Consider the following 57,671-nt stretch of genomic DNA (forward strand, 5'->3'; position numbering starts at 1 on the left):
AAGACCGCCTCTAGCATCGCTGTGTTCATCATACAACGCTTCTGTTTTCCAACGATACTGAGTTTAGTCGGCTCTGTGCGCAACATATTCAACCCTATATGGCGAAGGCAAGCTAGGTTTTCGGCTCCGTGGTCTTTATAGATTTGGCAGGCATCCTCAGCCATCGTCACATCTAAGACCCAGTGCATTGACTCGATACCCCAGTGCTCCCTTACTGCGCTTGCCGCTTGCTCCGCACTCAATTGCTTTGAGCTGATGTAGTATCGATACTCTAGCTCTGCTACTTTGCCTTTATGGTAACGGAAGTTTTCCACCATAATGACCGATTTTAATCCTTTCCAACGAGAGAAGTTACCTTCGAGCGTTTCACTGCTTAACACATAGCTTTGACGGACTTCAATACGGCCGTGACCCTGCTCGATTTTGATATTTTTGGGCTTTGATGCTCGTTGTTTTGCAAAAGCCTGCTCTACTGCTTTGCGTAACTTTCCTTGATTATTTTTAACCGCAAGTAAGTAGTTAGCATCTTGTTCGATGATAGTTTTGGCTATTTCCGTTTGGCATGCCATCGCATCAATTGTGACTAGAGCGCCTTTGATATCAAGAAGTTTGATGAGCTCAGGTATTGCTGTGATCTCGTTGCTCTTTTCTTCTGTTTTGAGCTGTCCAAGTACGAGCTTATTGGACGAAGCGTAGGCGCTAATCATATGGATAGTACTAGCTCGGTCATCTCGGTTGTAGGAGCCCCGAAGTGTTTTACCATCAATCGCAACGACTTGCCCCTCAGTAAGGGAATGTACTGCTGACATCCAGTTTATAAAGCAAGTATGAAAGGGCTCTGGTTCTATCTTAGAGATAATGCGAGCAATCGTATCATCGGCAGGAATATCATTAACAAACATACCATTACGTTTAAACCACTCATGATGACCAAGGATGTACTCACGAATATCAAACCAACCTTTGGCACCAGCAATAACAGCGCACAATGAGCCGAACAGAACCTCAAACAAGCAATACGTAACCTTTGCTGACTGGCGCTTATCTGCGACTAAATGGAAGTGCTCTTTAAACTCATCGATATGCATTGTGGGTAGGTCTCTTTGTTAAAAGAGAGTATATGATCACAGCTAGATATGATCGTCAAACCGATCATTCTAAGTGGTTAGAAAATGTTCGCGATCTCACCCTGTTAACTGGGATACCATGACCAAGGTGCAAAACGATTCTTCGGAAAGATAAAAATATTCCTTGAACAGGCATGTCAAAATAAGAACAAACCCAATATTTCGCATTTAGGATATATATTTTTTCCTTAAGCGTTTTATTTGATATGAAGTGCTTGCCTAATCTCTCTTCAAGGGATTTGCGTAAATGTTCATCATTCACTACAAATTTCAATTCATAGCCAATATCTTGATTTATCAAATCTTCGAATAAAAACTTGGAGTTGGATGTGTAGTCCCCTAAGTATGATGACATGAAGATGATTCTATTTTTCTTTCGTTTTATAAAGTAAAAGAAAAAGCTCAAAAGAAAATCGAGAAAAAAATTAACTACTCTGATTTTAGTGTGTTCATTCATATTTTTGTGTTTTTATATTAGATAATCTTTCTAAGGCTTCTATAAGCGTTTTGCAGCTAGACTCTGGCTCTTTTCCTAATACGAAATCTCTAGCCAATCGCCTTTCCTTCTTCTTTAAGTCTTTGTCATACATTATTCCTAAGTCGGATATGTTATTTTCATCTAATAATGTACAGTACTTTGTTACACTAGAAGATCGAGTGTTTTCATCATTTATATATAGAAATATAGGTTTGTTGAAATATAAATAGTCGGAGATTACACTGGAAATATCAGATATCAAGAATTTGGAGTTGTTCATTTGTGTATATATATTGGTGGAGTTGTCGATGTTTATTTTTACATTGGAAGCATACTTTCTTCGAATCTCATCCAAAATTATTTTTGCCTTTTTGTCGTTTATACCTGTTAAGGGGTGAGGTCTGAATATGACATCTAGTCCTAGATTTAATAAGGTATCTATTATTTCTTGAGATTTATATATCGAGCTATAATGAGAGTCTAAATGAGCTCCTTCCCAGGTAGGGGTATATAGCACAGTGTTTCTTTTCACTGATTCCTTAGGAGATACTTCGTTGATTGAGTTTATTGAAGGTCGACCAATTTTTATAAAATATTCATCAGGTAGTTTAATGCCATTTCGCTTGAATCTTTCGATGTGGGCATCTCCGGCGACAAAGGCGTGATCATACATTTTAAATACATTATGTGCGCTTGCTGATTTTTCGCTATCACCATGCCCTAAGAAAACATGCTTAATTCCTATATTTCTGACAATATGAATATTCTTTCCAATATTAGCAGTATAAAGTATAACTTTTACATGTTTCCTAATACATAAGTTTGATAAATCTTGCCCATCAGGAATGAAATATACGGGTATTGTCGTGTAATCTTTTAGTGTTAGGTGGCTTTTCTCTCTAACTACTATTGAAATGTTTGGCCCCAACTTCTCTAAAGTAGAAATCCACATTTTCGCCTGATATAGGCTTGTCGCAGGCCCTGTGTGATGCATAACTATTGGCGTTAAATTAGGGTTTTTATCCGAGCCAAGTTTCTGAAATTTCTTAAATGTTCTCTTAACAAGGTTAAGCATACAAACCTTAAAATACTTCGCTTTTATTAAAGCTGACATCGGTAATTTACACCAGTTGTATCGCTTGTCATCGCACCCAACGCAACTTTAGCTACTGTATTGGGATCGAGTAAGGTGTTTGAACATTCGTTACCGAAGCTTTTCTCTCTCATTGGTGTTTTGGTTCTGTCTGGAGTTACGCAGTTAATTCTAATACCATGAACGCCCCACTCTTCGCTAAGAGCTTGCGTTAGATTTACAATAGCGGCTTTGGTTGCGGAGTAAACAGAGTAAAATGCACGCCCTCTAGAGTAAGAGCTAGAACTAAAGAAGGTAAGGCTTCCTTTGCTTTCCTTTAGGTATGGAAAAGATAGTTTTGCTAACTTAAAGCAAGAAATTAAATTTACGTTAATATCTTCATCTATGTCTATGTCTGATATGTTTTTCAGAGGTTTCTTAGTTAAACTACCAGTGGTATTTACGATCATGTCAATTTTTTTATGGCGTTTGAAAATATTATCTAAGAAGTTAGAAACAGCTTTTGTATTTGTAATTGAGTGACCTGTTTCTGTTCTTGAAAATGAATAAACAATACAGCCCGAATTAGTTAATAGATCTTTTATACTTGCACCAATACCATAGCTACCGCCAAAGATAACGACAACTTTTTCATTGAATTTATCAATGGTAGCTGTTGCATTTGCGTTTTTTTGGTTTAGTTGGAATAGTATATCTGCTATTTGTATATCGTGAGGATTAGTGATCTTTATATTATTATAATCACCGGGAACTACTTTGATTTTTACGTCTGGAAGATATTTTCTAACGACACCGCAATCATCAGTAACTAAAGCTTGAGGATCTTCAACTAAGCGCTCATATGCTTTTGAAAGTGTGAGCATTCTGAATGCTTGAGGAGTCTGTCCTTGATATAGCTGGTTCCTATTTGGTATATCAGATATGAAGCCATTACGGACTTTAATTATCGTATCAGTACAAGGCACTGCTACATCAACAACATGGTGCTCAATAAGTTCTGCTATACATTCAGAAATGACATCACTCGAGATAAATGGTCGTACACTATCGTGTATTAATAGATTTATATTCTCTTGGCTTGCGTAGCTGCTACGAATACATTTTAATGCGGACAAAGTAGAATCAGAGCGCTCTTTTCCACCGTTAACTATATGGCTTACTTTTTTTAAGCCTGATTGGTTAACTATCCCTTCAACTAGGTAAGTATATTCGGCACGACAGACAATTATAATGTCATCAATTTCTACATGTTGTTCGAAAGTTGATAGTGTGTGTTCAAAAACAGTCTTGCCGGACAGCTTTGCAAATTGCTTTGGCGTGTCTCCGCCAAAGCGGCTACCCATGCCTCCTGCAAGGATCACAGCTATATTTTTTTTCATAGTCATAATTGTAGTTCTTCCTTCGATTTTCGACATTATACCTCTACTTATGTCTAAACGATAGAGGTTTACTCCGAGCTCTCGACTAGAGGGGGAGTTGTAAATATAAGTGAGGCTTTGTTGCCGAATTCAGCTAAAGAGCGAACGCTAGCTAAATAGCTCGCATTTTAAACAACATACTGAGTTTCAGGCATACCTATCCCAGTTAGCTTGTTGAGTGCTTTAATCATGGCGTAAGTCTCACCCACTTGTGCGTTGTAATTTCGAAGCGTGAGTGAAGCTCCTAGTAGTTGTTTTACGCGATGCATCGCAGTCTCCGATAATGACCGCTTATGGTAACCGTACTTCTGTTTCCACTTTTTGTTCGAGCCATAGAGCTTTTGGCAGCCAACTGCCAGATTACGTGGATGCCCTTTTTCCCAGAAAGCGGCACCTTCACGCGGAGGGATTAAAGGTGTCGCTTTCTTAACCCTAATAGCTCTGTGGCATTCTCTTGTATCGTAAGCACCATCTCCCGAGACTTCCTTGATGGTTCGGCGTGTTTGCTTGAGTAGGTTGGGGAGTACTTCCGCATCGGTCACACCTGATAGTGTCAGCTCTGCGGCGATAATTTCATGTGTGTCTGTATCAACCGCAAGGTGGAGTTTACGCCAGACTCGACGCTTGCCATCAGTTCCATGCTTTTTCACTTTCCATTCTCCCTCACCGTATACCTTGAGCCCAGTTGCATCAACGGCTAGGTGTTGGATGGCGCCTCGTGTTGAGGCTTTGAAATTAACGTCTACATCCTTGGCTCGGCGGCTTATACAAGTATAGTGAGGACAAACCAATGGGACATTCGCCAATTTAAACACTGAGTCTATAAAGCCTTGTAGCGCCCTTAAGGGCAACGAAAAGATGCGCTTCACCATGAGAGCGGTCGTGATAGCTAAGTCACTAAACAATCACGGTCTACCACGTCTATGCTGTTTAGATTGTTTCTGACATTTCCACTCTGTTATTGCTTCTTCGTCAATCCAGAAAGTGAGTGAACCTCGATTGACTAGGGAGTTGTTGTACTTGCGCCAGTTGGTGGTTTTATAGCGAGGCTTCGGCATGAAATCAAAGTCAGTAAATGAATGTCCCTGATCTGATCGTAATATTTTGATTTAGTTCATTCGATTTCCGCAACAAAGCCTATAAGTGATGGAAACTGCTAATTATCGGTTAAGTAAGACCTACAATATAGTTGTGAGATAGGCATTGGGATACAACATGTCGTGAGAGCTCTTACGATTGGTATGAGGTAAGTATGAATATCGTGAAGTATAAAGCCAAATAGCATTTTTCTGAACCAGAAAAGTATAGTAAAATGTTAAGCTTATTCTGCTATTTTACATAGAGCGCATTGACTAGAATCATGGCTAACTAAGAGGTTGCTAGGTGAAAAAAGTATATACGTCAGGGACATATGACCTATTCCATATTGGGCATTTAAACGTAATTAAAGCATCTAAAGCGTTAGGTGACTACTTAGTTGTAGGAGTTAGCACTGATGAGTTGGTAAAATCATATAAACAGCAAGAACCTATAATATCTTTAGCCGATCGAATTGAGATAATTCGCCATTTGGATTGTGTTGATGAGGTGGTAGTCCAAGAAGAACTTTTTAGCGTAGAACTCATGTCTAGTTTGGATATTGATATAATGACAATTGGGGATGATTGGAGAAACAAGTCTCACCCTGGTCTGCAGTGGGCTATTGACAACCCTAGTATTGAAATGGTTTTTCTTCCATATACGCAAACAGTAAGTACAACACAACTAAAAGAAAAGATAAGAAACGGCTGGCAGGAAGATAAGTAATGATTAAGTTTTCGTCAATTGATGAACAGAAACAATTATTTAGAAAACATAGAGCAATAATCCGTTCTCATGAAAACTCAAGATTCAATTATCCTCAAGTTAGAATTGCCCTTTTATCCGGTGTTACTTTACACCCCTTAAAAGCTATTATCGAGTCTATTCTTCTTGAGTCCGGTTTGTCACCAGTTTTTTTTGAGGGAGATTACAATGCATATTATTTTGAAAGTAGGTTTTCAAAAGAGTTAGTAAGTTTTTCTCCTGACTTAGTTTACATCCACTCGACCATCGACAACTTGAAGTTCTGGCCTAATATAAGCGATGATATAGAAGAGCTGTCATCTAAGAAGGAAGCGTACTTAAAAGAATTAGAACAGTGCGTTGATGCAATCGTATCTAAAACAAAGGCATCTGTTGTTTTAAATAGCCTTGAACATTTTAGCTATAGAATAAATGGTAATATAGAGAGTACACTGCCTGGGGGGAGTGTGCGGTTTATAAATGAAATTAATGTCGATTTAGCTAAGTTAGCAGAGAGTAATCCACGATTAGTTATTAACGATATTAACTACCTAAGCTCAAAAGTTGGATTGGAAAACTGGAGAGATGACCAAAGTTACTTTGCCTTTAAACAACCCTATACACAGAGAGCAATAACTGAAATTGCTCGAAGCTTTAGTGCGATAGTATCTACCTTTAAAGGGTATGGAAAAAAAGCTTTGGTATTGGACTTAGACAATACACTATGGGGAGGTATTGTCGGAGATGATGGTGTTGCCAATTTGCATGTTGGATTAGAAACTCCAGTAGGTGAGAGCTACACTCTATTTCAAAAGCTTATTATGCCGCTTAGGGATCGAGGTATTGCATTTGCTGCTTGTTCTAAAAATACTGAGTCAGTCGCTTTAGAAGGGTTACAAGATCCTAGGATGATTATATCCGATAAGGACTTTCATGTTACTAAGATTAACTGGGAGTCTAAGTCCGATAATATTGCTAGTATTAAAAAATCACTAAATATCGGTATGGACTCAATCGTATTTATTGATGATTCGGATTTTGAACGCAATGAAGTCAAGTTTAGATTACCTGAAGTTTACATACCAGATGTCGCTAATAATGCTCTTTCATACTTAAATGCCCTATCTTCGGAATATGTTTTTGAAACATTGTCTTTGTCAGATGAAGACATGAATAGGAGTGATAGCTTCAAATCTATGATTAAGCTTGAATCTAATGCATCAAACGGAAATATGGATGATTATTTAAAATCATTATCAATGAAAGCAGAGCTGAGTCCTTTAACAGACGCTAATATAACTAGAGTTCATCAACTGATCAATAAAACAAATCAGTTTAATTTGACTGGAATAAGGTTATCTTTGCCTGAAGTTGAAGAGAGTAGCAAACAAGGTTACCTAATAACTGCTTCACTATCTGATGTTAATAGCAATTATGGATTAGTGAGTACCCTGTGGGGAGATATTGATGGAAACGTCTTTACATTGAAGAATTGGGTAATGAGCTGTCGTGTTTTTAATCGTAAATTTGAAAACTATATTCTAGATGGTGTTTGTAAAGAATTACAATCTATGAATGTTACCCAAATTAAGGCCCAATATATAAAATCTGAAAAGAATAAACCAGTTGAATTTTTGCTCGATAACCTTGGCTTTCTTGATGCTCAGAGTGACAGCGAAAATAAATCTTATTATCTAGATATAAATACATTATGCCAAGACAATGGCGTTGCACTTAGTGAGATTTTTAAATGAATATCAAAAACAAACTAATCGAAATATTTGAAGATGTAATCCTCAACGGGGAAAATCTTGAAGAAGCGAAACATAAATCTGAGTACAAAAACTGGGACTCATTAGCTACAGTAACATTGTTATCAGTTGTAATTGATGAGTTTGGGCCTATTGTTTCAATTGACGATATTGATAAGTTTGATTCCTTCTCATCAGTTTTGGAAATATTAGAAAAAAGATTATGAAATACTTCACAATAGGCCCTGTCGAGATGTCGGAAGGTGTCTTAAAAGCTGGATCTTTGCAAGCAGAATATTTTCGAGACTCAGGCTTTGCCAATAAAGTTTTAACAATTCAATCTAGATTATTAGATCTCGTGCGCGCAGAACCTAATTCTAAGGTTGCGATAATTTCATCGAGCGGAACAGCCGCAATGGAAGCTGCAGTTACTAACTTTACTAAAAAGTCTGATAGAGTCATTGCTATTAATGGTGGTAGCTTTGGGGAGCGCTTTGTTGATTTATTAAAGTTCTATGATAGAAATGTTGAAGAACATAAAGTTCCTTTCGGGCAAGATATCGATTTATTAGCTCTAGAAAAACAACTATGTGCTATTAGGCCTAGGGCGCTCTTTATTAATGCTCATGAAACATCTACTGGGCAGCTATATAATTTAAAAGAAGTTGGGGCTCTCTGTAAAAAGCATGACGTTCTTTTTATATGCGATGCAATTAGCTCAATCGCATGTGATCCATATGATATGTCTAGTTGGGGCATTAATGTAACCTTGTTTAGCTCTAACAAAGGCTTAGGACTTTCTCCAGGATTGGGTTTCGTTGTTGTGGATGAAAAAGCACAAAATGCTATCCAGTGCAATGAATCTTACTACTTGGACTTAAAACGATATTTTGACGGATATGATAGAGGGCAGCCTCCGTTCACTTCTTCTGTATCTGTTTTAATGCAGTTGATCGAGAGGTTTAATGAAATCGATAATCTAGGTGGGTTAGATAAGGTTATTGAGGCCACAAAAGAAAATGCAACTCAATTTCGAACATACTTAGTTGAAAATGGTATTGAATTATTTCCACAAACACCTTCAAATGCTATATCTGCATTCTCTTTACATAAAGGTAATTCAGAAGGATTATATGATTACTTGAAAAGTAAAGGAATGCTAATTAACAAGTCGGCATGGGGGTTAGGTAAAGATATACCTAGAATATCGCATGCGGGAAACTTGACTAAAGATGATCATGTTGCACTCCAAAAACTTATTGTAGAGTATATTAAAGATGTACATTAATACCCGACCTTTTCTGCACACGCCCAAAAAAGATACTGCCAGATACCAGAATGAGATGATGGATATTTTAAAAGATATCGAATATATATCTGGTAAATATGATATTGATTATACGCTCGAAGCTGGCTCGGCACTGGGGGCTCTTAGACATAAAGGGTTTATTCCATGGGATAACGATGCCGATATATTGATGTCCAACGATAAAATTAAGAGCTTCATTATTTCGTTAGCTAAAGAAGGTCTATTCGATAAATACGAAATTTGGTATTACGATTGTGATTGGGGATGGATGATAAAAGACATTTATCTTGAGGGCATTTTAAAGGATCCCGAATCATATTGTAGTACTTCGTTAGATTGGGTGATTGACAAGATATCTTATGCAATATTTAGGGTTGTAAAAAAAGACACAGTAGATATAGAAATGTCTCTTTCTAAAGGAGCTGATACTTATCAAGTAGCTCACTTCGACCCATCTTTATCGACAGCCTCACTCGCTTATAACAAAATGCTGCCTGAAGAAAAAAGAACTTGGAGGAAAAGGTTTCTCAAAGACAGTGATGTATATCAAGTCCACGGCTTTGTAGATGTTTTCCCTACTTTAGAGTTTACTCCTGAAGAATATATAAAAATAAAGAAGGGGTTTAAGAAACGAGACTTTTTAAAGGGGGCCAACTTTTATATTAAAAGACCACAAAAGCTATTATATAAGCTATTATCTCCTATCTTACCCCTAAATCATGTTCAAGTTAGTGCTAGTCATGGTATTGACAATGTATTCGAAGATTATAGGGTTGGTGTAAATGTTGATTATAAAAAAGGTATTGACAAAGCAAGAAAGACGCCTGTCGGAGATAAGATTATAGTTTCGAAAGCTCCATGGAATCTTAGAAAAATCATGCCATATTATAGTTCAGAATTATACCCCCCTCAAAAAGTTGAATTCGAAGGGGAGCTCCTATCTGTGCCAAACAAAGCTCATGAAGTTCTAACTAATCACTATAAAAACTATATGGAATTCCCTCCTGAAGGTGAGCGAATTCAGCATTCTTACCATCTAGATCCATCTCAGTTTAAACAGGTTGTAGATATAAATGAGTAGCGTCGAGATAAGATTTTGTACAGAAGCTGATTACCATGAGCTTAATGAATTTCTTGCCAAAAATTGGAGCGAAGATTTTTCTGTTGTGAGGTCAAAACAGCTTTTTGATTTCTTATATAAAGGTCATGGAAGTTCAATAAACTTTGTTATTGCTAAGAAACAGGATCGTATTGTCGCTTGCTTAGGACTCACTTTTTATAATGAAGTGGAGCCTGATAGTGATGTTTTCTTATCTTTATGGCGAAGTGTCGATGATGATTCAAGTACGGGAGTAGCTCTAGTAAAGTTTGTAATGAATAAAGGATATCGAAGCATCTCGTCGGTAGGTGTTCGAAAAGATGTTCTTCTGATATATAAGTTGCTTGGCTTCGATATTGGGAAAATGACCCATTCTTACCGACTAAATAATGCCATGAAAGAATTTGATATTTTTGATGGTGATATTAAAAATAATATTATTCAATATGATTCGAAAAATTGTTTTCGCCAAGTTAATGCATTTATTGATATCCCTAAAAATAATGGTGAACTAGCTAAAACGATATGGTATTTAAACCATCGATACTTTTCGCACCCTAGTTATCAATACCTCGTTTTTGCTCAATATAAACGAGAGTGTATTGACGGTTATATTGTTGTTCGGCCAATCGATATTAATCAGGGCAAAGTTTTAAGATTAGTTGATATCATAGGTGATGTTTCATTACCTTGCATGGTTCATTTTTTGGACGATATATTGAAAAGAGATGGATATGAGTATTTTGATCTATATAGTCATGGAATAAATAGTTTAGACCTAGTCCAGTCGGGCTTAACTATTAGAGAAGATGACGAAGTTATAGTGCCAAATTACTTCGAACCATTTTTAAAACAGAATGAAGATAAGTACTACTTTACAAATTCCAATAGCGCTAGATTATTCAAAGGTGATGGTGATGCAGACCGCCCTTATAGGTTGATAGAGGTTGAGTAAATATGAAATTTCATCATGTTGGTTGTGCATGTAAAGATATCGAAAAAACTGCTAAAAAGTTGTCTATTCAGCTTTCTGCAAACGCAAGTGAAGTAGTATACGATGCGAATCAGGATGCCGAATTATGCATGCTACAACTTCCTGATGGCAGTCAAATAGAGCTGGTTTCGGGTAAAGTTGTGGAAAACATAGTGTCTAATAGGCAGTCATATTATCATGTTTGCTACGCAGTTAAGGATATCAAGTCATCTATATCTGATTTGCAATCAAAAGGAATGATTCTAATTAGCCCACCTAAAGAAGCAGTTTTGTTTAATAATAATTTGGTTGCTTTTTTACATTCAGCTGTAGGATTGGTGGAGTTAGTAGAAGATGCAAGTTTCTAAGAGTTGAGTTTTGTACTCTGCATCATGAATCTACTTGATTGTAGAGCGTGTTGTTCCCTTAAGATTTTAGGTGATCGTAGCATGGTATGTTATTATAATTTATCCCTATTGTGTGGTAAGGTTTAATAATGGCTTGTGAATGTTAAATCTATAAACGAATAAATGGCTTAGAATATGCTTAAATATATCCAGAAGATAAAATCGACTATTCGAACTGTTCATACTACTGATAAAAAAGTTGCTATATTACAAAATGACCTTATTGATTTGAGAAAGAGCATTTTGGATATGCAGAGCCAGATTTTACAGAATCAAGTATCGAACCAGAAGGTTGTTAAAGACCAGTTAGCGAAATTAAATTCCGCTAGTTATTCTAAGTCAGAATATTTTGAGATAAATGAAGAGCTTGGAGTCTTTACTGTTAAGCCATTTCGCAATTATTTCCTTGCACTTGAGCAGGAAGGTAAGCTTGAAAGTAGTTTGCATCTTTTGAAGAAAGGTACAGATCGCAAAAGTCATGAGGCTATTGATTTATTTGTAAAGCGAGTCATGTTCGATTTACCGCAGTCTCTTCCAGGAGGGACCCCCATTTTGTACAGAATGGATAAGTTGTTCTCAGAAGATGAACTATATCCATATAGTTCAGGAGAGACTGCAAAAAAAACCCGAGAATTCCGTTCTCGGTATGACATAGGTAAATTAAAGACCTTTCTATGCCCTATTTATTATGAAAGCGGACTTATTTTTCTCGACGAAGGTATCTTAGAACGAATTAAGGGAAGTATTGCAATTGATGCTGGCGCGTATTGGGGGGATACTGCACTTATATTTTCCGAATATGAACCTAAAAACGTGCTTGCATTCGAGCCTGTAGAACATTGGTTTAATACTATGTGTGGTGTTGTAGATCGTAACAAGTTGTCAGATGTTATATTACCTATAAAAATGGGTATTTCTAATGAATGTGGTACTCTTTATTATGAAGAAAGAGATACAACGTCAACTTTGTCAGTTGATGAAAATAGCAATGAATGTGAAGTTACTACAATTGATAGATATATTGAAGATAACTTCTCCGAACAGCGAGTTGGACTAATAAAGTATGATGTGGAGGGGGCTGATTTTGATGCTCTAATTGGCTCAAAGTCAGTTATTGAAAGAGATAAACCTATTCTCCTTACCTCGATTTACCATTCGCCAGAACATTTCTTTGAAATTAAGAACTATATCGACTCTTTAGGTCTAAACTACCAGCACAAGATTAGGAAGCTCGCTAAAAGCCCCCTATGTGATTTAATGCTGATTAGTTGGGTGGAGTAATTAGTTTTTAAATTAATGTTTCAAATTCAAGCCCCTCAGCCTACATTATAATGCTGAGGGGCTGGTTGTATTATCTGTTATGGACTTTAAATCAAATAAGTTAATTATTTACTCGTTATCTATTGGTCAATTATTTTTTTGATATTGTTTGAGACTAAATTTATGTCATCACAAGACACATATCGATTAAATAGATTTTCGTTATTAGGCTCTTTCCTTATCTCTGTTTCGATTCCAAGAACTATTTCTTCGAAAGTGCTTGCACTGGAAGAGTTATTTATAGCCTCAATTTTTTTGGCTTCGCCCTTAAAATGTTCAGGTACAAATGTCACATAGGGCTTGTTAAGTTTTAAGTAGTCTATAACTATACTTGAAACATCAGTCACTAGGAGGTTGCTGAAATGCAATACATCAGCTATATCATCAGTATAAGTGTAAGCACTGTCTGAGTTGTTTACTAGTTTTGTACATGTCCTTAGGGCTTTTTTAGCGTTCGAGCTTTTTTTTCCGATCAGTGGATGAGGCTTGAATATTAAGTTGTATTCACTATTGCAGTAATGCTCTACGAGCTGAATACCTACTTCTTCAATTGAGGTAAATCTATTTTCTTTAGTTCCTCCCTCCCAAGTCGGAGCATATAGAATCGTAGGGCGTTCATTATTAAATAATTTAATGCTTCGAAGTGAGTTTGACTTGGAAGCTTTACCAATGATGTGAATTTTTTCACTAGATATACCGATGGAAGTGAGTCTTGATTTCGCTATTTCACCAGAAGCTAAAATGTCACTATATGCATTGAAATGATAAGTTTTTGAGCAGCTCTTATCACTCTCCCCGTGCCCAAGGTGTAAATGCTTAAAATGATAATATTTTAGCATATGGTAGTTTAATAAGGTGTTGTTTACATAAATACAGGCCGATACATTTATTGAGTCTATGTGTAGATATAGAGTGGAAGTTTTCAAGCATAGTTTTTTATCGAACTTACCATTATATTTATAATAGGAAACGGGGTTCCTAAATATCACTTCAAGTTGGTAGTCTTCAGACAAAGCCTCAAACAGAGCCTCCCACATATATAACTGATATAACTCTTTATAAGAAGAGGCGAAGTATACTAATAAATGGCGTTTTTTAGACATCAGATTTTGGCCGATAATTTAATGGTGATAGAATTAAAACTTCTTTAATTTTGTCTTGATTTGATTGCTCACACAATTGAGATAGCTTATCTATCGTATACTTCATTTCTTCCCAGTTAAGCTTATCTTCTAATGCAGTCATTATTTTTTTATGACTCGTACCTTCCACATTATCACCAATTAAAAGTTCCTCATATAACTTTTCACCAGGCCTAAGGCCAGTGAATCTAATTTCCACGTCACCTTCTTCATGCTTCCCTTCGGAGCTCTCTTGCATCCCCATTAGGTGTATCATTCTTTTTGCAAGGTCAAGTATTTTTACAGGTTCACCCATATCTAGAACAAACACCTGACCATTGTTCCCCATAGCTCCTGCTTGAATAACTAACTGAGCAGCTTCAGGTATAAGCATAAAGTATCTTATAATGTCAGGGTGAGTTACCGTTACAGGGCCGCCACAACGGATTTGTTTTTTAAATAGTGGTACCACTGAGCCGGATGAGCCGAGTACATTACCAAACCTCACCATAGTAAATGTGGTACCTGTTTGTTTATCAGCTAGTGCTTGTAGTACCAACTCAGCCATTCGTTTGCTCGCACCCATAATATTCGTTGGGCGAACGGCTTTGTCTGTTGATATCAGTGTAAAGTTTTCAACTCCAGTACTTATAGCGGCATTTGCGCATGCTAGGGTTCCGAATACGTTGTTGCGAATTCCTTCTATTATATTGTCTTCAACTAGAGGAACATGTTTATAAGCAGCAGCATGATAAACTGTGTTGATTTGATGAGCTTCCATTAGCTTGGTAAGTCTATTCTCTTTTTGTACTGAACCTAAAGCGGCAATTATCTTGGTATCAGTCTCTAGGTTAGAAACCATCAATCCGAGCTCTTGATCTATTGTGTAAAGGTTGTATTCGTTGAGCTCAAAGAGTACTAATGTTTTTGGCTTTTGAGTGATGATTTGTCGACATAACTCAGAGCCGATTGACCCTCCAGCTCCTGTAACCATGACATTTTTGCCAGTGATGTTTTTTGACAGTAGTTCTTTATCTGGATCAACGGGAGCACGTCCTAAGAGGTCTGCAACGTCTAGGTCTTTTACTTCAGTCGCACTTGCTTTTCCTGCGGCAATATCTTCAACTGAAGGTACTGACTGAATTTCGATTGGCCAATTTGATAGCTTCTCCACTAATCGAAGTCGCTTGCCTTTATTTATATTATTGATTGCTAACAGCAGCTTAACAGGTTGGTAAAGCGATTGTAACCGTTCAAACTCGTTGGGATGATATACACGTATCCCAAACATAATTTGACCTGATTTGGAACGGTCATCATCCAAAAGAGCAACAGGATGATATTCATCTCCTTGAATCAGAGCATAAGCGAGATCTCGCCCTGTCGAACCGGCACCATAGATAACAACATTGGGCTTTTGTCTTTTGTAGTAGTGATAGTAGATAGTTCTTATAAATATTCTTGGTCCACCTAAACTCAGAATCGCTAAGCCTGCATAAATAAACGGAACGCTACGAGGAATAAATGTGTGGAAAAAAAAGCCGCTTAGAGCAAGACCGACAGCTGATAACAGGACTGCAAGGAAAATGTGCCCAATTGCAGGTAGTATCATGTAGCGTAACACCGCTCTATACATACCTAACTTTGCAAAGCTGTAGATAGTGACTAAGACTGTCACGATTAAGCTGCAGAATTCCTCGATGCCAACAGCAAAAGTATAAGTTCCTAGTCGTAATGCAATAGCTAGATAAAGAGATAAGATTACTGCGAATAGATCATAACAAATGCTAATAATTCGTTTATTACGTCGGCTTGCATTAAGCAGAAGTTGGATAGGAGTGAACATTTATGATTGCTGCCGTTGAAATGTATCTTTGTTATTATGTCGCCTGTATTTTAGAAAGCTTTAACCTTAAAGGCTAGGGAAGAGCTTCAAGATTCTAACAAAATGTGCAGAACAAGGTTAAAAATCGGTCGCAGTAATGAAATTACTCCTCACAGGTGGTTCAGGTTTTCTCGGAAGTCGCGTTTACGAAGTTGCCAAAACGCAAGGGCTAGAGCCACGCAATGTAGTTAGGAAACCTATGTTAGATGATAGTGCTGTTATTGTCGCAGAAATTAATTCTCAAACTGATTGGTCTGGTGCATTTGAAGGAATAGATTGCGTGGTTCATTGCGCTGCTCGTGTTCATCAGATGAACGAGTCAGCAATAGAGGCACTGGAAGCTTATCGAGAGGTGAATACTCTAGGTACGTTAAATCTTGCTAGGCAAGCCGCTCAAGCGGGCGTTAAACGATTCATTTTTATTAGCTCAATTAAGGTGAATGGGGAGTTCTCGCCATCAGGCTATCCGTTTCAACCTGATTTAGTGCATGTACCTGATGATCCATATGGGTTGAGTAAGTACGAAGCTGAAGTTCAACTTAGAGAGTTAGCCAAAGAAACGGGTATTGAAGTTGTGATAATTCGTCCGCCTTTAGTCTATGGGCCAGCTGTCAAAGCCAACTTCTTGTCTATGATGCGTTGGGTAGAGAAAGGAATTCCACTACCGCTGGGAGCAATCCATAACAGTCGTAGCCTTGTATATATTGATAACCTAGTGGATCTAATACTAACTTGCTGTAAGCACCCTAAAGCAGCCGGAGAGACATTCCTAGTCTCTGATGGTAAAGATGTATCGACGACTCATTTGCTTAAAGCAGTCGCTCTATCTATGAACAAAAGAGCGCACTTACTACCTATCCCTATGTCTATCATCGACTTTTCATCCAAGCTTATTGGTAAGCCACAAATATCGCAGCGACTATGTGGTAGCCTACAAGTTGATATTTCTCATACCCGAAAGATTTTAGATTGGGAACCTCCTGTTACTTTCGAACAAGGTATGAATAGAACAGTGCAAGCCTATTTAGATTCCCAATAGCTCGTTTTTAAACGTAATTAAGGCTCTCTTTAGTGATTATTGAAAGGTTTTAAGTTGATTCGTGTAATAGATTTCTTTGCTGCTTTATTCGGTCTCATGTTGCTATGGCCCGTTTTTGTTGTTATTTGCATCTTGGGTTATTTTGACACTGGTTCACCGGTATTCCGTCAAACTCGTGTAGGAAAAAACCAGCGACCTTTTACTTTGATTAAGTTCCGCACTATGCCTGTTGAGACTAAGTCAGTAGCTACACACCTTGTTGGTGCTAGTTCAGTAACTAAGCTAGGCGGATTTCTTCGTAAAACCAAACTTGATGAACTACCTCAGTTGATTAACGTAGTTAAGGGTGAAATGAGCCTTGTGGGTCCACGTCCGTGCCTGTTTAATCAAAAAGAACTTATTGATGCTAGGCAAGAAAAAGGCGTGTTTAATGTAAGACCAGGAATAACAGGTTTGGCTCAAGTTAATGAAATCGATATGTCTACGCCAGAGCTATTGGCTGAGTGGGATGAACGTATGATCAGTTCGATGACGGTTAAATCATACTTTTCTTATATAATCCAGACTGTGCTGGGTAAAGGTGCTGGTGATCGCGTATAGAGGATGTTTATTAGTCTTTTAAACTTAACAAGAGCAGCTACTCGCTACTCGCCGCTCGAAACTCTATTACAAAATCTGCTTCAACACCCGATCTGCTTTCACTCGGGTAATCTTACGCATTAGTTTTTGCACTGCGTCTGGATAGTCTTCAAACTTCTCTAGCTGTCTGTAAGTACAGATTAACTGAGTATGCTGAAGGATGTTCTCCACCTCTTTTTCAAACTGAGGTGTTAAGTGGTGATAGTTATCCTGAATGAATATTGCATTCTCTAAGTCCAGCTTCCAAGCTCTTGGATTGAGGTTGTTGCCTGTGATCAGCATGTAGCGCTTATCTACCCATATGCCTTTAAGGTGGAAGCTGTTCTCATCGTGTTTCCATAGGTGGATAGAGAGCTTACGGCTAGCAATATTTGCTTCGTTTGCTTTGGCAAACTGACGTAAATTGCGTTCATAAAGGTAAGGCAAACCACCAATGGTTTTAAACTCTTCTTCTGGTGAGATGTAAAAGTCGTTAGCCGTTTTATCACCGACAACAATAGTCACCTTCACACCGCGTCTCAGGGCCTTTCTTACTTCTTTCGCAACACTACGAGGGAAGTTGAAATAAGGCGTACAGATAAAGATCTCATCTTTTGCTTGAGCAAGCAGCTGGTTAATACCCTGATTGAGCTTATTGCGTTTTTTGCCTACGCCAACAATCGGCGTCACCGCAACTTGATCTTGGGAAACTGGTTGAGAGTTAAACTGATAAGACGATTTTGCAAGTGCTGCACGAAGCTGGCGAATCTGAGTTTTTATCTCTTTAGTCTCAGGCTTGCTCGGGCAAGCAAGGTCGTTAACAGCAGGGTGTGCAACGATTTCATGTTGGACAAAGTTCACCATACTATCTGCCAGAGCTTTATTCTCTAGAACATGGTAACGATCAAAACGATAGCGATCTTTATAGTTTAGGTAAATATTGTTTAAGCTGGCGCCGCTGTAGATAACCGTATCATCGATGATAAAGCCTTTTAGATGCAGCACGCCAAAGACTTCTCGGCCTCTAACTGGAATGCCATAAACGGGAATTTTGTATTGGTGCTTTTCAGCAAAGCTTTTATACATCGCTGCATTGGTTTCACCAGGTTCTGCACCGATTAGGCCACGTTGCGCTCGATGCCAGTCAACGCATACGCTGATATCTAAACCAGGGTTGCGCTGCTTAGCTTGATAAAGCTCTGATAATATTTCTCTTCCCGCTTCATCATCCTCTAAGTAAAGAGCAATAAGGCAAATTCGTTTACTTGCCTGACGAATCGCTTCAATCAAGCGAGTTCGAAAATCTTTGGCAGAATACAAGGTTTCAAACCGTGCTGGATCTTGCGCCAAAGTAGGAAGTTGTTCGAATAAATTCCTATTAGTCATCATGTTGGATGTATTGCCTTTACTAAAAGTGGACAGGGATAGTAGCAAACAAAGCTGAAAGTTTCGAGTATCAAGCTAAAAGAGCGGCGAGTTTCGAGTTGCTAGTCTAGAGCTTGGTGACTCTAGGTTTGTACCTCTAAAGCCCAGCTTTGTCACACAATGTAATACCATTTTCATTTTTTCGTATAAGAAAAGACTATAACAATAAATAAATACTCTATTCGTCGATATTCGTCATGAAACATGAACAGTTAACTATATGGCAAAGAAGCTTTTCTTTAAGCTGTTTAGTCTACAAATCCTTTAAACAACATAGGGATTATGGGTTTAAAGATCAGATTTGTCGCTCTGGTCTTTCTGTACCCAGTAACATCGCTGAAGGGATGGAAAGGCACACTGACAAAGAAAAGGCGCACTTTCTTTCTATTGCGAAAGGCTCATTAGCAGAGCTAAGAACTCAGCTTCTTATGGCGATTGAAATCCAATACATTCCCAAATGTGTTGGAGAAGACATGGCCGAAGAGTGCTTACATTTAAGTCGCATGCTTGGGGCGTTTATAGTCAAACTTCGAAGCAAGTAACTCCCCACTCGTCACTCGCTACTCGCTACTCGTCACTCGCCACTCGCCACTCGTCACTCGTCACTCGCTACTCGCCACTCGCTACTCGCCACTCGCCACTCGCCACTCGCCACTCGCTACTCCCCACTCGCCGCTCTAAGGCTGACTTCGCCACCAATATAACTTTCAAGCCCTTGTTCAGTTTCTAACAAGACGGCGCCTTGTTCATTGATGCCGCGAGCAATACCAGTAATCTCTCTCGGGCCCATGATCAACTTAATCGGTCGGTCGATGAAGTTATCGAGGCGATTCCACCTTTCTACAAACCCTGCCATGCCCTTAAACTCGTAGTCATTTAGGGCGGTATGAAGCGTCTTAATCATAGTGATAGCAAGTTGGTTTCTGTCGATTTCTTTGCTATTGCCTACTTCGCTTAAGCTTGCCCATGGCTGAGTGATACCTTCAGTGGATTCAGACATCATCAGGTTCATACCCATACCAATCACTAAGTTTGCAGCAGCGCCTGCTTGACCCGACATCTCTACCAGAATGCCAGCGAGCTTGCGGTCTTGATAATAGAGGTCGTTTGGCCATTTCAGCTTCACGCCATTGAGCCCCATTTCTTCCAGAGCTTCAACGATAGCGACACCAACCACTAGGCTTAGCCCCATCGCCGCAGCCATGCCAGCATCTAGGCGCCAGTACATAGACAAATAGAGGTTAGAACCAAATGGAGAAATCCATTCACGCCCACGGCGACCGCGACCTTTGGCCTGATATTCCGCTAAACACACAGATCCTGATTCAAGGCTGTCAGTGCGGTCGAGAAGATATTGGTTGGTCGAATCAATGATGGGAATCAGTTCTACAGGGGTAGAAAGAGCCTGATTAAGAGTCTCCTGATCGAGTAACTGCATTGGCTTAGCAAGCTGATAACCTTTGCCTTGCACCCGAAAAATATCAACCCCCCAATCTTGAATACCTTTAATGTGCTTACTAATCGCAGCGCGAGAAACGCCAAGTTGTTCACCTAGCTCTTCGCCGGAGTGAAAGCCACCTTGAGAGAGTGTTTTTAGAATCGATAACTTGACCGAATGCTCTTTCATTGTGCTTTCTCCAAAATCTCTTGCAGATTGGTTTCTTGTTGTGAGCCCATAAATCTTACTTCGTGTTCAAGCTCAATTTGATAGCGATTAAGCACTTCAGAGCGAACTTTAGCTGCCAGCTGAATAACATCAGACGCTGTTGCGTTGTCTTTATTGACTAACACTAGAGCCTGCATAGGGTGTACTTGTGCACCGCCTATCCTGATGCCTTTAAGCTTACATTGATCAATCAACCATCCGGCTGCGATTTTCATCCCGCCGTCAGCAGGGTAGGCAACGATATCTGGGAACAGCTGTTTGAGGAGTTCAAAATGTGATTGAGGGATCACCGGGTTCTTGAAAAAGCTCCCCGCGTTACCTGTCACGTTTGGGTCTGGAAGTTTCTCCATACGAATCTGGCACACACGCTCAAAGATATCTTGAGCGGTTGGAGTATTTGGTTCGAGGGATTTTAGCGGGCCATACTCAATTTGAGGTTGCCATTGTTTGGCTAACTTTAGCCCTAGCGCAACAATGACTGCTTTACCATGCAACTGATGCTTGAATATTGAATCTCGATAACCAAAATTGCACTCTTCATTAGTGAGGCGCTGAATACTAAAGCTATCGAGGCAAAGGATATCGACATATTCACACACATCTTTCAGTTCAACACCATAGGCTCCGATATTTTGGATTGGAGCACTGCCAGCACAACCAGGAATAAGAGCAAGATTCTCCAATCCTGCATAGCCATGATTGACGGACCATTCAACAAGTGATGGCCAATCTTCTCCACCAGCAATATGCAGATGCCAATGCGTTGCAGACTCAGTCACTTGCTTGCCGACAATTCTATTGAGTATCACTACACCATGATAAGGCTCGGTAAAAAGCATATTGCTGCCTTTACCTAGCATTAACTTGGGTAGCTGTTTCCATTGCGGGTTTTGATAAACCTGCTTTATCTCTTCAGTAGAGTTCACCTCAACAAGGAAGTCACACTGCTGTGAGATAGAGAAAGTATGGTACGGGTGGAGGTCGGCGTTAGCTGTAATTTGCATTGGTTTCGTTGAGTAATCTAAACTGCCAGCATTCTACCTCAAATTGAAGCTTGGTGATAATGAGCCCTCTGCATATAGAAGTATTAGATCCGATTAAACTGCCGCTCGTAGCTCGCTTATATAAATCTTATTACCCATCAGGGAAAGCCAAAAAAGATGAATTGATACTCGCGGGGTATATCGATCAGCAAATTGTTGCGGTGGTTCGCTTTCGTCAGATAGAAGAGTGTCGATTGTTGACAGGTATGTTAGTGATTCCAGATTTGAGAGCAAAGGGGTTAGGGCATCACTTAATGAACTATTGTGAGCAGCAGGTGTTGGCCAATCAGGACTATTGCTTCGCTTATCAACATCTTGAATCGTTTTATCGCCAGCATGGTTTTAAGGTCGTGGATTTATCAGCACTGCCAAACACGCTGAGAAACTTATTCGAACGATACAGCCGAAGCAAAAAACTTATCCCAATGCAGTATGTGCCGTAACCTCCGAGTTAGTCCTGTAAAGCATTTGCTTTATTAATTGGTTGCTCCATAATATTTTTGTGGTTGAGGGAGCAAGCATGAAAAGTGTTGATTTAATTCTACAGACAATTAAAAAAGATGGAGCAGTCACGGCTAAGCAGCTTGCTGAGCAACTTAACATGACCACCATGGGAGCTCGCCAACACCTGCAAAGCCTGCAAAAAGACGGCTTTTTGTCTTTTGAGGATCTGAAAGTAAAAGTCGGGCGTCCCACCCGTCATTGGTCCTTAACCCCAAAAGGGCATGCTCAATTTGCTGACCGCCACAGTGAGCTGACTATCCAAGTCATAGAGGCGGTAGAAACACTGTTTGGTGCCGAAGGGGTACAGAAAGTCGCCAATGAAAGGGAAGCAAAGACATTAGCCAATTATCAAGCTGAATTAAGCCATTGCCCTGACGTACTCTCTAAACTGACTAAGTTGGTGGAGCTGAGAAAGCAAGAAGGCTACATGGCTGAGCTTGAGCAAACTCCACAAGGTTATGTGCTAATAGAAAATCATTGTCCTATCTGTAAAGCGGCGACACGTTGCCCAAGTTTATGCCAGTCAGAACTGAATGTTTTTCAGAGTTTGCTAGGTAAAGATGTCTCTATTGAACGCTCCGAACATATCATTCAAGGTCAACGTCGCTGCGTATATTCCATTGTGTAGCGAGTCTCTTTTCTTCAGAGTCTTTGTGTTTAGATGTATATTGAGCTGTCTTGATTTTGAGATTGATGGTTTTCGTAGTACGCGATTCCCCTGCATTGACCTATCTTTAGGATAGGTCGTTAACCACAGGCTTTGCGTGTAAGGAGCTATTATGAGTTCACCACTAATCAATCAAACCTTGCCCTCTTTTGATGAATTGATGGCACTCGCACAAAATAATCCTGAAGCATTTACTCAGTTCAAGTACGACATGTGTGAGGAAATGATTTTGTCTGCCTCGAAAGAGATGCAGGATCGTTTGTGGGCGCAGCAAAGCCATATCGATCGTATTGTCGGTAGCTGTAAAAATCCCAATCATGCCAATGTCGTGCTGATGCGCGAACTTGTCTCGCAAATGGTCAAGTTTCAAGATGTGCTCGATGGTGACGTGACAGACCTAGACAATCAACCTACTGCGCAGGTGATTCTTTTGGATGATTGGAGGTGATTAGTGTCCAGCTCTATAGCAATGTCATAACGTATTATGACTGTCTCACTGATTCAGAAATAAGTATTGAGTTTCGAGTTTCGAGTTTCGAGTTTCGAGCTTCGAGCTTCGAGCTTCGAGCTTCGAGCTTCGAGCTTCGAGCTGCGAGTTTTGAGCTTTGAGCTTTGAGCTTCGAGTTTCGAAGAGTTACTGTCGCATTAAATCAGTTGACATGAGCTGTCGCCCCCATAAAATTTCTCGCCACTCGCCACTCGCCACTCGCCACTCGCCACTCGCCACTCGCCACTCGCCACTCGCCACTCGCCACTCGCCACTCGCCACTCGCCACTCGCCACTCGTTTTGTGTTCAAACTCTCAAAAATATTCTTATTCCCCCTTGGGTTTAGCCAATCTACCCCTCATATAGATACCGCTAGGCTGTGAAAGCCACTTATCAAACCAACCATGGAAATTCAGGAGAGACGACCGATGAACATTCGTCCATTACACGACCGAGTTATCGTAGAACGCCAAGAAGTTGAATCTAAGTCAGCGGGTGGTATCGTTCTGACTGGTTCTGCTGCAGAGAAATCTACTCGCGGCGTTGTACTAGCTGTGGGTAAAGGCCGCATCCTAGAAAACGGTACAGTACTACCGTTGGACGTTAAAGTTGGCGATACAGTTATCTTCGCTGAAGGTTACGGTACTAAAACTGAAAAAATCGACGGTAAAGAAGTGCTAGTGATGTCAGAAAACGACATCATGGCAATCGTTGAGTAATAGCAATCATTGAGTAATTTTTTGCTCAGGTTCAATTTGAAATCACTAAACAGAATTTAGACAAGGAAACTAAAGATGGCTGCTAAAGACGTTAAATTTGGTAATGACGCACGTATTAAGATGCTAGAGGGTGTGAACATTCTAGCTGATGCAGTAAAAGTCACTCTTGGCCCTAAAGGCCGTAACGTTGTACTAGACAAATCTTTCGGTGCACCAACAATCACTAAAGATGGTGTCTCTGTTGCGCGTGAAATCGAGCTTGAAGACAAGTTCCAAAACATGGGCGCACAGATGGTTAAAGAAGTTGCGTCTCAAGCGAACGACGCTGCGGGTGACGGTACAACGACAGCAACTGTTCTTGCGCAAGCAATCGTAAACGAAGGCCTAAAAGCAGTTGCAGCGGGTATGAACCCAATGGATCTTAAGCGCGGTATCGACAAAGCTGTCGTTGCAGCAGTTGAAGAGCTAAAAGCACTGTCTGTTGAGTGTAAAGACACAAAAGCGATCGCTCAGGTTGGTACCATCTCAGCAAACTCTGATGCAACTGTGGGTAACATCATTGCTGAAGCGATGGAAAAAGTCGGCCGCGACGGTGTGATTACTGTTGAAGAAGGTCAGGCTCTGCAAGATGAGCTAGATGTTGTTGAAGGTATGCAGTTTGACCGCGGTTACCTGTCTCCTTACTTTATCAACAACCAAGAAGCGGGCAGCGTAGATCTAGAAAGCCCATTCATCCTACTAGTCGATAAGAAAGTATCGAACATTCGTGAACTTCTTCCAACGCTAGAAGCGGTAGCGAAAGCATCTCGTCCACTACTTATCATTGCTGAAGATGTTGAAGGTGAAGCACTAGCAACACTTGTTGTGAATAACATGCGTGGCATCGTAAAAGTAGCGGCTGTTAAAGCCCCAGGTTTTGGTGACCGTCGTAAAGCAATGCTACAAGACATCGCTATCCTAACAGGCGGTACAGTGATCTCTGAAGAGATCGGTCTAGAGCTAGAGAAAGTCACTCTTGAAGACCTAGGTCAAGCTAAGCGTGTCACCATTACTAAAGAAAACTCTACTATCATCGATGGTGCTGGCGAAGAAGCAATGATTCAAGGTCGTGTTGCTCAAATTCGTCAACAGATCGAAGAAGCAACTTCAGATTACGACAAAGAGAAACTGCAAGAGCGCGTAGCTAAGCTAGCTGGCGGTGTTGCAGTGATCAAAGTTGGCGCAGCAACTGAAGTTGAAATGAAAGAGAAGAAAGACCGCGTTGAAGATGCGCTTCATGCAACTCGCGCTGCGGTTGAAGAGGGTGTTGTCGCTGGTGGTGGTGTGGCTCTTATTCGCGCAGCATCTAAAGTTGCTAACCTAGAAGGTGACAACGAAGAACAAAACGTTGGTATCCGCGTTGCTCTACGTGCAATGGAAGCGCCAATCCGTCAAATCACTAAGAACGCAGGCGATGAAGAGTCTGTTGTTGCGAACAACGTTCGTGCAGGTGAAGGTAACTACGGTTACAACGCTGCAACTGGCGAATACGGTGACATGATTGAGATGGGTATCCTAGATCCAACTAAAGTGACTCGTAGCGCACTACAGTTCGCAGCATCAGTTGCAGGTCTAATGATCACAACTGAAGCTATGGTGACAGACCTACCACAGAAAGATGCTTCATCTATGCCTGATATGGGCGGCATGGGTGGCATGGGTGGTATGGGCGGTATGATGTAATCCTCCCCAAGCTACTTAGCTACTGCATAAACGGAGACTTCGGTCTCCGTTTTTTTGTCCGCTAGTTATTCAGGTGCTGATGTACATAATCTCTAATAAACGGCACTACTTCAGCTTCAAACCAAGGATTTTTCTTCAGCCATAAGGTATTGCGTGGTGAAGGGTGCGGTAAAGGCAGATACTTTGGTGCCCAGCGGTGCCATTGCTGCACGGTTTCTGTCAGTGTCTTAGGTTTGTCGCTGAGATAGTAGTTCTGCGCATACTGGCCAATCAGTAAGGTCATACCGACATTAGGTAATTGTTCTAATACCGCTTGATGCCATTTAGGCGCGCACTCTTTTCTTGGCGGTAAGTCTCCACTTGTCCCTTTGCCTGGGTAGCACAAGCCCATCGGCATAATGGCTACCTGACTTTCATCGTAAAAGGTCTCTTTATCGAGCTCTAGCCATTCTCTTAGTCTGTTACCGCTTGGGTCATTCCAAGGGATTGAGGTTTCATGGACACGAGTTCCAGGGGCTTGGCCGATAATCAATAGCTTTGCAGATTCAGAAGCTTGTATGACCGGGTTAGCGCCAAGGGGCAAGTTCTCTTCACACAACCGACAAGCTCTTACTTGTTGTAGTAAATCATCCAACATATATCTTTCTCGGCACTAGTAGCCTTTATCCAAATCCACAGTGTTAATTAAACCAAACCCATCTCGCCAGCTTTGATAATTCTCTACAAAGATATCGACCACTTGTTCCGGAAAGCTTAACGCTGCGATATGTGGCGTGACCGTAATATTTTCATGCGCCCAGAAAAGGTGACTCTCAGGCAGTGGTTCTTGTGCAAACACGTCGAGAAACGCGTGGCGGATATGTCCATTGTCCAAGGCACTTAACAGACCATTTTCTTCTACTGCAGTGCCTCGGCCGACATTAAATAGCAGAGCACCTTGGCAGTGCGATAAGCTCTCTTGGTTGAGGATATGTCGAGTTTCAGGCGTATTCGGTAGTGTATTAACGACAATATCGGCTTCTTGCAGGGCAGTGGTCAGTTCTTGAATATGGTAGGTTGCTGTAAAAGGGGAGTGTTTTGTCGGTATACCGCTGCGATTCACTCCGATAGGGACAATAGCAAAACTTTTGGCAACCTCTGCAAGATGGGAACCAATGGAACCTGTGCCGAGAACAACCATTTTTTTGCCACTTAGAGATTGGTATGGCATTGGTTGCCAGTTAGAGCCCTGTTGCTCGGTATGATAGTGATAAAAATGGCGCTGATAAGCAATGCTATAACCAAGTACATACTCAGAGATCTGTTGACCAAATATTCCTTTTACATTGGTCAATGGGCCTGTAAAACCGCTCAAATGTGGAAGCAACGCATCAACACCAGCATAGATAGATTGGATCCACTCCAGTTTTGGGAACTCATCAAGGCATTTTGCCGCCATTGGCGGAGAGGCGAGTAGGATCGTTGCCTCGTGGCGTTTTTGAGTAACTTCTAAGTCATCTAGCTGCGCGGATTCAAGTAGCTTGAGGTAATAAGTGTCATCTTCAGTGAGAAGGTAAACTTTATGAGTGAAATTGTTCATCGCCTTGCTTTTTTCCCTGTTGGTTATCAAGTACACTTTCCGCTGTCTAATTCAGCAACTAGGTCAACAGACCCAAAGAGTCTCTATGCTACAGAATCCTCTTCAGCTTCGCCTTGAGAAGTTAGAACCATGGAAACAGATTACCTTTATGGTGAGCTTGTGTGAACGTATGTATCCAAACTTCGCAATGTTTTGTGAAAGCACCAAGTTTGCCGAAGCGCGAATTTATCGTGATATTTTGGATAGTATTTGGGAACAGTTAACCGTTAAAACCGCCAAAGTGAACTTTGAGCGCCAGCTAGAAAAGTTAGAAGAAATTATTCCTAGCTCAGAGGATTTCGACTTCTATGGTGTTTATCCAGCCATTGACGCATGTGTGGCTCTGTCCGATCTTCTTCACGGCTTGCTAGATAGAGACTACCTGTATGAAAACATGCATAAGGTTAGCCAACAATCTGTAATGACGGTTGCTCAACTAGAAGAAGCGCAAACGGGTGAAGAGATTACTAACGAAAACCAGAAAGAGAATGAAGCGGTTTGCGGTGAATGGGATGTGCAATGGGCAATCTTCCGTCCACTTCGTGAAGCAGAAGAGCGTGATATTGAGTTGATTAAAGACTTACGTTTTGAACTGCGTGATGAAGGTGTCAGTAATATCGGTATAGAGATCTAGAAAGCTGCGAGTATCTAGCTTCTAGCTATGAGTAAACAGGAAAAAGAGAAGGGTTGACATAAAACGTCAACCCTCTTTCTTTTCGCCACTCGCAACTCGCAACTCGCCACTCGCCACTCGCCACTCGCTACTCGCTACTCGCCTTTTCGTCATCATCGCGACTTTCGATAACGCCGTGGGTTTTCTTCCACTTCTCCCAGCGTTCAAAGGCAAGCTCCTGCATATCCGTTGCACGGTCAGCTTCGTCAACAATCTCTTCACCAACTAAGTGCTCGAAAACGTCTTCAAGGGTTAAGATCCCTTGAATCGTACCGTATTCATCGACCACCATGGCCAGTTGCAGGCGCTTTGCCATCATTTGTTCAAAGGCTTTTGGTAGCTTAATGGTGTTGAGCAGAACATGGACTGGGCGCATTACCGCTCCGAGTTGTTTTTCTCCACTACCAGCGTGTTGCAGTTTGAACAGTTCGAGGCGGTGTACAAAACCAATAATATTGTCCGTAGACTGGCTGTAGACCAGAGGACGAGAAAACGGCGAATCTTTATGACGGTCAAGAAACTCATTGATTGTCATTTCTGCATCAACGCGAAAAACCACTGGGCGAGGGGTCATGACCTGTGTGACAAGTACATCTTGAATACCCAGAAGGTTGTTGAGCATCTTTGACTCACCTTCGGCAAACTCTCCGCTCTCGCGCGCAAGAATCGCCATTGCCGATAGTTCATCACGCATTTTTGGTGCTTGATGCCCTCGAGATAGGCGTTTGGTTATCTGCTCTGAGAACCACACAAACGGAGTCAGCGCCCATACCATCCAGCGCAGAGTAGTTGCAGCCATTGGTGCTAGCTGACGCCAGTAGGTCGCACCAATAGTTTTCGGTACGATTTCTGACAACACAAGTATGCCTAGCGTCAGTACGCCAGAGAATACACCAAGCCATTCGCTACCAAATACCACGGCAGCCTGAGCACCTGCTGTTGCCGCACCGATTGTGTGTGCAATCGTGTTTAGCGTCAGAATCGAAGCCAGTGGTCGGTCGATATCTGTTTTTAACTTAGCCAATGAGGTGGCAGCAGGGTGGCCTTGCTGACGCAATTGGGCGATATAACTTGGTGAGATACTCAGAAGAACCGCTTCTAAAACGGAGCAGATAAACGATACGCCAATCGCAACAGAGACGTATATTGTTAGCAGAAACATAAATGTCCTATGTGGTGTTATGCCCCCATCGAATTTTGCATGAAAAGCGCAACTTTTCTTGCCTGCGCATTATTGATGTGAGCATTTTCTATTCGCTTTAAGTCCCGAAATATCAGGCTTTACGGGCTATTGCATGCTTATAAATAAGGCTAAAGATGGTTAAAAACAAGTATTAAGTTTCTCTGTCACAGTAACAAATTGTGAGTTAATGCTCAGATTATGGTTAAAAGTACGTCATGAGAGCTAAAGATCGCTTACAAACCTTTGCCAGATAGGGCATTTATGATTTAGAGTGAGGGGAATTCGATAACCTATGAGAAGGGAAACCTAATGAACAAGACCCAATTAATCGACTTTATCGCAGAGAAAGCAGATCTATCTAAAGCACAAGCTAAAGCTGCTCTTGAAGCAACTCTTGAAAGTGTGACTGGTGCACTGAAAGAGGGTGACCAAGTTCAACTAATTGGTTTTGGTACATTCAAAGTTAACCACCGTGCTGCACGTACTGGCCGTAACCCTAAAACAGGTGCTGAGATCCAAATCGCAGCGGCAAATGTACCAGCATTCGTAGCAGGTAAAGCACTGAAAGATTCAGTGAAATAATTAAGTACCGATTTCAGAGTCAATCGCTCTAGATTGTATATAATGCGTCAAGGTAGTCCCTATCTTGGCGTATATTTGTTTTATGAAGATGAAAAAGTTACTAGCCCCTTCACTAATCGCTTCTTTACTTATCGGTTGCTCTTCTAGCGTACCGACACCAAACCTTGACCAATATTCTGATTATACTGGTGGCCAGACTATTGGTGATGCGACTAGCTTATATTGGTATACCGAAAAGTTGAGCTTCCCATTTACTGCGGCTGATTATGTCAGTGCGGGCGACTACGGTTGGTATCAGACAGACTATCGCTGGGATGAAGGCCAACTTCGAGAATTGATTCGTGAGGGAGAGCAATTAAAAGACAATAAAGCGCTAGTGCCATATCGTATTCATGTACGTTTCAATAAAGATGGTGAGGCGGTTTATCAACAATATCGGCTTGATGGACGTGTACTGCCGCTCAAATCTGAGAAATTAGCTTGGTTGAAACAAGAAGCGCTGAACATTTCCGATGTCACTAAAGGGCAGAGTCGAGACGGTTTAGCTCTTATTCAAGGCTATTGGGATGGTTCGACGTTTGATACTTGCTCAGGAAAGAGTTACTCAGAAGTTGAGTTTAACGAAACTTTGCCGAGTTTTGTCGTCAACCGCCTATCCACGATTGACAGCTACGCGGCATTCCTTGGCACTACTCGTGGCAATCGAATCGTTGCTAGTGAATTGCTGATGCTTGCAGATGATAGTCATGACTGCATCGAACGGCCGAGTCTGATTGAAGAGTAACTGTTAGCCAGCGACACTAGCCATCGGTGATGACCAGAATAAACAAAAGGCTTGGTATTGATGACCAAGCCTTTAACGTTTTAGAAGCTAGAAGCTAGAAGCTAGAAGCTAGAAGCTAGAAGCTAGAAGCTATTTCCCTTGCTCGCGTTCAATCGCTCTGTAGCCGATGTCATGACGATGGAACATTCCGTTCCAACTAACTTGTTTAGCGAGTACGTAAGCGCGTTCCTGAGCCTCTGAGACGCTGTTTCCAAGCGCCGTCGCGCATAGAACACGGCCACCGTTAGTGACCACATCGCCATCAGCATTGTTGGTTGTGCCAGCGTGGAAGATTTTCTCTCCTTCCTGCTCATTCGCTGGGAGAGAAATGACATCACCTTTCGCATAATCACCCGGGTAGCCACCTGCCGCCAGCACCACACCGATAGAAGCGCGAGGATCCCACTTAGATTCGGCTTCATCTAGCTTTTCGTCGATTGCCATCAAGCAAAGCTCAACAAGATCGGACTCCATACGCATCATTATTGGTTGCGTTTCTGGATCACCGAATCGACAGTTGTATTCGATCACTTTTGGCGTGCCTTCTTTGTCGATCATTAGACCAGCGTAAAGGAAACCTGTGTACGGTGCACCTTCAGCATCCATCCCACGAACGGTTGGGTAGATAACCTCTTCCAAGATTCGCTCATGAATTTCAGGAGTAACCACTGGCGCAGGAGAGTAAGCACCCATACCACCGGTATTCGGGCCTGTGTCTTTGTCACCGACACGCTTGTGGTCTTGGCTGGTGGCCATTGGTAGTACGCTTTTTCCATCGACCATAACGATAAAGCTAGCTTCTTCACCGTCGAGAAACTCTTCAATGACAACACGACTACCTGCTTCACCAAACGCGTTACCCGCCAACATGTCTTTAATCGCTTCTTCCGCTTCTTCTAGCGTCATTGCAACAATAACGCCTTTACCAGCGGCTAGGCCGTCAGCTTTTACGACGATAGGTGCGCCTTGCTCACGAACATAAGCAAGTGCTGGTTCAATTTCAGTGAAGTTTGCGTAAGCCGCCGTTGGAATATTGTGGCGTGCTAAGAAGTCTTTGGTGAAAGCTTTAGAACCTTCCAGCTGAGCAGCGGCTTGCGTAGGGCCAAAGATAGGCAGACCCGCTTCACGGAAAGCGTCAACCACACCGATTACTAATGGAGCTTCAGGGCCGACTATAGTCAGCTCAATCTGTTTTTCTTTCGCAAAAGCGACCAGCTCAGAAATACTCTCAACGCCGATGTTGACGTTCTCAAGTTTAGGCTCAAGTGCTGTACCTGCGTTACCTGGTGCAATAAAAACAGTTTCTACATTTGGGTTTTGTGCCGCTTTCCAGCCAAGAGCATGTTCACGACCACCAGAACCAATAATCAATACGTTCATTTTAAATCCTTCAATCAAATTGCTTAGCTTCGAATATCGAGTAGCGAGCTTCGAGTGATTGTTGTTAACCGTACTCGCTGCTCGCGACTCTGCGCGAAGCGCTCTAGCTTCTTTTTTAGTGGCGGAAGTGACGCATACCCGTAAAGATCATCGCCATACCGTGCTCGTCTGCGGCTGCGATAACTTCGTCATCACGCATAGAGCCGCCTGGTTGAATTACACACTTAATGCCCGCTTCTGCTGCTGCATCGATACCATCACGGAATGGGAAGAATGCATCTGAAGCCATTACACAGCCTTCGACTTGCAGACCTTCGTCAGCCGCTTTAATACCAGCGATTTTGGCTGAGTAAACTCGGCTCATTTGACCTGCGCCAACACCGATAGTCATGTCGCCTTTTGAATAAACAATCGCGTTTGATTTAACGTACTTCGCAACTTTCCAGCAGAATAGCGCGTCTTTTAGCTCTTCATCTGTCGGTTGGCGTTTAGACACGACTTTAAGGTCATCTAGGTTTACCATGCCTTGATCGCGGTCTTGAACCAGAAGGCCACCGTTAACACGTTTAACATCAAAACCTGTCGTCTTGGTTGACCATTCACCACACTCAAGTAGACGAACGTTTTTCTTCGCTGCAACCACTTCAATCGCTTCAGCGGATACAGACGGTGCGATAATCACTTCAACGAACTGGCGCTCAACGATAGCCGTTGCTGTTTCAGCATCGAGCTCTTTGTTGAATGCGATAATGCCGCCGAATGCAGACGTTGGGTCCGTTTTGTATGCACGATCGTATGCCTCTAGGATGTTGCTACCGAGTGCTACACCACATGGGTTAGCGTGCTTAACGATGACACAAGCTGGCTCGTCGAACTCTTTAACACACTATAGTGCTGCATCAGTATCGGCAATGTTGTTGTAAGAAAGCGCCTTGCCTTGGATTTGGCGTGCAGTCGAAACGGATGCTTCTTCTGGGTTCGCTTCTACGTAGAAAGCGGCATCCTGGTGGCTGTTCTCACCGTAGCGCATATCTTGCTTCTTGATGAACTGCTGGTTGAAAGTGCGAGGGAATTTGCTCTCTTCATCACCTTCTTTGCTTACGGTTTCAGGGGAAGCACCGTAAGATGGAACCATTGTGCCGAAGTAGTTAGCGATCATGCCGTCGTAAGCAGCCGTGTGCTCGAATGCGGCAATCGCTAGATCGAAGCGAGTTTCTAAGGTTAGAGAGTTATCGTTAGCATCCATTTCTGCGATAACACGCTCGTAATCGTGAGCATTAACCACGATCGTTACGTCTTTGTGGTTTTTAGCAGCAGAACGAACCATTGTAGGGCCACCGATGTCGATGTTTTCTACGGCGTCAGCTAAGGTACAACCTTCTTTAGCAACGGTTTCTGCGAACGGATAGAGGTTAACGACTACGATGTCGATAGGGTTGATGCCGTGCTTTTCCATCACATCATCATCTTGACCTCGACGGCCAAGCACACCACCGTGAACTTTAGGGTGTAGAGTCTTAACACGACCGTCCATCATTTCTGGGAAACCAGTGTAGTCTGATACTTCTGTAACAGAGATCCCTTTCTCTGCTAGTAGGCGAGCTGTACCACCAGTGGATAGAATATCAACGCCACGGTTAGCAAGAGCTTGGGCAAACTCAACAATACCAGTTTTGTCTGATACGCTGATTAGGGCGCGGCGAATAGGACGAGCGTTAGTCATGCTTCCATTTCCTCAAAGTCACAGAGTTAATATATAAATAAAGATATTTGCCAAAAATGAACTTGTTCTTACGCTTTACTAGGTAAATAGCAGTAAAATATTGGCCAGTTTTGGTAAAGACCTTTCCAGCATTGGCTGGTGATAGACTAGTCTCTGAGTTTGATGGCGCACATTCTAACTAATTTATTACAAAAAAGCTCGCGCAATCGTTTGGCATTGCAAAATTAATTGCAAAAAGCTCGTCTTTTGACTTAAAAAGTAATGAAACAGTTAATAGGAAAAGTTATGTTTCAGATCGGTGAACTGGCAAAACGGTGTAATGTCACCGCAGACACGCTGCGTTTTTATGAGAAAAACCAACTGATTAAGCCTGCTGGGCGAAGTGAGTCTGGCTACCGCTTATATAATCAACAAAACCAGAATCAGGTCAGCTTTATCCTAAAGGCGAAAGATCTGGGTTTGAGTCTTGATGAGATTCGTGAATTGTTAGAGATAAAGCTAGAAGCAACAGAACATAGTTGTGCCGAAGTGAAAGCGATTACGAGTGCAAAGCTGAACTTGATTGATGAGAAAATTGGTGAGTTACAACGGATACGCAGTGCGTTGAAAAAAATCAATGATGCCTGCTGTGGGCATGTTGATGATGATGCGAGTCATTGTTCGATTCTCGGTGCGTTAGCCAGTGAAGAAAAGTGATCCCACTCGGCGATACAAGGTGGCGTTAAGACGCGCGACGGATATTCGCTTTAAGCTCGGTTGTGCTTTTAATTTGAGGCAAGTTGTCGTAGTAGAGAGTAACCTGGTTGCGACCAGTCTGCTTTGAATAATACATCGCCTTGTCTGCCTGAACCATCAACTCGCGAACGGATGAGACTTGAGCGTTGAGTTCCGCAATCCCAATACTTACAGTAGGCAAGATAATATGACCATCAACATGGCAAGGTGTGGAGTCTATGGATTCGCGAATTCGCTCTGCGATGTCATAAGCTTGAATCGCATTCGTGTGGCCTAAAAGCACCCCAAATTCTTCTCCACCTAAACGACCAATATAATCGCTACCGCGAATCATCTCACGGCAGATGTGTGCTACTTGAGTAATCACTTCATCGCCAGAAAGGTGACCAACTTGATCATTGATTTCTTTGAAGTGGTCAATATCAATCATTAAACAAGAGAGCCCTTGCTCTGAAGGGGAATGAAACTCTCGCTCTAAATGCAGCATAAAAGCACGGCGATTTAAGATTCCTGTGAGTTCATCGGTTTCAGCGAGCTTCTTTAACTCCAGTTCTTGTTGACGAGCGAGAGTGGTTTCTCGCTCCTGCCACATAATGTATTTGGAGCCGTTTGTCAGAGTGATGGGCTTGAGCGTGGCTTCGAACCATCGCTCTTCGACACCACGCCATGCATCCAATTCTTCAATAGAAGACATAAGTAACTGACATGGAGTAACCGAGTAGCGAAGCTGAGTCGTTTGGTTGGATTTAAACGTTTGCGTTAAGCTCTGTTTCACGTTTTCAGCAATGTGTGGAGGTACCATCTCGCTGAATGTTAGGTCTAGATTATCCGTGCTGTAAGGGGGAATTTGAACCGCACCACCAAAACTCTCCAAGATGCGACCACACTCATCAAGGATCAGCAGTCGATCTGGCAGCTCTCGTAGCATCAGGCTTAGCCATTCTTCCCTTTGCATATCAGCCATGTAGCTTAGTCCGAACAAAAAACGTAATCTTGCATTATATCCGGAGTGTTGCACTAAGCAATCGTATTAGATCACAGAATGACGAATGTTTAATCAGTTCATATCCCCGTTCAAGTCATCTCGTACAGATGGAATATTTATAGTTATAGCTATGGGTAGTGATTTTAAATTATACATACGTTTTTTATTCTCAATCTTATACTCAATCTCTTGCACTATAATCCACCAATAAACGTATCTACAAACCCTTTAAACCGTTCCGCTAGGCGGCCTACAATTTTCTTGCGTTGTAGAATGGTTGGCTTAGTTTCTAAAGCCTCTGCAAAGTCTTCGCGTAGCGGCATTTCCTCGCTAAGCTCATAGCGGTTAACTAAAATTTGTAGCTTGTCGGTGTTGAGCTTTTCTTCTTCTGCCAATTGCTCAAGTGCTTGGCGCTTCTCTCGTTCCCAAAAGTACTCAAATTCTTCGTCGACATCAGCATGCGCAGGTATGCCGTCGAGGTGCTCATTCATGAATTTCTCGATGAGTTCTTTCTTGCTCATCAATGTTGGGTCTGAATTGATCAGGTTAGCGATAACTTGTCGTTTCTTCTCCTGACTCTCACCGCTCTGCTCTTGGTGTAACTCGCGCAGTAAATGCAGTATATAGGCGACATTGACTTCATCTCGGTGCAGCAGCTCTAGCTCAAAATCAACGTCTTCCAGAATAGATACCTTTTCCTTGCTGGTGGATTCACGAATCTGTCGGCTGAGATCGGCGTACTTACTGGTGAAGTCTTGGTACTCCTGCTCTTCTATGTCGGTGTTCGACATCTCAAAGTCAGCATAGTTACTTAGCATGTTCTTGAGTTGCATCAGTTTACGGAACTGAAGGACGAATAGCTTTTGCGCATCCTCATCTGGCAGTAGATCAACGGCATCCACGTTCGGTGTTATTGTTTTTAATGCTTCACAAGCTTTGTTGAAATCAGCGAGCAGTTGGTCATAAGGAGGCAGCTCAACCAGTTCTTTGGGTTGTTTGTTGGAAAACAGGGTGAACGCTTCATCTGCAGCTTTTTTCAAGTTCCTAAAGCAGATGACATTACCATGCGACTTCTTCTCGTCCAGAATACGGTTAGTGCGTGAAAAAGCTTGTATTAGGCCGTGATGTTTGAGGTTCTTGTCGACATAAATGGTGTTCAATGTTTTCGCATCGAATCCAGTTAAGAACATATTCACCACCAGCAAAATATCGACTTCTTTGGCTTTCACTCGTTTAGATATGTTCTTGTAGTAGTCGTAAAAGGAGTCACTGTCTTTGGTGCTGTAGCTTGAGCCAAACATCTTGTTGTAATCGGCAATGAACCCTTCGAGCTTTTCGCGGCTATGGAGTTTAATGTTTTCGCCTTGGCTGAGGTATTTCGCGGCAATCTCCTTGACCTGTTTATCGTCGCTAACGCCTAGTTCAAACTCTTCTTCTTCGTTCGCTTCAAAGCTGAAAATGGTCGCGATTTTAAGGTTGTGTTTGCCCTCGCTCTTTTTCTTGGCAAACAACTCATAATATTGGATTAACTCAGGTACGCCCGAGACACAGAATATCGCGTTGTAGTCGCCACTGTGGGTTTTACGCTTGTGGTGTGCAAGGATGTAGTCGGTGATTTTTTCGAGTCGGGCAGGAGAAGTGAGTAGCTCCTTGGTATCGATATCTTCAACCTCAATATCGAGGTTGTTGTTTGAGCCATCTTTGTATTGATAGCGTCCAACGTATTCAATCGCAAATTTAAGTACGTTCTGATCACGAATTGCATCGACAATGACATAGGCGTGCAGGCGCTTGCCAAACAGGTCTTGAGTGGTCTTTTTGACCGAGTTCTTGGCGACGGCATTTTCGACAAAAATTGGTGTGCCCGTAAAGCCAAATAGCTGCGCATTGTTGAAGAATTTGACAATGTTTTGATGGGTATCGCCGAACTGACTGCGGTGGCACTCGTCAAAGATAAAGACGATACGCTTATCTCTCAAGGCCTCCATCTCACGCAGGTAGCGCTGTTTGGTCACAATATTATTGAGTTTTTGTAGGGTAGTGACCACCAGCTTGCTATTGCGTTTTTCGTTTATGTCTTTGCCCTTGATTGGCTTGTCTAACAACTGATGATACAGAATGCGGGTGTTGCTGGTGGTATCCACACAGCCTTTAGAGAAAGCATTAAACTCCTCGGCCGTTTGGTAGTCGAGATCCTTTCTATCGACGACAAATATCACTTTGTCTACCTCGTTTAAGGCTGTCATCAATTGAGCCGCTTTAAACGAGGTGAGGGTTTTGCCTGAGCCCGTGGTATGCCAAATATAGCCGTTGTCTGACGAAGTTTTTACCTGATTGATGATCGCTTCTACCGCATAAAACTGATAAGGGCGTAACACCATCAGGCACTTCATTGTTTCGTTGAGCACGATATATTGGTTGAGCATCACAGTGAGGTGCTGAGGGGTTAAAAATGTCTCGGCAAATTCATGAAGTTTGCTGATGCGATTGTTATCGATATCGGTCCAGTCAAAGGTCTGTTTAGCAGAGAGTTCACTATTATTGGCAAAGTACTGGGTATTGACTCCATTGGACACCACAAACAGCTGTATGTAGTTAAACAAGCGATGGTTGGCATGGTAAGAGTGCTTTTGATAGCGTTTAATTTGATTGAAGGCCTCTTTGAGCTCAATGCCTCGGCGTTTTAGTTCTAACTGGACCAGTGGCAGGCCGTTGACCAGAATCGTCACGTCATAGCGATTCGTATAAGTGCCTTTGACGGTAATTTGCTGTGCAATCTGGAAGCGGTTGTTTTGTGGCTTATCAAACAGCAGAGTCAAATGCATCGCATCGCCATTATCGAGGGTGATAGCGATCCGGTCGCGCAAGGTTTTGGCCTTAGTGAAAATATTGCCTTTTTCTAGCTTACCGAGCACCTGACGAAACTCGGACTCTGAGAGGACGCAATGATTGACGCGCTCCAACTGCGCTTTAAGGTTCGCCTCAAGGGCGTCGTTGTCTTTGAGTGCGACAACCTCGAACCCTTGCATGCTGAGTTGCGTGATCAGATTATCTTCTAGCTGTTGTTCTGATTGATAAGCCATCGTTGTTATTGCCTTCCTGCGCTGCTTTAGTCCTGTTTAGTGTTGTTTTGAGTGGTATAGCCTTGCTCTGGATGGTTAGGCACCGTCGGAAATGCTAAGTAGAGCTGTTGTTCTTTAACCATAGGGCTTAGGTAGTGGCGCCTTAACGTTTCTGTGTTCATGCCAAGTAGTTCGGCAAGGTCGGTGAGCCTCAGACAGTTTGGTGCTGCATGAGAGCAGAGTACTAGAATGATGTCTTTTACATCTGATTTTTGTTTCCTGCCTTGTTGCTGCAACACTGGTTGTGCAATAGCTCTTAACTCTGCCCAGAGCTGCTGGTCTTCTGCTGTGAAGCTATTCGTCGACTCCGGCGCATCATTTTTGAGGTCCGGCACTAGGTCCGGCACTAGGTCCGGCGCATCATTTTTTAGGTCCGGCACTAATGTTGTTGGCTCCGGTTCAAACAAAGACAGTTGCGCCGTACTCGGTGAGGCGACAAAACTAATGCTTTTGCCTGCATCGTTGTCTGGTGTAGGCACTTCAATCCCTTTTAGGTGGTAGATTTTACCTTTGTGTTTGCCTGCCGACTCTAAATACCCTGCCGAGACCAATTGGCTCAGCGCCAGTGTGACCTCTCGGGTGTGCTCAGAGGTGAGGGAGCAGATACGCTCATGGTTAAACCACGATTCAGTCACAGCCGTTACCAGTATGGTGCGTTTCAGCTCGCTCAACTGTTTGTAGTTTTCACCAAACAGATCGACGAGCTGCTGGTGGAGTTCTGGTGACAATAAATTCACCATACGCAGTTCGAGCAACGTTTGACCGAGTTCGTGCTTTTCATAGAGGTGCGGCGGTTGCCAGTTTTGGCTGCGGCAGTTGCTGTATATTTTAGGAATGCCGGAGCCTGCTTTTTCACTCAGACCAATGTTTAAGAACATTTGATGAATAGCGGGGTTGCGGCACTGGCTGTTGCCACCAGCAATGGCTTCCAGTACTGGAATGCGCATTAATCCAGGATTACGAAAGCCAATAAAATCGGGATGCTTCTCAATTAAGATATTGTCTTCTGAATCAAAGTCAGCATGAGCGAGTGTGTTGACCAAAGCTTCTCGAATGGCTTCATGTGCCGGAGAGGTGTCGAGGCGTTGGCCATCATTCAAGTGAAAGCTCACTTTTAAGTCTGCGGTGAGCTTACGATAGACCTTGCGGTAGAAATCAAAGGCGTTGCCAGACCACGAACCATCGGTGTAGATACGGTCTATCCAGCGGTGCGAGCTGTCGTCCTTCTCTTGGTAGTCGAGAGAGTAAGCCGGAAAAGCATCTTGCAGCGCATCCCAGCGGCCAAACATCACTAGCCCTGCTAGCGTTAACCCTTCAAGGCCTGATGCGCGATCTCGTCGCCAAGCACGAATCGAGCGTAGAAACTCTTGATCAGAGTGTTCTAAAAATGGGTGCTGAGGTTTAGCGTCTTTAAACATTTGACGATAAACGCGCAGGCTTTCTGGCTCAATATCATCAAGGGTAAAGTGCTCTAAAATGCGTTGGTCACGCTCATTCTCTTGCTCTGCCATCATCTGTTTGACGCTATCGGCAGAGCATTTCTGGTCAGCTTCGTAACGGCGAACAAAGCTACCTGTAAGAGGGTTACCATTGATATAAATTGGGCGCTGTTTGCGCGGCGCTCTCGGTACATCGATACGAATAAGTGACTTTCCTTCGATAACCTCAATGCGCACGTCTCGCTCACTGAGCAAATTGCAGCTTACCTTGTTGGAGTTGTTGGCTGTATCGACGATGTTCTTAACCAATGGGGCAGGGTTGGCGATGCCTTCTAGGGTAAACTGACCGCGTTTTTCTTTAATACCCAGCAGAATGACTCCACCACAGGTGTTAGCAAACGCGCTGTAGGTTTCCCACATATCGTTAGGAACTGCACCTTTGCCATCTCGACCACCCGCGAGTTTGCACTCCACTTCGGCGCTCTCTTGCAGGGCTTGAATATCTTCGAGGCTATTTAGGGTTAACTCTGCCATGCTTCCTCACACAAACATCTGTTGAAGTAAGCCTTTTTTAAACTGCTTAGTTTGCTCGATTTGCTCTGCGACCGCATCGATTTTTTGGTCGATGGACTGTAGGAACTGAGCGATTTTTTGCTGTTCAGCCAAACATGGTAATGCCAACTTAAGTTCTTTTAAGTTCTTAAAGTACAGTCGAGTTCTTGTACCACCTTGCTTTTGTTGAATGGCAAAGCGCTTAAACTCATGCCCCTCATTGAGTTTTGTCTCAAGAAAGTAAGTGTCCATGCCGACGGTTTTAAATACAGGATACTCTTTACTAATTGCTCCACGAGTATAATCTCTATTTACATTGAACTTGAAAATTAAATCATCGCTCATATGACGATAGGTAAAGTAGCCCAGAGGAACAACGCCATAGTCGCCATCATTGATGACAGAGCGCTCTTGTAAATAAAGCCCCGTTCGTGAAGACGTTAAAATCGGCAAATCTGTACTAGCTGGCACCAGCTCTTTATAGGGTTCTAAGTACTTACCGATGGCTTCTGTTTTCCAATCAGGAAACGCCTTACCATCCTCATCCTTAAATCGGATCTGCTGGCTAAAAATCTGCTGTATCACGCCTTTTTTGTACGCTTTAAGTAGGCGGTGCTTTTCGGTTAGTTGGCTGATTTTAGTGTCCACTGAAGTGAGGAAGTCCGCGATTTTTTGTTGTTCATTAAGTTCGGGAATATTTGCACGAAAGTCATGCACATCATTTCTATTTAGCGTAGGAACTCCAGAACCAGTTGCAAACCGCTTAAGGCCAATTTTTTGGTACAAGTAAAATACAAACTTTGGAGTACAGTCTATAAAATCAGTGACCCACAAGGAGGTGTTGTGAGGCCAATAGTCGTTCTCGACATAAGTTAGCGCACCAATAGTTCCTGAGCGACCTGTTACAATTCCGGGAGCTTTAGCCTTGAACTCGTTATGGTATCGTCCTATCCCATTTGAATAAACGACGGGGTATTTACCTTCTATTACGTTGGTTGTGGGTAGGTCAAATCCTCTTTGCAAGGGAGCGACATCTTTTAGCTTTCTTATTGTCCAGTTTGAATCATATAGAGGGAAGCGCAACTGAGGCTTAGTATTTTTCCTCATCCTTTCACCTCAAACGGCGCATCAATCGCCAACTCAGCACAAAAATCAGCAATGGTTTTATCGGTCTCTAGCATGGCTTTATCGTTATCCACTAGCCGTTTAGCAACGGCAGATAAGTCCACAGGCTCTTCTTCTTCAAAAGTATCCACATAGCGAGGGATATTGAGGTTGTAGTCGTTTTCGGCTAAGTCAGCTTGGGTGGCTACAAAGGCAAATTTATCGATGTTCTCACGCTTTGCTACGGCATCGAGAATGCGTTGTAAATCTTCTTCACGCATATAGTTGTTGTTGGTGCCTTTCTCAAAATACTGGCTAGCATCAATAAACAGCACGTTGTCATCGGCTTGGCGATATTTCTTAAACACCAATACGCAGGTTGGGATAGAAGTACCAAAGAAGATATTGGCAGGCAGGCCGATTACCATATCAAGGTAGTTTTTCTCTTTGAGTAGATGCTGGCGAATATGCCCTTCGGCCGCACCACGAAATAGCACCCCGTGCGGCAGCACGACCGCCATGGTGCCCGTGTCATTAAGCTGGTGGATCATGTGTTGAACAAAGGCAAAATCCGCTTTGGATTTTGGCGCGAGCTTGCCGTAGTCGGCAAAGCGGTCGTTGTTGAGGTGCAGCGGGCTGGCTGACCATTGAGCCGAGAAGGGCGGGTTGGCGACTACCGCATCAAAGCGCTCGTCAAAGTGCATCGGCGTTTCTAGCGTATCGTCGTTTTGAATATCGAAACGTTTGTAATGCACGCCATGCATAATCATATTCATGCGAGCTAAGTTATAGGTGCTTGGGTTGCGCTCTTGGCCGTAGTATTTGATGTCTTGGTTCTGCGCTTCTTTTGCCACGCGCAGCAGCAATGAGCCTGAGCCACAAGTCGGGTCGTAGACAGACTTAACCGCAGGGTTATCGAGTGTCACCAACTTCGCTAACAGTTTAGACACCATTTGCGGGGTGTAGAATTCCCCCGCCTTTTTACCCGCACCACTAGCAAACATGCCAATCAAGTACTCATAAGCATCGCCCAGAATGTCGATTTCGCTGTCTTGTAGGTGAAAATCAATGTTGTCTAGGTGGACTAGCACTTGCGCAATCAGCTTGTTGCGTGCGTCCGGTGTTTTACCGAGCTTGTTTGATTGTAGGTCGAGTTCATCAAACAGGCCGTTGAAGTCTTCGGCGCTGTCGGCGCCCATGGTGCTTTGTTCGATATCGTTAAGCACGTCGCGTACATCATCGAGAATAAACTCGCCATTTTCGCCAGCCTGTGCAATCACATGGAATAACTCAGAAGGTGCGAAAAAGTAACCGAGCTTATCGATCGCCTCTTCACGAATCGCTTCTAAGATCTCTTTCCCTTCATCACTCTTCTCATCAATATCGGTGAACTTAATGCCATCTTCTGAGAGCAGGGCGTTAGCATATTGATTGAGGTTATCGGAGAGGTACTTGTAGAAAATGAGCCCTAAGATGTAGTCGCGGAAGTCGTCGGCGGCCATGTTGCCACGTAGCGTATTCGCGATGTTCCAAAGTTGCTTTTTCAATGCTTGCTGATGTTGTTCGACCATGGGTACTGCTAATTTACAAAGAGTTTATGCGTCTGATTGTACCAGAAATTGCGCAATAACTAGCAGAGATCGTTTCCCCCTTGGCGGAGTGGATGCGCAATTTGAGATGAGTGCACGATTAAATCGGGTGCGTAAGAATACGTTGAACAATCGAGTGTTTTTGTCTCTAGGTTTGAATTCCAATCGGATCGGTGCGCAGTTTTGTGGCCGATGAAGATCTCTAGTCTGCGCAGTAACATGGATCGTACTGCGCAATGTTGTTATTTTGGAGACAAGTGAGAGAAACCAAATTTTCTCGTCTTTGCTGGCACAAGCTCTTTTGTTCTTCTTTTCGCAGCATAACTCATGCGCATTCGAGCGGCTCGCAAGTCACTGCGGGTTGCAGATTGTCCTTGATTTCGACATATATGGTAAGTGTTTCTTTGGGGAACCCAGACTCGATTATTTGTATCCATCTTTCGCCAGATCTGTTTTGCTAGTTCGTTGATGTGGTAACTACTCTTGCATGTAGAACCATTGAGCATGATAGCAATATGGTAGTGCTGATTTGTCCTTTCTTCGCTCTCTTCTCTGGCCCAAGCATAGGCGATTTTTGAATTGGCAGGGTTGTTGGTACTTGAATATTGTTCTTTCACCGCGGCTAGGAAAAGTTTGAAGAAGCGCGACAGGGGCTTTTTGTCTAGAGTGTATTGTGATTGGTGCAATTGAATCAGGACAACCACTACTTTTGAGTAGTGAGTTATTATGGCGTCTAGCTGCTGATAGGTAGAATCCAAGGCACGAGTGAACACTCCTTTAGGATATAAAAAGATCGGCTGCTGCTCACCTTGGTATTCGAATAGTCCTATGTTTTTTTTATTAGGGTATGTAGTTAATCTAGAGTGTATGCAAAAGCAGTCAGCTTGTATTAAAAAATAAGGCACCTTTCGATGCCTTGACCAGAATGAGCCTCTCTAGCTATGAGTTAGCCATTCGACAATGACAGACTCAGGCCATCCCCTAATATAACCTTTCGGCGTTCGGAGTGGTGGTGGAAGCTCGTTGTTTTGAATCATTCTATATACCGTACTTAAGCTAACACCCAGTATGTCTGCCAATGATGACTTTTTAATAATCTTCAAGTCCTGCACAGCATATACTCTGCATATGTCTTTATTGCTTGAAGAGGGAAGGTATCTATTCATCCTCCTCTCCCTGTCGTTCGATCCACTCTAGGATTAGCGATAGCTTCCATCCTACAGAGCGATTACCCAACTTAATACGTTTAGGAAATTGTCCTTTCTGTTCTAGAACCCAAGCATATGAACGTGAAATTGAAGTTAGATGCAGTCTTTCTGTTTCACGAATGATTCTGTCAATTTTATTTGTATTTTGTTGCATATTGCGCCCTTTTTGCTCTGGCGCTTTATTTGAGCGGGGGACTCAAGTGGTTGATTTACAAGGTTGCCTTGTGTCAATTTCGGCCATAGATGTCTCCATTTGTTTTGGTATGAATTCTATCTTACGGCTTTGTTTTTATGTTTCAATAAATAACTTGTTATTTATCATTGGCTTATGGCACTTGTTGTTACTCTCTTTGTTGATGTGAAATTTGTAAGTAATCACAAGTTTCATAACACCGAGAAGAGTTTAAGAATTACCTTGGGGTACATTTAGGGGTACAGATAACAAAAAGCCGTGTGAGTATGACACTCACACGGCTTTTTATTTCAAGAGGTTACGTTTGAACGATTAGTTCATGCCGTATTTCTTCAGTTTCTTGCGAAGAGTACCGCGGTTGATACCCATCATAGTTGCTGCGCGAGTTTGGTTACCGCGAGTGTACTGCATGATGGTATCTAGTAGTGGCTGTTCAACTTCAGCTAGAACTAATTCGTATAGTTCTGTGACTTCTTGACCGTTTAATTGAGCCAAGTAGTTTTTAAGAGACGCTTTAACAGAGTCACGTAAAGGCTTCTGAGTGATCTGGTCTTGTGACGTTACTGTAGTTACTGTTAATGCTTCTGAAGTCAGATTTTGTTCGAACATATTCGGTCTAGCTCTTCTCTTAATTATGATGCAACGTTAACCCGTTATAACTGAAGCCTTAGCTTCAATTATTTAGGCTTTATCAAAATACTCTTCTAATGCTTCAAGCTGTAGCTCTGCTACATCGATAGCATTGAAGGTACGGCGAAACTCACTTGCCTGTTCATGCTCTTTTAGATACCAGCCAACGTGCTTACGCGCGATACGTGGACCTAAATACTCACCATAGAAACTATGTAGAGCATTGACATGACCAAGCAGGATGTCTTTCACTTCCGAAATCGGGAGATCAGGCATCGTGGTGCCGTTTTCCAAAAAGTGTTGGATTTCCTGAAAAATCCACGGACGACCTTGGGCTGGGCGTCCAATCATTAAAGCGTCTGCACCGGTGTACTCCAGTACATACTTAGCTTTCTCTGGGCTATCGATATCACCGTTAGCAATAACCGGAATAGAGATCGCCTGTTTTACCGCTTTAATGCTGTCATACTCGGCCTCACCTCTGTACATGCATGCTTTGGTGCGCCCGTGAAGGGCTAAAGCTTGTATGCCGCAGTCTTCGGCTAATTTAGCGATTTGGACACAGTTTTTGTTGTCTGTATCCCAGCCCGTGCGGGTTTTCAATGTCACAGGGACATCGACTGAATTAACAACAGCTTTCAGAATATCTTCGATGATATCTGGGTACTGGAGTAATGCAGAGCCAGCGAGCTTTTTATTCACTTTTTTTGCTGGGCAGCCCATGTTGATATCGATGATCTGTGCACCGTTCTCAACACTAAACTGAGCAGCGTCGGCCATAAGCTGTGGATCGGCTCCGGCAATTTGTACAGAGCGAATGCCCGATTCGCCTTCGTGTACCATGCGTTGCTTGGACTTAGACGTTTTCCAAAGTTTAGGATTTGACGACATCATTTCACTGACGGCCATTCCCGCACCATAGCGGAGACACAACTCACGGAATGGTCTATCTGTCACGCCAGCCATTGGGGCAACGATGAGATTGTTCTTAAGTTGGTAGTTTCCGATTTTCAAAACGTCTTCACAGTTTAATGGTCAACAAACCTATAGCAGGGCGCGCATTTTACGCATTTTTTAGCGCTGTGAAAAGACTAATATTTGAGCATTTACAATTTGTTTTAGTAAAATGCCCAAAAATCAGTCAATTAGCTTGCAAAGTCTTGTCTAGCCTTGCTTTCGACCAGAGATGCGACACCATTCACTTTGCTCTTTGATAGGATCAATGTGAAGCTCATCACGGTAATAATTCGCAACATCTTCAGCTTGCGTATCCAGCACACCAGACATCGCAAGATGACCATTTGGTTTCACTAATGACTTAATAATTGGTGACAGTTCACGTAGAGGAGCGGCCAAAATGTTCGCAACAACGACATCCGCGATCAGACCGTCAGGCTGATCTTGAGGCAGGAAGACTTCAAGTTGTTCAGCAACACCATTTCGCTCCGCGTTATCTTTTGATGCTTGTAGAGCTTGAGGGTCAATGTCGATCCCGATAACTTTTTCTGCACCAAGCTTGATCGCAGCGATCGCAAGAATGCCAGAGCCACAACCAAAATCGATGACTGTTTTACCGCTTAAATCTAGCCCTTCAAGCCACTCGAGACAAAGAGCCGTCGTTGGGTGAGTCCCCGTACCAAATGCTAGGCCAGGATCGAGCAGTACATTGACTGCGTCAGGCTCTGGGATATCACGCCAGCTTGGACAGATCCATAAGCGCTCGCCAAACTTCATCGGGTGGAAGTTATCCATCCATTCGCGTTCCCAGTCTTTATCTTCGAGCTGTTCTACTTTGTAGGCAAAGCCTTCAGCAAGTAAATTGCTTAGCTTTATTTGCTCAATAATAAAGTTGCTGTCTGCTTCTGCGTCATACAGTGCGAGGATATCAGTATCACCCCAAAGGCGCGTTTCACCCGGAAGAGGCTCAAATACAGGCGTATCGTGAGCGTCTAAAAACGTGACAGACAGGGCTCCAGTCTCTTCCATTAGCATGTCACCGATTTGTTCGGCGTTTTCATTGGTCGCGTTGAGTTTAATTTGAATCCAAGGCATGGGTATGTGCTCTTAAAAGTAAAATTTGCGCAGAGTTTAGCAGATATCTGCTGAGATTATAGACGTAAACAAAAAATGCTCACCGAAGTGAGCATTTTTAAAATAGTTGCTAGTTGCTAGTTGCTAGTTGCTAGTTGCTAGTTGCGAGAGACAATGTATTCTCGTAGCTCGTAGCTCGTAGCTCGTAGCTCGTAGCTCGTAGCTCGTAGCTCGTAGCTTACTGTAGCCCCAGCTTCTTCTCTAGGTAATGAATGTTGGCACCACCATGTTGGAAGTTTTCATCATTCATAATGCTTTCTTGAAGCGTGATGTTAGTTTTGATGCCTTCAACGATCATCTCGCCTAACGCGTTCTTCATGCGAGCGATGGCTACGTCGCGGTTCTCACCGAATGTGATCAGTTTACCGATCATTGAATCGTAATGAGGTGGTACCGTGTAGCCAGTGTAGATGTGTGATTCCCAACGAACACCCATACCGCCAGGAGCATGGAAGCGTTCGATCTTACCTGGTGAAGGTAGGAAGCGCACTGGGTCTTCTGCGTTGATACGACACTCAATGGCGTGGCCACGGATCTTGATATCATCCTGAGTGAACGACAGAGGTTGGCCCGCAGCAACACGAAGCTGCTCTTTGATTAGGTCAACGCCAGTGACCATTTCAGTTACTGGGTGCTCTACCTGAATACGAGTGTTCATTTCGATGAAGTAGAATTCGCCGTTTTCGTACAGGAACTCAAACGTACCCGCGCCGCGGTAACCGATTTCTAGACATGCACGTGTACAACGTTCACCGATGTATTTACGCATCTCTTCAGTGATACCTGGTGCTGGAGCTTCTTCCACAACCTTCTGGTGACGACGCTGCATCGAACAGTCACGTTCACCTAGGTGGATCGCACCGCCTTGACCATCAGCAATAACCTGAACTTCAACGTGACGAGGGTTCTCTAGGAATTTCTCCATGTAAACCATGTCATTGTTAAAGGCTGCTTTTGCTTCTGCGCGAGTCATAGCGATAGCTTCAACCAACTCGCCTTCTGAGCGTACAACACGCATACCACGACCACCGCCGCCACCAGAAGCTTTGATGATCACTGGGTAACCAATTCGCTTAGCGTGCGCTTTGTTTTTGGCTTCGTCGTCGTCCAGTGGACCGTCAGAACCTGGTACACAAGGTACGCCCGCTTTTTTCATTGCAGTGATAGCAGAAACCTTGTCACCCATCATGCGAATAGTATCTGCTTTAGGACCAACAAAAATAAAACCGCTGCGTTCTACTTGTTCTGCGAAGTCTGCGTTCTCAGATAGGAAACCGTAGCCTGGGTGAATCGCAACTGCACCTGTTACTTCAGCCGCAGAGATGATGCGAGGAATGTTTAGGTAGCTGTCGATACCACGAGCAGGACCGATACAAATCGATTCATCTGCAAGCAGTACGTGCTTTAGGTCACGGTCAGCTGTTGAGTGTACAGCAACCGTTTTAATACCTAGTTCTTTACATGCACGAAGGATTCGAAGAGCAATCTCTCCTCGGTTCGCGATGACTAATTTATCTAGCATAAGAGAGAGCCTCTATTATTCGATAACAACAAGTGGTTGGTCGAATTCAACTGGCTGGCCGTCTTCAACTAGGATAGCGGTAACAACACCAGACTTGTCAGCTTCGATTTGGTTCATCATCTTCATCGCTTCAACGATACATAGAGTGTCGCCAGCATTAACAGTTTGACCAACTTCTACGAATGATTTCGCGTCTGGGCTTGGAGAACGGTAGAACGTACCTACCATTGGAGAAAGAACTTGGTGACCCGCTGGTACTGCAGGTGCTGCTGCTTCAGTTGCTGCTGGCGCAGGAGCCGCCGCTGCAGGTGCGGCTGCCGCTACAGGAGCAGGCGCTGCTGCATAGTGAATCGGTGCAGGCATTGCAGTGCCGTTACGGCTGATGCGTACCGACTCTTCACCTTCAGAGATTTCTAGCTCAGCAATGCCAGACTCTTCTACTAACTCGATAAGCTTCTTGATTTTACGGATATCCATCTTTTCTTTCTCTTTTATCTTGTGAATAAGACAGCTCATATTGAGCTGCAGAGTGTTTATTTACTTTGATAGTAACTGAGTTACTTTGCCTGCAATTTATTAATAGCAGCAGACAGAGCGAATTGGTAACCTTGTGCGCCTAAGCCGCAAATGACACCTTCTGCCTTATCAGAAAGATAAGAGTGGTGACGGAATGGCTCACGTGCATGTACATTTGATAAATGCACTTCGATAAATGGGATAGCCACGCCGAGCAGTGCATCACGCAGCGCCACACTAGTGTGAGTGAAGGCGGCTGGGTTGATGATAATAAAGTCGACGTTATTGTATGCAGCATGAATGGCTTCAATTAGCTCATATTCACGGTTTGACTGGAGGTGTTGAAGTTCAACGCCGGCTTCGTGAGCTTGTTTGGTTAACGTATCGACAATCTGTGGTAGGCTTTGAGAGCCGTAATGAGCGGGCTCGCGTAGACCTAACAGGTTTAGATTTGGACCATTTAAGACAAGAATGCGTGATTTTGCTGTCATTATGCTGCCATCTTCCTACTTCATGATATGAACTGGAATATTCCCATATTATCGCTGATTCAGCATGCTTATTTTGTTAAAAACAACACTGGATCTTTGAAATAGACCCAGATTATAGCCAATTCAGCGCAAATCGCAGCAATTTACTGGTCTAATCTCCCACCTTGGACGTCGTTTTTTGTAACCGAGGTAACATTTTTAATTCGGTTGAGTCAGTGAAACGCTCGTTTTGACAGGCTTAGAAACAACAAAACCGCCACGATGTGACGGTTTTGTTGTATAGGAGGAGGGGGAATTACGCGAGTTCTGCTTTTTCTGCAATGAGCTTCTCAACCACACTAGGATCGGCCAATGTTGATGTATCACCTAGGTTGCTGGTATCACCGGTTGCAATCTTACGCAGAATTCGACGCATGATCTTACCTGAACGAGTCTTCGGCAGAGAGTCTGTCCAGTGCAGTACATCTGGAGTCGCGATTGGACCAATCTCTTTACGTACCCAGTTTTTCACTTCAGCATGCAGTTCTGCACTTGGGAATTCACCGTCATTTAGGGTGATGTAAGCGTAAATTGCCTGACCTTTGATATCGTGTGGGATACCAACAATTGCGGCTTCCGCAATCTTGTGGTGAGCAACAAGCGCTGATTCAATCTCAGCAGTACCCATACGGTGACCTGACACGTTTAGTACGTCATCAACACGACCTGTGATCCAGTAGTAACCGTCTTCATCACGACGAGCACCGTCACTAGTGAAGTACATACCTTTAAAGGTAGAGAAGTAAGTTTGTTCAAAGCGTTCGTGGTCGCCGTAAACGGTACGCATTTGACCTGGCCATGAATCAAGAATGACTAGGTTACCGTCAGTCGCGCCTTCGATGATGTTACCCATGTTATCGACTAGGGCAGGCTGCACACCAAAGAACGGACGGGTCGCTGAGCCAGGTTTTAGGTCTGTTGCCCCTGGTAGTGGAGCGATTAAGATACCGCCAGTTTCTGTTTGCCACCAAGTATCAACGATTGGTGAGTTCTCATTACCGATGGTTTTGTAGTACCACTCCCAAGCTTCAGGGTTAATAGGTTCTCCCACAGAGCCCATGATACGAAGGCTGCTACGAGACGTACCTTCTACCGCTTCGTTGCCTTTCGCCATTAATGCACGAATGGCTGTTGGCGCAGTGTACAGAATGTTGACTTGATGTTTATCAACTACTTGGCTCATTCGGTTGGTGTTAGGATAGTTTGGTACACCTTCGAACAGAATGGTTTTTGCCCCGTTTGCTAGCGGGCCGTAGATGAGGTAAGTATGACCAGTGATCCAGCCCACATCCGCTGTACACCAGAAAGTTTCGCCTGGTTGGTAATCAAAGACGTATTTGAACGTCATTGCGGCATACACTAGGTAACCACCCGTTGTGTGTAGTACACCTTTTGGCTTACCTGTTGAGCCGGACGTGTAGAGGATAAACAGTGGATCTTCTGCTTTCATCTCTTCAGGTGGGCAGTTAGACGAGACGCTTGCTGTTGCTTCATGCCACCAAACATCGCGATGCTCGTGCCAGTCAATGTCACCGCCCGTACGCTTCATAACGATGACTTTTTCGATGGTTTTCACCTCTGGGTTGGTGAGTGCTTCATCGACATTTTTCTTCAGTGGTACTGCGCGACCACCACGTACGCCTTCGTCAGCGGTGATAACGACTTTAGCATCAGAGTCGATAATACGGCCTGAAAGTGCTTCAGGAGAGAAACCACCAAATACCACAGTGTGTACGGCACCGATACGAGTACAAGCAAGCATGGCAACGGCCGCTTCAGTGACCATTGGCATGTAAAGACAGACAACATCGCCTTTGCGTACGCCCTGTTCTTTAAGTGCATTTGCGAACTCACAGACTTCTTTGTGTAGTTCTTTGAACGTGAGTGTTTTGTCATCGTTTGGATCGTCGCCTTCCCAGATGATGGCAATATCATCGCCACGCTCAGCTAGGTGACGGTCAATACAGTTAGCGGATACGTTAAGCGTGCCATCTTCGAACCAACGAATGTCTACGTGGCCTGTGTCGAAAGAGGTATTTTTAACCTGAGTGAATGGCTTGATCCAGTCGACAATTTTGCCGTGCTCACTCCAGAAGCCAACAGGGTCTGTGACAGATTGCTGGTACATGGCTTGGTAAGTATCGTTATCCGCGTGTGTGTTTTTCTTGATGTTCTCTTTTACCGGATAAATATGGGCTTCACTCATTGCTTGTCTCCTTGTTGCTTAATTCAGTGTGAATCGAGCAATTGTCCGTTTAAAACGAGAAGGTCACCTGACCTCGACGTTGTAAAATCCTTATGCCTATAACTTTTAATCACAGGAGTAGATTCGACAATTAGACTTTAGGATGATAGGAAGAATTCTGCTTAAAAATTAGCGATCTATGTTTGAAATTGGGATTTAAATTGGCCTTTTTACTCGCTTCTGTAGGGGAGGCTAAGACTAGGCAGATCACCTTTTGTCAGGCGAACGAAGACCAAGGCAGCAGAAATGGCATCTTGAAGTGCGTCGTGCTTATCTTGGATTGGCAGATCTAAATGGCGGCAGATCGCGTCGAGACTGAGATCAAAATACGCGTTGGGTAAATGTTTTTCTAACTTATCGTGATAAATCTGGCTGACTTCGATCAACGGATTTGGCAATGGAAATCCTAGCTGTTTAAGACAGGCTAAATCGAGTATTTTCTTATCGTAACGAATGTGATAGCCAACCAGAGGTCGATTGCCAATAAAATCTAACAGTTGAATAAGGGCTTGTTTTTCATCGATACCATCAGCGAGATCTTGGTGGCGTATCTTGTGGATTTTGACTGAGCCAGAATCAAGGGACTGAGGAGCACGCAGTCGCACCTCAAATGGTTTGCTGGTGATGATTCGGTTATCGATGATTTTGGTCGCGGCAATCGTTACTAGTTCTGCACGATTAGGATCCAAACTGGTTGTTTCACAATCGAGCGAAACATATTCGTCTTTTTTAACAGAGGCAAATAGAGGCTGATAAGGCGAGCCTTTAAGTTTGTAATACCAGTAACGGCGGACTATCCAGTTCATCGCAAAGCCTTAATCCCTGATTTGATAATGATAGCCTAAGAACTGCTTAAACTTTTTCACTACATGTAAGCTATGTCGCAGCAAGTCACGCTCGGTTCGGTCTATCTGACTGAGATCGATACGGTTGTGGCTATGTTGATTACTTAATTGCTGATTCAAGCGCAGTTTAAACAGTAGCTTGAGGGCTTCGCTAAGGTTGTCAGCGGTGTCAGGCTCTAGAATCCGCTTTTTGCGTAGGGCTTCGATGCGCTCAAAGGTGTTTTTCTCTTCAATACCGTACTCCAGTGACAAGGTGCGAATACCATGCACTATTGGGAAGATACCGCCACTTTTGACATCCACCCCTTGTTTGTCTTTCTTTACGTTGCCAAACAGAGTTAACGGAAGAGAAAACTGTAGAGCGGGACGAGAGAAGTCTTGCAACGCCAACATGTTATTGAACATGATTTTCTTCAAATGTGCCATGACGGGTTCTAGCAACGATTTGTTGCCTGCAACCGCGTGAGCGTCGGTGAAGATGGCAAGATCCATGACTTGCTCTGCGGAGTTGGGTTTTGACCACACGCCTATGGTGTTCTTCCATGCGGTTTGTGTTTTAACCCATTTTGGATTGTTAACCATCACTTTTCCTGGGCAGAGAGGGTAACCCAATTGCTGCAATGTGTGTGTTAGCTGTTCCATGACGGCTTCACACTGATGCCAGTGTACATCGTCTTTAATAATTAAGGCGTTGTCTTGGTCTGTTTTGAGGATTTGTTCTCCTCGCCCTTCTGAGCCTAAAACAACCAGACAACACTGGTCGTGAAGGGCGGGAGGAACAATCAGTTCAAAAGCTTTTTCGATGATTTGTTCATTAACCGCAGAGATCAACTCCATGATAAAGCGGGTGCGAATACCGTTATTAAGCAGACTTTCTACTAGGTGACGCTGACGATTAGAAGCCAGTGCGAGTTCTTCAATGCTTGAGCTGCGAGCAATACTTAAGGTCAGTACATGAGAGTGAGTGGAGAAAGCACTCAAAATCTGTGTCATGTCGAGCATGCCAACCGCTTCTTTACCATCGGAGACCATGACGCGCTTCATTCGATTGCGCGTCATTTTAATCATGGCGTTAAACAGAAAATCCTCATTCTCGACATGAATGACCGGAAAAGTTGCAATTTGACCAACTGGGGTGTCGAGTGGATGACCATCAAGCATGACTGCGTGAAGCATGTTGGTTCGAGTGATGATGCCATAAGGCAGAGAATGTGGGTCATTCACTACGCGTTCGTCATCGTCATTGAGTCTGACGAGTGCAGAATCAATCCCGTTTTGTTTTAAAGTGAGTGTCACTTCATTGAGTGGTTGCTCTGGTGACAGTAGCATCGGTGGATGATAAATATCGCTATCCACTTTGGTCAGAATAAATTCAGCGAGATTTTGCTGCTGTTGGGCGGCTTCAATCAACTCTTGTCTACGAGCTAGGTTGTTATCGAAGTAAGCGGCAAATTGACCATTGGCGTTGTAAAGTTCTAGAAAAACCGTTTTTGGGAGCAGATAAGAAAGTGTGTCTTCGAGTGCCACATATCTGTGCTTGACGGTCTCTTCGAACAGCGCGCGAACATCAAACAAGTCATCATTGGCGTAGTGGGCAAAGATCTCTTTGTCGTCTTCTGAACGTTCCTCAACGGCGCCCTTGATGAGTATATGTAAATGCTGACTGGCGACACCAGGCTGGAGTAAGGTCTCTTTGGCGCGAAAGTAAGCTACATCGAGTGAGCTACGCAGTTTTTTTTGCTGCTCAGGGTCTAAACGGTCAAAGGGTGGGGATTGCATATTGAACTTATCTGGCATAGCGACTGACTCATGCGATCTCTACATCCGTTTAGTGTGCAGGATTTTGACAATTGTGCTAGACGACTTTGGTCGAACCCGTGGCATGAACACTTTCTTATTGTGACAATAGGGAAACTAAGTTGTGATAATTCTTCCCTTTTTATTGCGCCTTGAGCAAACGATAATACCTTGCCCCTTATTTGATGTATTTCGAGGTTTTGATGTTAACCCCTTCTCCTTATGGCTGGATCTCCCAGTATTTTGTTGGCTTCTTTTTTGCCTACGGCGTCTATCTGCCGTTTTGGGCATTATGGTTTGAAGAGCAGGGGATATCCGCAACTGACATTGGTCTACTTGTCGGCATTGGTTTTGCGACTCGTTGCGTCGCTAACATGGTACTGACGCCTCGAATTCATAAAGTCGAACATTTAATTCCGGCACTCCGCTGGTTGACGGTGGCCTCGATTATTTTTGTCGCATTTCATTTCTTCACAGGGGGAAGCTTCTGGTTGATGGCGTTGGCCACGGTACTATTCAACCTTTGTTGTGGCCCTATTGTTCCACTTTCTGATGCCATGGCAAACTACTATGCACGGTTTAAGATGCTCGACTACGGACGTACCCGTCTATGGGGTTCCCTTGCCTTTATCGCGGGGTCAACTGTGGTTGGCTATCTTGTTGCTCAGTACGGTTCAGATATGATTATCTATACCGCGTTGTCAGGTGTCATCGTCGCGCTAATCTTTTCGGCGCGTAGCATTAACCCAATGCCCGTGACGACCTCAGAAGATGACGCTGAACGTCCTAAACTGACTGAGTTGCTGCGTGAACTGCCTGTGATTAAATTTTTACTACTGGTGGCAATGATTCAGGGAAGTCATGCGGCGTATTACAGTTTTAGTTCAATTTACTGGAAAGGTGCGGGTTACTCAGAAGACATAATCGGTTACTTGTGGAGCTTAGGGGTGGTGGCTGAGGTGGCAGTATTTGCTCTAAGTAAACGTCTGTTCTCTGGCTGGAGTTTGCGCGCTTTATTTGTCGTAGCAGCACTAGGGGTTATCGTTCGTTGGGGGCTAACCGCGTCGACGACGGCATTGTTAGCGTTAGTTGCAATCCAGCTATTACACGGCGTGACTTTCGCGATGGCACATATTGCTGCCATTCAATATATTCAGCATTCAGAGCAGCGCAAAATGGTGGCACTGCAAGCCTTATATAATGCGATTCCGCTCGGTGCTTTTATCGCGCTAATGACGACCCTAAGTGGCTGGGGATATGAACACTGGGGTGCGAATATTTTCTGGGCAATGGCCGTGATGGGAGTGGTGGCTCTATTTATTAAGGTTGAGCCGCAAGGACACAGTGCCGATCAGATGATGAAAGCGGAGCCCAAAGCACAGAATTAAGCCTATTTGATTGAGTTCGTGTGCTTTAATGAGTTTAATGAAACCTCTTCAATATGAAGAGGTTTTTTGTTTCTGACCAGAACAAATACCATGGATGAATAAGATAAGGATATCTGATGCAAGGTTGGCTCGTGATCACCGTATCACTGTTGTATCTCGGTTTGCTGTTTCTCATTGCCTGGTACGGTGATAAACAACACTCTTGGTTAGCGAAGTGGCGACCTTGGGTCTACAGCTTATCCATTGCGGTGTACTGTACCTCTTGGACCTTTTATGGCACCGTTGGGCAGGCCAGCAGCAACCCATGGTCATTTCTTCCCATTTATCTAGCCCCAATACTGGTGTTTACTCTAGGCTGGCGTATTCTTGCTCGCCTTATCATTACGGCTAAACGGGAACATATTACGTCAATAGCCGACTTTATCGCTGCCCGTTACGGTAAGTCACAAGGTTTGGCTGTGGTGGTTACTTTAATCGCGGTAGCAGGCATCCTACCTTACATAGCGCTCCAGTTGCGTGGCATTACCATGGGATTGGAGATCATCGCCCCAGATTTGCCAGCACAATTCGAAGGGTCAGGGTTCGATGTGTCTTGGTTTGTTGTCGTTGCATTGGCTATCTTTACCATGCTGTTTGGTACACGACATATCGATAATACCGAGCACCACCGTGGCATGATGATGGCGATTGCGTTCGAATCGATTATCAAGCTGGTGGCCTTCCTTGCGGTTGGCCTGTTTATCCTATTTCTGGCACTAAACCGAAGCGATGTGGAATTAGTCGACATCGCTCGACAAACCTATCAGTCGCCCAATATTCCAACTTTACTGATCCATACTCTGCTCACCATGTTGGCAATTGTCTGTCTGCCGCGTCAGTTCCATACCATGGTCGTAGAAAATGAACGAGCGCAAGACTTGCACACAGCGCGCTGGTTATTTCCGATCTACCTGATTTTGATGGGCATCTTTGTACTACCAATCGCTTGGGTCGGGCAATCACTGTTGACTGATGCCAGTCCTGATACCTATGTCATCAGTCTACCGATGGCTGTTGGGGCGCAAGATGTCGCCTTGCTGGCATTCTTGGGGGGAACATCCGCGGCGAGTGGTATGGTGATTGTCTCGACAATCGCACTGGCAATCATGGTCTCGAATGATTTAGTCATGCCACTGTTGCTGCGCAGAATGCGCTTGTCTCAGCGTAATCACAGGCATTTCTCCGGTTTACTGTTGGTTATTCGCCGTGGGCTAATCCTGTTGCTGCTGCTTGGCGCATGGGCTTTTTATCAGGCGTTGGGCAGTATCCATTCCTTGTCAGCGATCGGTTTTCTTTCTTTTGCGGCGATCACTCAATTCGCCCCAGCCTTGCTAGGTGGGATGTACTGGCGACAGGGCAATCGAAAGGGGGTTTATGTTGGCTTAGCGGTTGGCTTTACCCTCTGGTTGATCACTTTGATGAGTCAGACTGATATGTTGGCGGGCAGCGCGGAGAGTAATCTG

At 43.3% G+C, this 57,671-nt stretch carries 51 protein-coding genes and 2 pseudogenes (1 of these 53 running past the window's edge); 22 read left to right on the plus strand and 31 right to left on the minus strand.

What is annotated here, in order from left to right; all coding sequences use genetic code 11:
• From DA100_RS15585 to DA100_RS15605, 4 genes and pseudogenes are all read right to left on the minus strand, one after another.
• A partial coding sequence (locus DA100_RS15585) for an ISAs1 family transposase (protein WP_138972970.1) occupies positions 1–1,088 on the minus strand: 1,088 nt, incomplete at its 3' end.
• A 488-nt stretch (positions 1,089–1,576) separates the two neighbouring features.
• Positions 1,577–2,719, minus strand: a complete 1,143-nt coding sequence (locus tag DA100_RS15595) for a CDP-glycerol glycerophosphotransferase family protein (RefSeq protein WP_138972972.1) — start codon at positions 2,717–2,719, stop codon at positions 1,577–1,579.
• Positions 2,707–4,113 carry a 2-C-methyl-D-erythritol 4-phosphate cytidylyltransferase gene (gene ispD / locus DA100_RS15600; RefSeq protein ID WP_240800943.1) on the minus strand — a complete coding sequence of 469 codons (1,407 nt, stop codon included), beginning with the start codon at positions 4,111–4,113 and terminating at the stop codon, positions 2,707–2,709. Before ispD ends, DA100_RS15595 begins: the two co-directional genes overlap by 13 nt.
• A gap of 131 nt (positions 4,114–4,244) precedes the next feature.
• Positions 4,245–5,174, minus strand: a pseudogene (locus DA100_RS15605) (IS5 family transposase).
• A gap of 325 nt (positions 5,175–5,499) precedes the next feature.
• Here DA100_RS15605 and DA100_RS15610 point away from each other — a divergent pair.
• The 8 genes from DA100_RS15610 to DA100_RS15645 all read left to right on the plus strand — a co-directional run bounded on the left by DA100_RS15610 (position 5,500) and on the right by DA100_RS15645 (position 12,760).
• Positions 5,500–5,922 carry an adenylyltransferase/cytidyltransferase family protein gene (locus DA100_RS15610; RefSeq protein WP_138972973.1) on the plus strand — a complete coding sequence of 141 codons (423 nt, stop codon included), beginning with the start codon at positions 5,500–5,502 and terminating at the stop codon, positions 5,920–5,922.
• Entirely contained in the window at positions 5,922–7,694 is a 1,773-nt protein-coding gene (locus tag DA100_RS15615) for an HAD-IIIC family phosphatase (RefSeq protein WP_138972974.1), read from the plus strand. The genes DA100_RS15610 and DA100_RS15615 overlap by 1 nt, the downstream gene beginning before the upstream one ends.
• Positions 7,691–7,918, plus strand: coding sequence for a hypothetical protein (locus tag DA100_RS15620; protein WP_138972975.1), 228 nt, complete (start codon positions 7,691–7,693; stop codon positions 7,916–7,918). Before DA100_RS15615 ends, DA100_RS15620 begins: the two co-directional genes overlap by 4 nt.
• A gap of 26 nt (positions 7,919–7,944) precedes the next feature.
• Positions 7,945–8,979, plus strand: a complete 1,035-nt coding sequence (locus DA100_RS15625) for an aminotransferase class V-fold PLP-dependent enzyme (RefSeq protein ID WP_171052233.1) — start codon at positions 7,945–7,947, stop codon at positions 8,977–8,979.
• A gap of 55 nt (positions 8,980–9,034) precedes the next feature.
• Complete coding sequence (locus DA100_RS15630; RefSeq protein ID WP_171052234.1) at positions 9,035–10,081, plus strand: LicD family protein; 1,047 nt, start codon at positions 9,035–9,037, stop codon at positions 10,079–10,081.
• A complete protein-coding gene (locus tag DA100_RS15635; RefSeq protein ID WP_138972978.1) occupies positions 10,074–11,054 on the plus strand; it encodes a hypothetical protein in 981 nt (326 codons plus the stop codon). The genes DA100_RS15630 and DA100_RS15635 overlap by 8 nt, the downstream gene beginning before the upstream one ends.
• A 2-nt stretch (positions 11,055–11,056) precedes the next feature.
• Positions 11,057–11,440 carry a VOC family protein gene (locus tag DA100_RS21540; RefSeq protein ID WP_138972979.1) on the plus strand — a complete coding sequence of 128 codons (384 nt, stop codon included), beginning with the start codon at positions 11,057–11,059 and terminating at the stop codon, positions 11,438–11,440.
• Between the two features lie 174 nt (positions 11,441–11,614).
• Complete coding sequence (locus DA100_RS15645) at positions 11,615–12,760, plus strand: FkbM family methyltransferase (RefSeq protein ID WP_138972980.1); 1,146 nt, start codon at positions 11,615–11,617, stop codon at positions 12,758–12,760.
• A 119-nt stretch (positions 12,761–12,879) separates the two neighbouring features.
• On the opposite strand, the gene DA100_RS15650 is transcribed toward DA100_RS15645, so the two are convergent.
• Positions 12,880–13,902 carry a CDP-glycerol glycerophosphotransferase family protein gene (locus DA100_RS15650; protein ID WP_138972981.1) on the minus strand — a complete coding sequence of 341 codons (1,023 nt, stop codon included), beginning with the start codon at positions 13,900–13,902 and terminating at the stop codon, positions 12,880–12,882.
• Positions 13,895–15,766 carry a nucleoside-diphosphate sugar epimerase/dehydratase gene (locus DA100_RS15655; protein ID WP_138972982.1) on the minus strand — a complete coding sequence of 624 codons (1,872 nt, stop codon included), beginning with the start codon at positions 15,764–15,766 and terminating at the stop codon, positions 13,895–13,897. Before DA100_RS15655 ends, DA100_RS15650 begins: the two co-directional genes overlap by 8 nt.
• Positions 15,767–15,902: 136 nt before the next feature.
• Here DA100_RS15655 and DA100_RS15660 point away from each other — a divergent pair, with 136 nt between their 5' ends.
• On the plus strand, positions 15,903–16,844 hold the full coding sequence (locus DA100_RS15660; protein ID WP_138972983.1) for an SDR family oxidoreductase: 942 nt from the start codon (positions 15,903–15,905) through the stop codon (positions 16,842–16,844).
• Positions 16,845–16,898: 54 nt separating this feature from the next.
• Positions 16,899–17,444: a sugar transferase gene (locus tag DA100_RS15665; protein ID WP_138972984.1), complete on the plus strand. Its 546-nt coding sequence runs from the start codon at positions 16,899–16,901 to the stop codon at positions 17,442–17,444.
• Positions 17,445–17,510: 66 nt separating this feature from the next.
• Here DA100_RS15665 and pssA read toward each other — a convergent pair whose 3' ends face one another.
• Positions 17,511–18,851 carry a CDP-diacylglycerol--serine O-phosphatidyltransferase gene (pssA, locus tag DA100_RS15670; RefSeq protein ID WP_138972985.1) on the minus strand — a complete coding sequence of 447 codons (1,341 nt, stop codon included), beginning with the start codon at positions 18,849–18,851 and terminating at the stop codon, positions 17,511–17,513.
• Between the two features lie 233 nt (positions 18,852–19,084).
• On the opposite strand from pssA, the gene DA100_RS15675 reads away from it, so the two are divergent.
• Positions 19,085–19,429: a four helix bundle protein gene (locus DA100_RS15675; RefSeq protein ID WP_138972986.1), complete on the plus strand. Its 345-nt coding sequence runs from the start codon at positions 19,085–19,087 to the stop codon at positions 19,427–19,429.
• Between the two features lie 116 nt (positions 19,430–19,545).
• Here DA100_RS15675 and birA read toward each other — a convergent pair whose 3' ends face one another.
• Both birA and murB read right to left on the minus strand, forming a co-directional pair.
• Positions 19,546–20,514 carry a bifunctional biotin--[acetyl-CoA-carboxylase] ligase/biotin operon repressor BirA gene (gene birA, locus DA100_RS15680; RefSeq protein WP_138972987.1) on the minus strand — a complete coding sequence of 323 codons (969 nt, stop codon included), beginning with the start codon at positions 20,512–20,514 and terminating at the stop codon, positions 19,546–19,548.
• On the minus strand, positions 20,511–21,557 hold the full coding sequence (gene murB, locus DA100_RS15685) for a UDP-N-acetylmuramate dehydrogenase (protein ID WP_138972988.1): 1,047 nt from the start codon (positions 21,555–21,557) through the stop codon (positions 20,511–20,513). The genes birA and murB overlap by 4 nt, the downstream gene beginning before the upstream one ends.
• Positions 21,558–21,616: 59 nt before the next feature.
• Between murB and DA100_RS15690 the strand changes: the two genes are divergently transcribed.
• The 3 genes from DA100_RS15690 to DA100_RS15700 all read left to right on the plus strand — a co-directional run bounded on the left by DA100_RS15690 (position 21,617) and on the right by DA100_RS15700 (position 23,215).
• On the plus strand, positions 21,617–22,039 hold the full coding sequence (locus DA100_RS15690) for a GNAT family N-acetyltransferase (protein WP_138972989.1): 423 nt from the start codon (positions 21,617–21,619) through the stop codon (positions 22,037–22,039).
• Between the two features lie 77 nt (positions 22,040–22,116).
• Positions 22,117–22,728 (plus strand): metalloregulator ArsR/SmtB family transcription factor, encoded by a 612-nt coding sequence (locus tag DA100_RS15695; RefSeq protein ID WP_138972990.1) that lies wholly within the window; start codon positions 22,117–22,119, stop codon positions 22,726–22,728.
• A 151-nt stretch (positions 22,729–22,879) separates the two neighbouring features.
• Positions 22,880–23,215 carry a DUF3135 domain-containing protein gene (locus DA100_RS15700; RefSeq protein WP_138972991.1) on the plus strand — a complete coding sequence of 112 codons (336 nt, stop codon included), beginning with the start codon at positions 22,880–22,882 and terminating at the stop codon, positions 23,213–23,215.
• Between the two features lie 202 nt (positions 23,216–23,417).
• Here the strand turns inward: DA100_RS15700 and DA100_RS21545 are convergent, their stop codons facing one another.
• Positions 23,418–23,543, minus strand: a complete 126-nt coding sequence (locus tag DA100_RS21545) for a hypothetical protein (protein WP_276608349.1) — start codon at positions 23,541–23,543, stop codon at positions 23,418–23,420.
• Between the two features lie 140 nt (positions 23,544–23,683).
• Here DA100_RS21545 and DA100_RS15710 point away from each other — a divergent pair, with 140 nt between their 5' ends.
• Both DA100_RS15710 and groL read left to right on the plus strand, forming a co-directional pair.
• Entirely contained in the window at positions 23,684–23,974 is a 291-nt protein-coding gene (locus DA100_RS15710; protein WP_004410737.1) for a co-chaperone GroES, read from the plus strand.
• A 75-nt stretch (positions 23,975–24,049) separates the two neighbouring features.
• A complete protein-coding gene (gene groL, locus DA100_RS15715) occupies positions 24,050–25,696 on the plus strand; it encodes a chaperonin GroEL (RefSeq protein ID WP_138972992.1) in 1,647 nt (548 codons plus the stop codon).
• A gap of 61 nt (positions 25,697–25,757) precedes the next feature.
• On the opposite strand, the gene DA100_RS15720 is transcribed toward groL, so the two are convergent.
• Entirely contained in the window at positions 25,758–26,333 is a 576-nt protein-coding gene (locus DA100_RS15720; protein ID WP_138972993.1) for a uracil-DNA glycosylase family protein, read from the minus strand.
• Between the two features lie 15 nt (positions 26,334–26,348).
• Entirely contained in the window at positions 26,349–27,275 is a 927-nt protein-coding gene (locus DA100_RS15725; protein WP_138972994.1) for a D-2-hydroxyacid dehydrogenase, read from the minus strand.
• A gap of 85 nt (positions 27,276–27,360) precedes the next feature.
• On the opposite strand from DA100_RS15725, the gene DA100_RS15730 reads away from it, so the two are divergent.
• On the plus strand, positions 27,361–27,948 hold the full coding sequence (locus tag DA100_RS15730) for a DUF416 family protein (protein WP_138972995.1): 588 nt from the start codon (positions 27,361–27,363) through the stop codon (positions 27,946–27,948).
• Between the two features lie 127 nt (positions 27,949–28,075).
• On the opposite strand, the gene DA100_RS15735 is transcribed toward DA100_RS15730, so the two are convergent.
• The gene (locus tag DA100_RS15735; RefSeq protein ID WP_138972996.1) at positions 28,076–29,149 is read right to left on the minus strand and encodes a hemolysin family protein; all 1,074 of its coding nucleotides are present in this window, start codon (positions 29,147–29,149) and stop codon (positions 28,076–28,078) included.
• Positions 29,150–29,479: 330 nt separating this feature from the next.
• Here DA100_RS15735 and hupA point away from each other — a divergent pair, with 330 nt between their 5' ends.
• Positions 29,480–29,752 carry a nucleoid-associated protein HU-alpha gene (gene hupA, locus DA100_RS15740; RefSeq protein WP_138972997.1) on the plus strand — a complete coding sequence of 91 codons (273 nt, stop codon included), beginning with the start codon at positions 29,480–29,482 and terminating at the stop codon, positions 29,750–29,752.
• 88 nt (positions 29,753–29,840) lie between these two features.
• Positions 29,841–30,536 (plus strand): DUF1481 domain-containing protein, encoded by a 696-nt coding sequence (locus tag DA100_RS15745; protein ID WP_171052235.1) that lies wholly within the window; start codon positions 29,841–29,843, stop codon positions 30,534–30,536.
• 129 nt (positions 30,537–30,665) lie between these two features.
• Here DA100_RS15745 and purD read toward each other — a convergent pair whose 3' ends face one another.
• Positions 30,666–31,955: a phosphoribosylamine--glycine ligase gene (gene purD, locus DA100_RS15750; protein ID WP_138972998.1), complete on the minus strand. Its 1,290-nt coding sequence runs from the start codon at positions 31,953–31,955 to the stop codon at positions 30,666–30,668.
• Positions 31,956–32,070: 115 nt separating this feature from the next.
• Positions 32,071–33,678 (minus strand): annotated as a pseudogene (gene purH / locus DA100_RS15755) (bifunctional phosphoribosylaminoimidazolecarboxamide formyltransferase/IMP cyclohydrolase).
• A gap of 285 nt (positions 33,679–33,963) precedes the next feature.
• Here purH and zntR point away from each other — a divergent pair.
• A complete protein-coding gene (zntR, locus tag DA100_RS15760; RefSeq protein ID WP_138972999.1) occupies positions 33,964–34,374 on the plus strand; it encodes a Zn(2+)-responsive transcriptional regulator in 411 nt (136 codons plus the stop codon).
• 25 nt (positions 34,375–34,399) lie between these two features.
• Here zntR and DA100_RS15765 read toward each other — a convergent pair whose 3' ends face one another.
• The 16 genes from DA100_RS15765 to DA100_RS15845 all read right to left on the minus strand — a co-directional run bounded on the left by DA100_RS15765 (position 34,400) and on the right by DA100_RS15845 (position 54,781).
• The gene (locus tag DA100_RS15765; RefSeq protein ID WP_138973000.1) at positions 34,400–35,377 is read right to left on the minus strand and encodes a GGDEF domain-containing protein; all 978 of its coding nucleotides are present in this window, start codon (positions 35,375–35,377) and stop codon (positions 34,400–34,402) included.
• A 215-nt stretch (positions 35,378–35,592) separates the two neighbouring features.
• Positions 35,593–38,481, minus strand: a complete 2,889-nt coding sequence (locus DA100_RS15770) for a type I restriction endonuclease subunit R (protein ID WP_138973001.1) — start codon at positions 38,479–38,481, stop codon at positions 35,593–35,595.
• Positions 38,482–38,507: 26 nt separating this feature from the next.
• Entirely contained in the window at positions 38,508–40,493 is a 1,986-nt protein-coding gene (locus DA100_RS15775; RefSeq protein ID WP_138973002.1) for an RNA-binding domain-containing protein, read from the minus strand.
• A 6-nt stretch (positions 40,494–40,499) separates the two neighbouring features.
• On the minus strand, positions 40,500–41,618 hold the full coding sequence (locus DA100_RS15780; RefSeq protein ID WP_138973003.1) for a restriction endonuclease subunit S: 1,119 nt from the start codon (positions 41,616–41,618) through the stop codon (positions 40,500–40,502).
• Entirely contained in the window at positions 41,615–43,186 is a 1,572-nt protein-coding gene (locus tag DA100_RS15785; protein ID WP_138973004.1) for a type I restriction-modification system subunit M, read from the minus strand. Before DA100_RS15785 ends, DA100_RS15780 begins: the two co-directional genes overlap by 4 nt.
• Before the next feature lie 260 nt (positions 43,187–43,446).
• The gene (locus DA100_RS15790; RefSeq protein ID WP_138973005.1) at positions 43,447–44,109 is read right to left on the minus strand and encodes an inovirus-type Gp2 protein; all 663 of its coding nucleotides are present in this window, start codon (positions 44,107–44,109) and stop codon (positions 43,447–43,449) included.
• A gap of 253 nt (positions 44,110–44,362) precedes the next feature.
• Positions 44,363–44,566, minus strand: coding sequence for an AlpA family phage regulatory protein (locus DA100_RS15800; RefSeq protein ID WP_138973007.1), 204 nt, complete (start codon positions 44,564–44,566; stop codon positions 44,363–44,365).
• Between the two features lie 351 nt (positions 44,567–44,917).
• A complete protein-coding gene (gene fis / locus DA100_RS15805) occupies positions 44,918–45,214 on the minus strand; it encodes a DNA-binding transcriptional regulator Fis (protein WP_000462885.1) in 297 nt (98 codons plus the stop codon).
• 72 nt (positions 45,215–45,286) lie between these two features.
• Positions 45,287–46,249, minus strand: a complete 963-nt coding sequence (gene dusB, locus DA100_RS15810; protein ID WP_138973008.1) for a tRNA dihydrouridine synthase DusB — start codon at positions 46,247–46,249, stop codon at positions 45,287–45,289.
• A gap of 150 nt (positions 46,250–46,399) precedes the next feature.
• Positions 46,400–47,287 carry a 50S ribosomal protein L11 methyltransferase gene (prmA, locus tag DA100_RS15815; protein ID WP_138973009.1) on the minus strand — a complete coding sequence of 296 codons (888 nt, stop codon included), beginning with the start codon at positions 47,285–47,287 and terminating at the stop codon, positions 46,400–46,402.
• Between the two features lie 217 nt (positions 47,288–47,504).
• Positions 47,505–48,848: an acetyl-CoA carboxylase biotin carboxylase subunit gene (gene accC / locus DA100_RS15820; protein WP_138973010.1), complete on the minus strand. Its 1,344-nt coding sequence runs from the start codon at positions 48,846–48,848 to the stop codon at positions 47,505–47,507.
• 15 nt (positions 48,849–48,863) lie between these two features.
• Positions 48,864–49,325 carry an acetyl-CoA carboxylase biotin carboxyl carrier protein gene (gene accB, locus DA100_RS15825; protein WP_138973011.1) on the minus strand — a complete coding sequence of 154 codons (462 nt, stop codon included), beginning with the start codon at positions 49,323–49,325 and terminating at the stop codon, positions 48,864–48,866.
• A gap of 80 nt (positions 49,326–49,405) precedes the next feature.
• The gene (aroQ, locus tag DA100_RS15830; protein WP_138973012.1) at positions 49,406–49,855 is read right to left on the minus strand and encodes a type II 3-dehydroquinate dehydratase; all 450 of its coding nucleotides are present in this window, start codon (positions 49,853–49,855) and stop codon (positions 49,406–49,408) included.
• A 295-nt stretch (positions 49,856–50,150) separates the two neighbouring features.
• The gene (gene acs / locus DA100_RS15835; RefSeq protein ID WP_138973013.1) at positions 50,151–52,100 is read right to left on the minus strand and encodes an acetate--CoA ligase; all 1,950 of its coding nucleotides are present in this window, start codon (positions 52,098–52,100) and stop codon (positions 50,151–50,153) included.
• A 209-nt stretch (positions 52,101–52,309) separates the two neighbouring features.
• Positions 52,310–52,945 (minus strand): 3'-5' exonuclease, encoded by a 636-nt coding sequence (locus DA100_RS15840; protein ID WP_138973014.1) that lies wholly within the window; start codon positions 52,943–52,945, stop codon positions 52,310–52,312.
• 9 nt (positions 52,946–52,954) lie between these two features.
• On the minus strand, positions 52,955–54,781 hold the full coding sequence (locus tag DA100_RS15845) for a DUF294 nucleotidyltransferase-like domain-containing protein (protein ID WP_138973015.1): 1,827 nt from the start codon (positions 54,779–54,781) through the stop codon (positions 52,955–52,957).
• Between the two features lie 203 nt (positions 54,782–54,984).
• Here DA100_RS15845 and DA100_RS15850 point away from each other — a divergent pair, with 203 nt between their 5' ends.
• The gene (locus DA100_RS15850; protein WP_138973016.1) at positions 54,985–56,169 is read left to right on the plus strand and encodes a 3-phenylpropionate MFS transporter; all 1,185 of its coding nucleotides are present in this window, start codon (positions 54,985–54,987) and stop codon (positions 56,167–56,169) included.
• A 116-nt stretch (positions 56,170–56,285) separates the two neighbouring features.
• On the plus strand, positions 56,286–57,671 hold the start of the coding sequence (locus tag DA100_RS15855) for a hybrid sensor histidine kinase/response regulator (protein ID WP_138973017.1). It continues 2,043 nt past the right edge of the window; 1,386 of the gene's 3,429 nt are visible here — the first part of the coding sequence; it begins with the start codon at positions 56,286–56,288; the stop codon falls past the right edge of the window.

Origin of the sequence: Vibrio sp. Hep-1b-8 (assembly GCF_006124995.1) — a bacterium.
GTDB lineage: Bacteria > Pseudomonadota > Gammaproteobacteria > Enterobacterales > Vibrionaceae > Vibrio.

Excerpts from the sequence above, each read along its gene's own strand:
- DA100_RS15595 (WP_138972972.1), bottom strand. The coding sequence starts at position 2,719 with ATGTCAGCTTTAATAAAAGCGAAGTATTTTAAGGTTTGTATGCTTAAC.
- ispD (WP_240800943.1), bottom strand. The coding sequence starts at position 4,113 with ATGTCGAAAATCGAAGGAAGAACTACAATTATGACTATGAAAAAAAAT.
- DA100_RS15615 (WP_138972974.1), top strand. The coding sequence starts at position 5,922 with ATGATTAAGTTTTCGTCAATTGATGAACAGAAACAATTATTTAGAAAA.
- DA100_RS15620 (WP_138972975.1), top strand. The coding sequence starts at position 7,691 with ATGAATATCAAAAACAAACTAATCGAAATATTTGAAGATGTAATCCTC.
- DA100_RS15625 (WP_171052233.1), top strand. The coding sequence starts at position 7,945 with ATGTCGGAAGGTGTCTTAAAAGCTGGATCTTTGCAAGCAGAATATTTT.
- DA100_RS15630 (WP_171052234.1), top strand. The coding sequence starts at position 9,035 with ATGATGGATATTTTAAAAGATATCGAATATATATCTGGTAAATATGAT.
- DA100_RS15635 (WP_138972978.1), top strand. The coding sequence starts at position 10,074 with ATGAGTAGCGTCGAGATAAGATTTTGTACAGAAGCTGATTACCATGAG.
- DA100_RS21540 (WP_138972979.1), top strand. The coding sequence starts at position 11,057 with ATGAAATTTCATCATGTTGGTTGTGCATGTAAAGATATCGAAAAAACT.
- DA100_RS15645 (WP_138972980.1), top strand. The coding sequence starts at position 11,615 with ATGCTTAAATATATCCAGAAGATAAAATCGACTATTCGAACTGTTCAT.
- DA100_RS15650 (WP_138972981.1), bottom strand. The coding sequence starts at position 13,902 with ATGTCTAAAAAACGCCATTTATTAGTATACTTCGCCTCTTCTTATAAA.
- DA100_RS15655 (WP_138972982.1), bottom strand. The coding sequence starts at position 15,766 with ATGTTCACTCCTATCCAACTTCTGCTTAATGCAAGCCGACGTAATAAA.
- DA100_RS15660 (WP_138972983.1), top strand. The coding sequence starts at position 15,903 with ATGAAATTACTCCTCACAGGTGGTTCAGGTTTTCTCGGAAGTCGCGTT.
- pssA (WP_138972985.1), bottom strand. The coding sequence starts at position 18,851 with ATGATGACTAATAGGAATTTATTCGAACAACTTCCTACTTTGGCGCAA.
- DA100_RS15675 (WP_138972986.1), top strand. The coding sequence starts at position 19,085 with ATGAAACATGAACAGTTAACTATATGGCAAAGAAGCTTTTCTTTAAGC.
- birA (WP_138972987.1), bottom strand. The coding sequence starts at position 20,514 with ATGAAAGAGCATTCGGTCAAGTTATCGATTCTAAAAACACTCTCTCAA.
- murB (WP_138972988.1), bottom strand. The coding sequence starts at position 21,557 with ATGCAAATTACAGCTAACGCCGACCTCCACCCGTACCATACTTTCTCT.
- DA100_RS15690 (WP_138972989.1), top strand. The coding sequence starts at position 21,617 with ATGAGCCCTCTGCATATAGAAGTATTAGATCCGATTAAACTGCCGCTC.
- DA100_RS15695 (WP_138972990.1), top strand. The coding sequence starts at position 22,117 with ATGAAAAGTGTTGATTTAATTCTACAGACAATTAAAAAAGATGGAGCA.
- DA100_RS15700 (WP_138972991.1), top strand. The coding sequence starts at position 22,880 with ATGAGTTCACCACTAATCAATCAAACCTTGCCCTCTTTTGATGAATTG.
- DA100_RS15710 (WP_004410737.1), top strand. The coding sequence starts at position 23,684 with ATGAACATTCGTCCATTACACGACCGAGTTATCGTAGAACGCCAAGAA.
- groL (WP_138972992.1), top strand. The coding sequence starts at position 24,050 with ATGGCTGCTAAAGACGTTAAATTTGGTAATGACGCACGTATTAAGATG.
- DA100_RS15720 (WP_138972993.1), bottom strand. The coding sequence starts at position 26,333 with ATGTTGGATGATTTACTACAACAAGTAAGAGCTTGTCGGTTGTGTGAA.
- DA100_RS15725 (WP_138972994.1), bottom strand. The coding sequence starts at position 27,275 with ATGAACAATTTCACTCATAAAGTTTACCTTCTCACTGAAGATGACACT.
- DA100_RS15730 (WP_138972995.1), top strand. The coding sequence starts at position 27,361 with ATGCTACAGAATCCTCTTCAGCTTCGCCTTGAGAAGTTAGAACCATGG.
- DA100_RS15735 (WP_138972996.1), bottom strand. The coding sequence starts at position 29,149 with ATGTTTCTGCTAACAATATACGTCTCTGTTGCGATTGGCGTATCGTTT.
- hupA (WP_138972997.1), top strand. The coding sequence starts at position 29,480 with ATGAACAAGACCCAATTAATCGACTTTATCGCAGAGAAAGCAGATCTA.
- DA100_RS15745 (WP_171052235.1), top strand. The coding sequence starts at position 29,841 with ATGAAAAAGTTACTAGCCCCTTCACTAATCGCTTCTTTACTTATCGGT.
- purD (WP_138972998.1), bottom strand. The coding sequence starts at position 31,955 with ATGAACGTATTGATTATTGGTTCTGGTGGTCGTGAACATGCTCTTGGC.
- zntR (WP_138972999.1), top strand. The coding sequence starts at position 33,964 with ATGTTTCAGATCGGTGAACTGGCAAAACGGTGTAATGTCACCGCAGAC.
- DA100_RS15765 (WP_138973000.1), bottom strand. The coding sequence starts at position 35,377 with ATGGCTGATATGCAAAGGGAAGAATGGCTAAGCCTGATGCTACGAGAG.
- DA100_RS15770 (WP_138973001.1), bottom strand. The coding sequence starts at position 38,481 with ATGGCTTATCAATCAGAACAACAGCTAGAAGATAATCTGATCACGCAA.
- DA100_RS15775 (WP_138973002.1), bottom strand. The coding sequence starts at position 40,493 with ATGGCAGAGTTAACCCTAAATAGCCTCGAAGATATTCAAGCCCTGCAA.
- DA100_RS15780 (WP_138973003.1), bottom strand. The coding sequence starts at position 41,618 with ATGAGGAAAAATACTAAGCCTCAGTTGCGCTTCCCTCTATATGATTCA.
- DA100_RS15785 (WP_138973004.1), bottom strand. The coding sequence starts at position 43,186 with ATGGTCGAACAACATCAGCAAGCATTGAAAAAGCAACTTTGGAACATC.
- DA100_RS15800 (WP_138973007.1), bottom strand. The coding sequence starts at position 44,566 with ATGCAACAAAATACAAATAAAATTGACAGAATCATTCGTGAAACAGAA.
- fis (WP_000462885.1), bottom strand. The coding sequence starts at position 45,214 with ATGTTCGAACAAAATCTGACTTCAGAAGCATTAACAGTAACTACAGTA.
- prmA (WP_138973009.1), bottom strand. The coding sequence starts at position 47,287 with ATGCCTTGGATTCAAATTAAACTCAACGCGACCAATGAAAACGCCGAA.
- accC (WP_138973010.1), bottom strand. The coding sequence starts at position 48,848 with ATGCTAGATAAATTAGTCATCGCGAACCGAGGAGAGATTGCTCTTCGA.
- accB (WP_138973011.1), bottom strand. The coding sequence starts at position 49,325 with ATGGATATCCGTAAAATCAAGAAGCTTATCGAGTTAGTAGAAGAGTCT.
- aroQ (WP_138973012.1), bottom strand. The coding sequence starts at position 49,855 with ATGACAGCAAAATCACGCATTCTTGTCTTAAATGGTCCAAATCTAAAC.
- acs (WP_138973013.1), bottom strand. The coding sequence starts at position 52,100 with ATGAGTGAAGCCCATATTTATCCGGTAAAAGAGAACATCAAGAAAAAC.
- DA100_RS15840 (WP_138973014.1), bottom strand. The coding sequence starts at position 52,945 with ATGAACTGGATAGTCCGCCGTTACTGGTATTACAAACTTAAAGGCTCG.
- DA100_RS15845 (WP_138973015.1), bottom strand. The coding sequence starts at position 54,781 with ATGCCAGATAAGTTCAATATGCAATCCCCACCCTTTGACCGTTTAGAC.
- DA100_RS15850 (WP_138973016.1), top strand. The coding sequence starts at position 54,985 with ATGTTAACCCCTTCTCCTTATGGCTGGATCTCCCAGTATTTTGTTGGC.